Below are 54,293 nucleotides of genomic sequence, written 5' to 3'. Positions count from 1 at the left end.
AACACCAAGGGTGCCATCGGCTACGTGGAGTACATCTACGCCTCCGCCAACAACCTCGTGACGGCGCAGCTCCAGAACAAGGCCGGCAAGTACGTGTCGCCGACCGTCCCCGCCTTCCAGGCGGCCGCCGCGAATGCCGACTGGGCCGGGGCGAAGGACTTCGCCGCCTCCATGATCAACACCCCCGGTGACACCACCTGGCCGATCACCAGCGCCACCTTCATCCTTCTGCCGAAGGAGCCGAAGTCGGCCGAGCAGGCTGCCGAAGTGATCAAGTTCTTCAACTGGGCCTTCGACAACGGCGCCGAGATCGCCGAGAAGCTGCACTACATCCCGCTGCCGAAGGATGTGGCCACCCGCGTGCGCGAGGCCTGGAAGGCCGAGGTGAAGGTCGACGGCAAGCCGGTGTGGTCGAACTGACCGACTGCATGCCGTAGGCATGACGACCTGTTGAAAATGGGGAGCGGCCGCCACCTTCCGGCCGCCGCTCCCCTTCGCCCGCTCGCGATGGGTGTGCGTGCGGACTTCATCTTGCGAATTTCATCTTCAAGGCGTCTTTGGCGGGGGAACGGAATCTATGGACGCGACCATGAGTGGAGCTGGTGGTCCCGCGATGGGCGTCGCTCCCGGGCATATTGGCTCCGCCAAGGCCGTCGGCCGGCTGGCCGACAGGGTCTTCGTGGCGTTGCTGTGGGGATGCGGCATCTTCGTGCTGATCCTGCTCGGCCTCATCATCGCCATGCTGTTCGAGGGCGGCCTGCCCGCCTTCCGCACATTCGGCCTCGACTTCCTGTGGACCACGACCTGGAACCCGGTCACCGAGAATTTCGGCGCGCTGGTGATGATCTACGGTACGCTGTTCAGCGCCGTCATCGCCGTGATCATCGCGCTGCCGCTCTCCTTCGGCATCGCCTTTTTCCTCAGCGAGATCGCGCCCCAGTCGCTGCGGCGCCCCGTCGGCGTGGCGATCCAGTTGCTCGCCGCCGTGCCCTCCATCATCTACGGCATGTGGGGTTTCTTCATCATCTCGCCGCTCATGGCGGCCTACGTCCAGCCGCCGCTGATCGACCTCCTGGGCCCGCTGCCGGTGCTCGGGGCGTTGTTCCAGGGCCCCGCCCTCGGCGGCGGCATGCTCACCGCCGGCCTGATCATGGCGGTGATGATCCTGCCCTTCATCACCGCCATGTTCGTGGAGACGCTGGCGTCCGTGCCGCCGATGCTGAAGGAATCGGCCTACGGCGTCGGCGCGACGACCTACGAGGTCTACAAGAACGTCTCCATCCCCTACGGCCGCACGGCCATGGTGGGCGCGATCATGCTCGGGCTCGGCCGCGCCCTCGGCGAGACCATGGCGGTCACCTTCGTGATCGGCAACGCCACCCGCCTCTCGGCCTCGCTGTTCGCGCCCGGCGCGACCATCGCCTCGACCATCGCCAACGAATTCCCGGAGGCCGCCCAGGGCTCTCTGAAGCTTGATTCGCTGCTCGCCCTGGGTTTCATCCTGTTCGTGATCTCCTTCATCGTGCTGGCGCTCTCGCGCTTCCTCATCCGATCCAACCTGAAGTCCTGAGGAGCGCGTCAGCATGACCTCCCTCGCCATCCGCCGCAGCAAGGACCTCACCGTCAAGGTCATCAGCACCGGCTTTGCGGTCCTCGCCTTGTTCCTCCTGGCGTGGATCCTGTTCACGCTGGTCCAGAAGGGGCTTCCGGCCCTCGGGCTCAACGTCTTCACCAAGGTGACCCTGCCGCCGGGCCACAACGGCGGCCTCCTGAACGCGATCGTCGGGTCGCTGATCCAGATCGGGCTCGCCATGGTGATCGGAACACCCATCGGCCTCCTGGCCGGGACGTTCCTCGCCGAGAACGGGAAGAACACGAAGGTCGGCGAGGTCGCCCGCTTCGTGAACGACATCCTGCTCTCCGCGCCGTCCATCTTGGTGGGCCTGTTCGTCTACACCTTCCTCGTCGCGCCGATGGGTGGCTTCTCCGGCTGGGCCGGCGCGGTCGCCCTCGCCATCCTGGTGATCCCGGTGGTGGTGCGCACCACCGAGGACATGCTGAACCTCGTTCCGGTGGGGCTGCGCGAGGCGGCCTATGCGCTCGGGGCGCCGCAGTGGAAGGTGGTGATGATGATCACCTGGCGCGCGGCGCGGGCGGGCATCGTCACCGGCGTCCTGCTCGCCGTCGCCCGCGCGGCCGGGGAGACGGCACCGCTGCTCTTCACCTCACTCGGCAACAACTCCTTTTCCACGGACCTGTCGAAGCCCATGGCGAGCCTGCCCATCGCCATCTACCAGTTTGCCGGCAGCCCGTTCGACGACTGGGTCTCCCTCGCCTGGGCCGGCGCGCTGCTCATCACCGTGGGCGTGCTCGTGCTCAATGTGGCGTCCCGACTGTTCCTGGCACGGGGCAACTAGCCTGCGCCGCCCGCGAAACCATCCTTCGAATTCAACCTCCGAAGCGAGGCTCATATGACTTCAGCCGTCGATCCCACCTTCAACATCGCATCGTCGGTCGCCGCCAGGCCCGACGCGCCGACGTCGCCCGCGAAGATCAAGGTGGAGAACCTGCAATTCTACTACGGCAGCAACCACGCCCTGCGGAACATCAACTTCGAGGTGCCGGAGAAGCGCGTGACCGCCATGATCGGCCCGTCGGGCTGCGGCAAGTCCACGCTGCTGCGGGTGTTCAACCGCATGTATGACCTCTATCCCGGCCAGCGGGCCGAGGGGTCGGTGCTGTTCGACGGGGTCAACGTGGTGGGCAAGGAGCTCGACCCCACGGTGGTGCGCTCGCGCATCGGCATGGTGTTCCAGAAGCCGACCCCGTTCCCCATGACCATCTATGACAACATCGCCTTCGGCGTGAAGCTGCATGAGAAGCTCAACAAGGCGCAGATGGACGAGCGGGTGGAATGGTGCCTGCGCAAGGCCGCCATCTGGGACGAGACCAAGGACCGCCTGCACACATCGGCCCTCGGCATGTCCGGCGGCCAGCAGCAGCGCCTGTGCATCGCCCGCACCATCGCGGTGAAGCCCGAGGTGATCCTGCTCGACGAGCCCACCTCGGCCCTCGACCCCATCTCCACCTCGAAGATCGAGGACCTGATCGACGAGCTGAAGCAGGACTTCACCATCGTCATCGTGACCCACAACATGCAGCAGGCCGCGCGCTGCGCCGACATGACCGCCTTCTTCTATCTCGGTGAGCTGATCGAGGTGGCGCCTTCGGACGTGATCTTCACCAATCCGAAGGAGATCAAGACGCGCGACTACATTACCGGCCGCTTCGGCTGAGACGAGAAGGATCATCCCGATGCCGGAGCATACCGTTGCCTCCTTCGACCAGGAGTTGAAGGAAATCGGCCGCAAGGTGGTGGAGATGGGCGGACAGGCGGAACGCCTCGTCGCCGATTCCGTGACCTCGCTCATCAAGCGCGACATCGCCCTGGCCCAGAAGGTGGTGCTCGTCGACGCCACCGTGGACCAGATGCAGCGTGAGATCGAGGACCGCGCCATCCTCGTCATCGCCAAGCGTCAGCCGGTGGCCAACGACCTGCGCGAGATCGTCTCGGCCATCCGCATCGCCAACGATCTCGAGCGCATCGGCGACCTGGCCAAGAACGTGGGCAAGCGCGTCATCGCCATCGAGGGCGAATACCACCCGCAGAAGCTGGTGCGCGGGGTGGAGCACATCTCCGACCTGGTGCTGGAGCAGCTCAAGGAGGTGCTCGACGCCTATGCGGCGCGTAACGAGGCCAAGGCGGTGGAAGTGTGGGGCCGGGACGGCGCCATCGACACCATGTACACCTCCCTGTTCCGCGAGCTCCTCACCTACATGATGGAAGATCCGCGCAACATCTCGGTGTGCACCCACCTTCTGTTCTGTGCCAAGAACATCGAGCGCATCGGCGACCACGCGACCAACATCGCGGAGATCGTCTACTACATGGTCAGCGGCCAGAACCTGCCGGACCGCCCCAAGGCGGATGCCTCCAGCGAGACCACCCTGGCCTTTCCCGGCCGGTCCGTCCAGGGCTGACCCAAGCCAGCCCGACTTGAAAACGACAGGTGAAACACTGTGCCGGCGCGTATTCTGATCGTCGAGGACGAGGAGCCCCTGACCCTTCTGCTCCGCTACAATCTGGAGTCGGAGGGTTATGGCGTCGAAAGCGTGGGGCGCGGTGACGAGGCCGAGACCCGCCTGCGCGAAAGCGTGCCCGATCTCGTCATCCTCGACTGGATGCTGCCGGGCCTTTCCGGCATCGAACTGTGCCGTCGCCTGAGGACCCGCCCGGAAACCGAGCGCCTGCCGGTGATCATGCTCACCGCCCGGGGCGAGGAAACCGAGCGGGTGCGCGGCCTCGCCACCGGGGCGGACGACTATGTGGTGAAGCCGTTCTCGGTGCCCGAGCTGCTCGCCCGGGTGCGGGCGCTGCTGCGCCGGGCCAAGCCCGAGCATGTGGCGACCCTGCTGCGGGCGGGCGACATCGAGCTCGACCGGGAAACCCACCGCGTGCACCGCGCCGGGCGCGAGGTGCATCTCGGCCCCACCGAGTTCCGCCTGCTGGAGTTCCTGATGCAGAGCCCCGGCCGCGTGTTCTCGCGCGAGCAGCTGCTCGACGGGGTGTGGGGCCAGGACGTCTATATCGACGAGCGCACGGTGGACGTGCATGTGGGCCGCCTGCGCAAGGCGATCAATCGCGGCCGGCAGTCGGATCCCATCCGCACCGTGCGCGGCGCGGGCTACTCCTTCAACGAGATGTTCGCCCGCGCCCATTGAGAACGGGCCGTTCGAGCCGCGCACCTCAGCCCGATCGCACGCCGAGAAGGGCGAGGGCCTGCTTGGCCGCCCGCTCGCCGGACAGCCAGGCCCCGCCCATGGTGCCCCAGAGGGTCTCGTGGGCATGTTCCCCGGCGAAGATGAGCCGGCCGAGGGCCACTTCCGTGAAGGCGCGCCGCATGTTGCCGAAGCCGGGCAGGGCGCAGGAGAAGGCACCGAGCGCCCACGGCTCCTTGGTCCAGCGCGTGGCGTGCACCTTGCCCACCTTCTTCGCGAGATCGGCGCCAAACTCCCGCGTCAGCGCCTCCTTGAGGAAGGTGGTGGCGGCCTCGGGCGGGCCGTCGGCGAGACCGTTCGCCACGTCGCCGGCGACCTCGAGGGTATAGAGATCGCTGCCGGCGATGCGGGCGCGCAGGGCATAGGCGCGCGGGCCCTCCGCCCGGAAGTAGAGAAGCTCGTCCATGTTGAGCCCGAGCGGGTTGCGCGGCAGGCGGAACGCGATGTGGTCGAAGGCGCCGAGGGTGATCTTCTCGATCGCGGTGCGGTAGCGCGGAGGCAGGGCCGGCAGAATCCGCAGCTTGCCCGCCGCAATCACGCTCGGCGGCACGGCGACGATCACCGCGCGGGCCAGGAGCGTGCCGCGCCCGGTCTGCACCACGGCCTGCCGGCCGCCCAGCTCCACCGAGCGCACCGGTGTTTCCAGGCGGACGGTGAGGGGCCGGGCCAGCTGGCTCACCAGGGTGCCGATGCCCTGGGCGCAGACTTCCACGCTATCGGGCTCCTCGGCGCGGGAGGCGTCCACGGTCGAAACCTGGTCGAGCTCCTTGGCGCAGGCAAGGGGGCCCACCACGAAACGGGCGCTGTCCGACCACGGGCCGAGGTCGGCGAGCACGCGGGCGGCCGGCAAGTCGCGCCCCGCATCGCCGGCGGCAACGATGGCGCGTTGGGCCCGGCGCACCGTGCCGACGAAATCCTCATATTCGGAATCGTTGGCCTCGCGTCCCTTCAGATAGAGGCGGCCGCCGTCCGGAGCACGGTGGATGTCGAGGCCCTCCGCCCGGCCGAAGGCGGCCATGGGGCGCGCGGCCGGCATGTTCAAGCGCGCCGCGCCGAGATCGAGCGGCACGCCAAAGGCGGCGGTATCGGTGAGGGCACGTCCGCCCACCCGGTTGGAGGCCTCCAGCAGGACATAGGAGCGCCCGGCCTCGGCGATCCGCCGGGCGGCGGAAATGCCGGCGGCACCGGCGCCGATGATCACCACGTCGGGCTCGTTCTGCTGCCCGAGCGCCCGCGTGGCCGCAAGGGGCAGCGTGGCAAGGGCGGCGCCGCGGGCGAGGAGCGTGCGGCGGGTGAGGGAAGATCGGTCGCGGTCGGTCACGGGCGGGACGCTAGCATGCCCGAGGCGGGTTGGGCGAGGGCTGGACGGGGCCGCCGCCTCAGCTGCGACGCGCGGCGACGAAGCGGGCCGCCTCGGCGAGGATGGCGCCACGGGCGCCAAACGGGCCGAGGGCCGTCGTCGCCTCCGCCACCAGCCCGTCGAGGAGGGCGCGGGCCGCGTCGAGGCCGAGGAGGGAGACCAGGGTCGCCTTGCCGGCGGCCGCGTCCTTGCCCACCTTCTTGCCCACCTCCTCCGCCGTTCCTTCCACGTCGAGGATGTCGTCGGCGATCTGGAAGGCGGCGCCGAGCGCCCGGCCATAGGCCTGCAGGGCCGCCCGCTCGGCGGCGCCCGCCCGCCCGAGGAGCGCGCCGGCTTCTGCCGACAGGGCGAGGAGGGCGCCGGTCTTCATGGCCTGGAGGTCGCGGATGGCGGGAGCGTCGAGGGCGAGCGCCGCGCCGCCCGAGAACCGGCCTTCGGCGGCGAGGTCCAGCATCTGCCCACCCACCATGCCGCCGATGCCGGCGGCGCGGGCAAGCGCCCGCACCAGGGCGACGCGCACCACAGGGTCGGGATGGGCGTCGTCCCCGGCGAGCAGGTCGAAGGCCAGGGTCAGCAGGCCGTCGCCGGCGAGAATGGCGGTTGCTTCGTCATAGGCCCGGTGCACGGTCGGCCGGCCGCGGCGCAGGTCGTCATTGTCCATGGCCGGCAGGTCGTCGTGGACAAGGGAATAGCAGTGGATGCACTCGACCGCCGCCGCGACGGTCACGGCACCGTCGGCAGGAATGCCGAAGAGGGCGGCGCTTTCCATCACCAGGAAGGGGCGCAGGCGCTTGCCGCCACCGAGCGCGCCATGGCGCATGGCCGCCATGAGACGCTCGGGCCGCACGCGCTCGCCAGGCAGAGCCGCGCCGGCAAGGGCGGCGTCGAGGCGGGCTTCGGCGGCCGCGGCGGAAGCGTCGAGACGGTCCTTGAGGGAGAGCGGCACCTTGGGCCTTCCTGCGTTGGGAGGGCGGAAAAGGAACGCCCGGGCGGGGCGCACCGTTGACGGGGGTCACCGGGTGCCCCAACCAGGGGGGAACGTCAAGCGGCCAGCCCGCAGCGATCGCATCGCGGAGCGGCGAGGGGAGGGCAGAGGATGGTCCGTCTGGTGCTGCGCGTCGTGATCGTCCTCGTTGCCATCCCCCTGGTGCTCTCCATCGCCTACAACGTGGTCAATCCGGTCTCCACCCTCATGCTCGGGCGCTGGATCACGGGGAGCGGGTGGAGCGCGTGTGGACGCCCATCGAGATGATCTCGCCGGCCCTCGTGCGCGCGGTGATCGCCTCCGAGGACGCCGGCTTCTGCAGCCATTGGGGCGTCGATTTCGCCGAGATGCGCGCGGCCATCGATTCGGCGGACGAGCTGGAGGAGACGCGCGGCGCCTCCACCATCCCCATGCAGATCGCCAAGAACCTGTTCCTGTGGCCGGGTCGGGAGATCATCCGCAAGGCCATCGAGATCCCGCTGGCCTTGTGGCTCGATCTGGTGGTGAGCAAGAGGCGGCTGATCGAGATCTACCTCAACATCGCCGAATGGGGCCCCAATGGCGAGTTCGGCGTGGAGGCGGGCGCGCGCCGCGCCTTCGGCGTCCCGGCGTCCCGGATCGATGCGCGACAGGGAGCGCTGCTGGCGGTGATGCTGCCGAACCCCCGCCGACGCGACGCGGGCAATCCCTCCGCCGGGGTGCAGCGCCTCGCCGGCCGCCTCCAGGCCCGGGTGCCGCGCGAGGGGCCGGAGCTCACCTCCTGCCTCGGCCCGCTGCGCTGAAGAGCGGCCCGGCACCCCAGGAGGTGAGCACGCGAGCACGGCGAAGCCTTGATTGTGCCGCCCATAAGCGCCACATGGGCGCAGAGCGTCGGCGTGCCGGCCCTCCTCCCTCATTTCCCGGCCCGATGATGACCGAACCTGCCGTTACCGCCGTCCCGAAGATGAGCCCCTGGCTGAAGATCGGCCTGGAGATCGGCCCCCTTGTGCTGTTCTTCGCCGCCAACGGTTATGGCGGGATCTATCTGGCCACCGGCGCCTTCATGGTGGCGACCATCGTGGCGCTCGCCGCCATGTGGGTGCTGGCGCGGCGCATCGCGGTGATGCCGCTGGTCTCGGCCCTGGTGGTGATGGTGTTCGGCGGCCTCACGCTCTGGTTGCAGGACGACCACTTCATCAAGCTGAAGCCGACCATGGTCAACGCTCTGTTCGGCATCCTGCTGCTGGGCGGGCTCTATTTCAGGAAACCGCTGCTGCCCTACGTGTTCGACGGCATGGTGAAGCTCACGGATGAGGGCTGGCGCATTCTCACCATCCGCTGGGGCGTGTTCTTCCTGGTCATGGCCGTGCTGAACGAGGTGGTCTGGCGCTCCGTGTCCACCGACACCTGGGTCGCCTTCAAGACCTTCGGCTACCTGCCGCTGACCTTCGCCTTCGCCATGGCGCAGGCGCCGCTCATGGCGCGGTTTGAGCTGAAGGATGGAACCGAACCCGGCTGACGGGCCAGTCCATTCCACACCAATCTTCCGGTTGACGGCGGCCCCGCCGATCCGCATAAGCCCGAAAGAGGGCGCATCATGCTGACGAAAAAAGGAAAGTACGGTCTCAAGGCGGCGGTCCACCTGGCCCGCCTTCCGCCGGGCGGCTCCACGCAGGTTGCGGACATCGCCGAGACCAACAACATTCCGAAGAAATTCCTGGACGTGATCCTGGGAGAGTTGCGCAATGCGGGCTTCCTGTCCTCCAAGAAGGGCAAGCTCGGCGGCTACCGGCTCGCCAAGGCGCCGGAGGACATCGTGGTGGGCGAGATGATCCGGGCCCTCGACGGCCCGCTCGCCCCCTTCCCCTGCGCCAGCCGCAATGCATACGAGCCGTGCGAGGACTGCGACATGTCCACCTGCGAGGTGCGCCTGCTGATGGTGCGCGTGCGCGACGCCATCGGCACGGTGCTCGACACCTATACGCTGGCGCAGATGCGCGATCTCTCGCAGGAGCAGCTGGCCTCCTTCGTGGACTACATTTGACGCCGTCCTACTGCTGGGCGGCGAGGAAGGTGCGGAAGCGCGCCAACGCCACGGCGAAGAACAGGACGCCCATGCCGAAGGTGGCGGCAAAGCGCGGCCACACGGTTTCGAGCCCGGCCCCGCGATAGAGGATCGCCTGGGCGAAGGCGACGAACTGGGTCGAGGGCGAGACCTGCATCACCGCCTGCATCCATTGCGGCATGCTCTCCAGCGGCGTGAAGCCGCCGGACAGCATGTTCATGGGCAGCACGACAAGAAAGAACAGCAGGCCGAACTGCGGCATGGAGCCGGAGAGGGTGCCGAGGAAGATGCCGAGCGACGCGGTGAAGAAGAGGTAGAGGGCCGCGCCGGCGAGGAAGAGCGGGACCGACCCGGCGATCCCCATGCCGAGGCCCCATTTCAGCACCACGACGATGCTGAAGGCCGCGCCCACGAGGATCACCGCGCCGTTGGCGAGGATCTTCGCCAGCATGATCTCGGCGGGCCGCACCGGCAGCACCAGCAGGTGCTCCAGCGTTCCGTGCTCGCGCTCGCGGATCAGGGCGGCTCCGGCCAGCAGCACCGAGAGCATGGTGATGTTGGTGATGAGGCCCATGGTGCCGGTGAACCAGGAGGATTCCAGCCCCTGGTTGAAGGCCACCCGCACCTGCAGCGCCACCGGCGTCGTCACCCCTTCGGAGTGGCGCAGCACGAACCGGTTCACCTCCTCCTGGAAGATGGCGGAGATGTCGTTCGCCCCGATGCCCGCCTGCATGAGCGAGGTGGCGTCGATCAGAAGCTGCACCGATGGGCTGCGGCCCGCCAGCACGTCGGACTGGAAGTCGGGGGAAAGTTCAGCACGAAGGTGAACCGCGCGGCGTCCATGGCGCCGTCCACGTCCTGCGGGGCAAGGGCGACCGGCGGCTGGAAGCGCGGCGGCAGGAAGGCGTCGAGAATGGCATTGGAGAGGGCGGAATTGTCCTCGTCCACCACCCCCATCGTCGCGCGGTTGAGGTCGTGCTTCATGCCGTTCGCCTGCAGCACGATGGCGACGGTAAAAGCGTAGGCCACCAGCACCAGCAGGGCCCGGTCGCGCCACAGGCTGATGAGCTCCTTGACCACCAACTCGCGCACGTTGCCGGCGAAGGCGCGCAAACGCGGCGGATTCTTGGGGCGGGGAGGGAGGGCGACGCCATGTCAGGCCTCCTGCTTGTGCAGGATGAGCCAGGCGATGGCGAGCAGCGCCGGCCAGAAGGCGGCGGTGGCGGCGATGAAAGGCAGCAGCTCGGCGAAGCCGAGGCCCTTGGTGAAGGCGCCGACGCTGATGCGCATGAAGTAGGTGGTGGGGAAGAAGGTGCCCACCACCCATGCGCCGCCCTCCAGCGTCGCCACGGGCTGCATCAGCCCCGAGAACTGGCTTGCTGGCATCATGGTGCCGATGGCCGTGCCGAACAGCGCCGCGACCTGGGTGTTGGTCAGGGTCGAGGAGACAAGGCCGATGGCGGTGGTGGCGAGCACGTAGGCGAAGGCCCCCAGGGCGAGGCCGAGGAAGGAGCCCTTCAGCGGCACCCCGAACAGGAGCAGCGCCATCAGCACCATGACCAGGAAGTTGAAGAAGGCCACCGCCACGTAGGGGGCCTGCTTGCCGAGCAGGAATTCGAGCTTGGTGACCGGGGTCACATACAGGTTGGTGATGGAGCCCATCTCCTTCTCCGTCACCACCCCCAGGGCGGTGAGGATGGCGGGAATGAAGATGAGCATGAGGGCGATGTTGGCCGGCACCATGGCGTCGAGGCTGCGGAAGGACTGGTTGTAGCGGTAGCGCATTTCCAGGCTGGCGAAGGCCGAAAGGGTCTGACCCGCCGCCTGCGCCGCGTCGGACAGGAACATGGCGTGTACCGCCTGCACGTAGCCCTGGATGGTTTCGGCGCGGAAGGGCATGGCGCCGTCAATGGTCACCAGCACCTCGGTCGACCGGCCCGAGCGCAGGTCGGCGCCGAAGTCCGGCGGGATCTCGATGGCGAAGGCGATGGCGTTGGATTTCAGCCGCTGGTCGAGGTCGGCGGGGTCGGCGAGCGGTGGCTGGACGACGAAATAGGTGGAGTGGGCGAAGCCGTCCACATAGGCGCGGCTTTCCGGGGTCTGGTCGCGGTCGAGCACGGCAAAGCGCAGCTTGTCCACGTCGAGGGTGATGCCGTAGCCGAAGATGATCATCAGCAGCGCCGTGCCCAGCAGCGCGAAGGCGAGGCGCACCGGATCGCGTCTCAGTTCCAGTGTTTCGCGCCAGGCGTAGGCGCCCAGGCGCCGCACCGAGAAAGCGGCGGGCGGTCCTTCTGCGCGGGTCGCGGCCTGGGGCAGGCGTGCCTCGCTCTGCGCCGCGCGGCCGCCCATCTCCATGTAGGCGATGAAGGCTTCCTCCAGGGTCGCGGCCTTCTGCTCCTGCTTGAGCGCCTGCGGCGTGCCGGTGGCGATCACCTTGCCCGCATGCATGAAGGAGATGCGGTCGCAGCGTTCCGCCTCACCCATGAAATGGGTGGAGACGAAGATGGTGACGCCTTCCTCCCGCGACAGGCGCTGGAGATGGTCCCAGAAATTGTCGCGCGCCACCGGGTCGACGCCCGAGGTGGGCTCGTCGAGGATGAGCACCTCCGGCTGGTGCAGCACCGCCACCGCCAGCGACAGGCGCTGGCGCACGCCGAGCGGCAGGCCGTCGGCGAGGTCGTCGAGATGCGACGCAAGGTCGAAGGCCGCGACCAGGGCGGCGACGCGCGCCGTCCCCGCCGCCTCGGGCAGGGAGAAGAGGCGGGCGTGCAGTTCCAGGTTCTGGCGCACCGTGAGCTCGCCGTAGAGCGAGAAGGCCTGGCTCATGTAGCCGACGCGCCGCCGGGTCTCGATGTCGGTGGGGTCCACCTGGACGCCGAAGAGCAGCGCCTCCCCGGAGCTCGCCGGCAGGAGGCCGGTGAGCATCTTCATGGTGGTGGACTTGCCGCAGCCGTTGGAGCCGAGGAAGCCGAAGATCTCGCCGCGGCGGATCTTGAAGCTCACATGGTCCACGGCGACGAAGTCGCCGAAGCGCCGGGTGAGCCCGCGCGATTCGATGGCGACGGGCGCGTCGGCGGCGATGGCCGCGGCAGGCGCCACGCCGTCCTCCCCGCCGCGCCGATCCTCGGGCAGGAGCGTGACGAAGGCCCGTTCCAGGCTCTGCTGGCCGGTCTGCGCGAGAAGGGCGGCAGGGCTGCCGTCGGCGAGGATGCGCCCGGAATCCATCATCACCACCCGCTCGAAGCGCGCCGCCTCCTCCATGTCGGCGGTGGCGACGAGAAGCGTGAGCCGCGGGCGCTCGGCGCGGATGGTCTCGACGAAATCCCAGAACTGCCGGCGCGAGAGGGGATCGACGCCCGTGGTGGGCTCGTCGAGCAGCAGCAGATCGGGGTCGTGCACCAGGGCGCAGCACAGGCCCAGCTTCTGCTTCATGCCGCCGGAGAGCTTGCGCATGAGCCGGTCGGCGAAGGGATCGAGCCCGGTGGCGGCGAGCAGGGGCGCCACGCGCCCGCCCTTGGCGGCGGCCTCCTCGCCGAAGAGGCGGGCGAAGAAGGCGATGTTCTCGGCCACGGTGAGGTTGGGATAGAGGTTGCGGCCCAGCCCCTGCGGCATGAAGGCGATACGTGGCTGCATGCGCTCGCGCGCGCGGCGGTCGGAAAAGTCCGCGCCCAGCACCTCCACCTTGCCCTGCTGGATCCGCTTGGCGCCGGCGATGAGGCCGATGAGGGTGGACTTGCCCACCCCGTCCGGCCCCACCAGCGCCACCGAGGCCCCCTCCGCCACGGCGAGGTCCAGCCCCTCCACGGCGTGGGTGCGGCCGTAGCGGTGGCTGATGCCCGAGAGGCGGATGGCGTCGGGGACCGCGTCCACCGCGTCGGTCACTGCGCCGCCTCGTGCACGAGATCGGAATCGAGCCAGCTGGGCCATTGCGCCTTGGGATCGAGCCGCACATAGCCGACGCCGGTGACGCCGGTTTTCACGTGGTCGATGTATTTCTCCACCAGCGGACGGGCGATGCGCAGCTTCACCCGGAACATCATGCGGTCGCGCTCGCGCTGGGTCTCCACCTGCTTGGGCGTGAACTGCGCCCGCGCCGAGACGAAGGAGACGGTCGCCGGCACCGCCCGATCCGGCAGGGGCTCCAGCAGCAGGCGCGCCTCGGCGCCGAGGGCGAGGGCGCCGGCGTCGGTCGCGGGCAGGAAGATGGTCATGTAGACGTCGGAGAGGTCGATGAGGGTGAGCACCTTGCCGCCGGCGCCCAGCACCTCGCCGGGCTCGGCGAGGCGGTAGATGACCCGGCCGGACTTCGGCGCGACGAGGGTGCCGTCCTCCACCATGCGGGTCAGGCGGTCCACCTCCGCCTCGGCGGCGCTGATGGCCGATCCGCTGGCGGCGAGGCTGCTTTCCGCCGCGGCGAGCGCCGCCTGGGCGGTGAGTTTGGTGGTGCGGTACTGGTCGACCTTCTGCTCGGTGGCGAAGCCCTTGGAGACGAGGATTTCCTGCCGCTCCAGCTCCTTGCCGGCGAGGTCCAGCTCGCCCTTCCTCTGCTCGACCACATGGGATGCGGTGTCGCGGGACTGGCGGGCCTGGTTGGCCTGCGCCTGGGCAGTGCGCAGGGCGGCCTCGGTCTCCTGGACATCCATGTGGCCGACCACCTGCCCCTGGTGGACGAAATCACCTTCCTCCGCCAGCACGTCGAGCACGCGGCCGGCGGCTTTCGTCGCCACGTCGACCTGGGTCGCCTCGATGCGGCCATTGCCGGAGGCGAAGCCCGGCGGCAGCGTACGGCTGCGGCTGGCGAGATACCAGGCGCCGGCTCCACCCGCCGCCACGAGGACGACGATGAAGCCGACGAGAACCAGCATGCGCTTCATGAAAAGCACCTTTTTGCGCGGGCAGACGCGCCCACGCGGTGCCGAAAGAAAGGCCGGCACTCCCGCGGGGCTTCGGGAACGAACCTATTCGTCCCACAGCTTACGGCGGTGCAGCAATAGGGCGTTGATCGAGGTCAACGCCAAGGCGTCCACGGGTTGGGGTCACCGCGCCCCTGCGTCGATCTTCTTCTGCAGCGCCACCGCGCCGGCGGGATTGCGCACCTTCGCGCCGCCGATGAGATAGAGGAACACGTCGCGCCTGCTGCGCGTGGCCTTCGCGGCGGGGCCGAGCGCCGCAAGTCCCTCCGGCACCACGCCCTTCTCCCAGGCCTGCGCGGCCCCGGCCCAGAGCGCGAGCGCGGCATCGTCATAGCCGGTCTCCATCTCCTCCCGAGTCTGCTGGAGGCGGGCATAGGCGAAATCCGCCGTCAGGTCGGCGATGGCGGGATAGCTCGCGTGGTCGGCATAGACGATCGCGACCTTGTGCTTGCGGGCGAGCTGTACGAACGCCTCGCAGGCGAAAGTGGGATGGCGCACTTCCACCGCATGGCGCAGCTTCACCCCGTCGTGCTGCTCCGGCAGCAGCGCGAGGAAGGCGGCGAAGTCGTCCGGGTCGAATGCCTTGGTGGGCGCGAACTGCCAGTTGACGGGGCCGAGCCGGTTTCCGAGCTCCGTGATGCCGCTGCCGATGAACTTGGCCATGCTCTCGGCGGCCTCCGCCAGCACCCGGCGATGGGTAACGTAGCGCGTCGCCTTCAGCGCGAACACGAAGCCGTCCGGCACCTGCCGTGCCCAGTCGGCGCAGGATTTGGCGCTTGGCGTGCGGTAGAAGGTGCCGTTGATCTCGATGGTCCGCAGCTGGCCGGCGGCGAAGGCGAGTTCCTTCGCCTGGGTCAGGCCGTCCGGATAGAAGACGCCTCGCCACGGCTCGTAGGTCCAGCCGCCGATGCCCACTCGAATGGTCATGCATCCTCCTCCCGGTCAGGGCAGCGGCAGAACGTGGGAATACTTCACCTGTTCCAGCGCGAACGAGCTCTCGATGGAGGCGATGCCGTCGAGCCGGGTCAGCTTCTGCTTCAGGAACCGTTCATAGGCGTCGAGATCGGCCGCCACCACCCGCAAAAGGTAGTCCCGCGGGCCGGTCATGAGATAGCATTCGAGCACTTCCGGCCAGGTGCGGATGGCGGCGGAGAAGGCATCGAGGGCCTCTTCCTGCTGGCGCTCCAGCTTGATGGAGACGAACACGCTGACCGGCAGGCCCGCCTTGCGCTGGTCGAGCACCGCCACGTAGCGCGAGATGAGGCCCGCTTCCTCCAGCGCCCGCACCCGCCGGAGGCAGGGGGAGGCGGAGAGCCCCACGGCGTCCGAGAGGTCGGCGATGCTCATGCGCCCGTCGCCCTGGAGGGCGGCGAGGATCTTCCGGTCGATGGCGTCGAGGCGCAGGTTTCTGCTCCATCTGGGGTGGTTTCTGGCAGATTATGCCAGTCCATCTTCGTTGTTAAGGCGGATTCGACCGAACCCGCCGCGGCGGGCGGGCTAAACTCATCGCCGTGAAGAAGGCCGCTGGCAAGGAAGCGGTCGCCTGCGAGGAAACAGCCATGTCCGGTGCCTATGCTCCCCTGCGCCCGCGCCCCGCTCCGCCGAGCGCCGACGACCTCGCCATCCTCGCCGAGCTGGAGCGCAAGGTGCTGTGGCTGGCGAGCTGGACCATCCACAACGCCAACCACCTGCGCCCTCATGACGACGGCCTGAAGGTGGGCGGGCACCAGGCCTCCTCGGCGTCGCTGGCCGCCATCATGACCGCCCTTTACTTCCACGTGCTGCGCCCGCAGGACCGGGTGGCGGTGAAGCCCCATGCCAGCCCCATCTTCCACGCCATCCAGTACCTGTTCGGCCGGCAGAGCCGCGAGCGGCTGGAGAACTTCCGCGGCTTCAAGGGCGCGCAATCCTATCCCTCCCGCACCAAGGACGCGGACGACGTGGACTTCTCTACCGGGTCCGTCGGCCTCGGCGTGGCGCAGACCCTGTTTGCCAGCCTCGCGCAGGATTATGTCCACGCCCACGGCCTCGCGAACGGCCGCCCCAAGGGGCGGATGATCGCCCTCGTGGGTGACGCCGAGCTCGACGAGGGCAATGTCTTCGAGGCGCTGCTGGAGGGCTGGAAGCACGAGATCACCAACACCTGGTGGATCATCGACTACAACCGCCAGAGCCTCGATGGCGTGGTGCGCGAGGGTCTCTACGAACGCTTCACCGGCATCTTCGAGGCGATGGGCTGGCAGGTGGTCGTGCTGAAGTACGGCACCCTGCAGCAGGCCGCCTTCGCCGAGCCGGGCGGGGAAGCGCTGAGGCGCTGGATCGACACCTGCCCCAACGCCGAATATTCCGCCCTCACCTTCCAGGGCGGCGCCGCCTGGCGCAAGCGGCTGATGGATGACCTGGGCGACCAGGGGGATGCCTCCGCCCTCATCGCCCGCCGCTCGGACGCCGAGCTGTCCGCCCTCATGACCAATCTCGGCGGCCACGACATCGCGTCCCTCATCGCCGCATTCGACGCCATCGACCACGACCGGCCGGTGGCCTTCCTCTGCTACACGGTGAAGGGCTTCGGCCTGCCGCTCGCCGGCCACAAGGACAACCATTCCGGCCTCATGACGGAAACCCAGATGGAGGCGCTGCGCGCCGCCATGGGCGTGGGCGAGGGGCGGGAATGGGAGCCGTTCGAGGGGCTGAAGCGTCCGGCCGCCGAGATCGAGGCCTTCCTGGCGCGGGTGCCCTTCTTCCAGGCCGGACCGCGCCGCTTCACGGCGCCCGCCCTCGACGTGCCGGCGCTGGCGCCGCCGCCCAACCCGGTCATTTCCACGCAGGCCGGCTTCGGCCTCATCCTGCAGGATCTGGCCAGAGGCGACAGCGCGCTCTCCGACCGCATCGTCACCACCTCGCCGGACGTGACCGTCTCCACCAATCTCGGCCCCTGGGTGAACCGGCGCGGGCTGTTCGCCCATGAGGCGCTCGCCGACGTGTTCAAGCGCGAGCGCATTCCCTCCACCTTCGCCTGGGAGTTCTCGCCCAAGGGCCAGCATGTGGAGCTCGGCATCGCCGAGATGAACCTGTTCCTCACCCTGTCCGCCTTCGGCCTCAGCCACTCCCTGTTCGGCGCCCGCCTGGTGCCGGTGGGCACGCTCTACGACCCCTTCATCTGTCGCGGGCTCGATGCGCTGAACTATGCCTGCTACCAGGATGCGCGCTTCATTCTGGTGGCGACCCCCTCCGGCATCACCCTGGCGCCCGAGGGCGGGGCGCACCAGTCCATCTCCACGCCCCTCATCGGCATGGCGCAGGACGGCCTCGCCTCCTTCGAGCCCTGCTTCGTCGACGAGCTGGCGGTGCTGATGGAGTTCGCCTTCGACTACGTGCAGCGCGACGGGGAGGGGGCGCCCGACGAGCGCACCTGGCTGCGCGACGAGACCGGCGGCTCGCTCTATTTCCGCCTGTCCACCCGTCCGCTGGAGCAGCCGAAGCGGGTGCTGTCCGAGGCGCAGCGGCGCGGCATCGTGGACGGCGCCTACTGGCTGCGCGAGCCAGGCCCCAATTGCGACGCGGTGGTGGCGGTGCAGGGCGCGGTGGCGCCGGAGGCCATCGCCGCCGTGGCGCTGATCGCCGAGGACCGGCGCGACGTGGGCCTCCTCGCCGTCACCTCCGCTGACCGGCTGAACGCCGGCTGGACGGCGGCAGCCCGCGCCCGCGAGCGCGGCCACGTCCGGGCCAGGAGCCATGTGGAGCGGCTGCTTGAGCCTCTGCCGCGCCATTGCGGCATCGTCAGCGTGATCGACGGCCATCCGGCCACGCTGGGCTGGCTGGGCGCGGTGGCCGGCCACCGGGTGCGGGCACTCGGAGTGGAGCATTTCGGCCAGACCGGGACGCTGGCGGACCTCTACGCATATTACGGCATCGACACCGCCTCCATCGTCGCCGCCGCGCAGGCCATTTCGCCGGGCCGCCCGCTGCGGCATCTGAGGGCGGTGTAGCCACACCGGCCGCGCGTTTGCCGCCGAGGCCGTGAGGACGGGCTTCGCGCGGCTTTCGCACACGTCCATGGGCGGGCTGTCATCCCTGTACGGGCCCCCTGCGCCGCCATCCGTGGCTGTGCCGAAGGGGCTTTGCCGAAGGGGCAAAGCGCGTTGCTGATCATCCGTGGCCCGCACCGCGGCGGCGCTTCGCTGCGGTGGCGGCGGCACGCGAGGCCGGGACGATGCGGGCGCGCTCAAAGGACGGCTTGTCGTCGGCGGCGCGGTCCGCTAGAAGCGCGGAACCACACGCCCGGCGCTCACCCGCCGGCCCTCGCGGAGAGGTGGCAGAGTGGTCGAATGCACCGCACTCGAAATGCGGCATACGGGCAACCGTATCGGGGGTTCGAATCCCCCCCTCTCCGCCAGTTTACATAGCTAAGCATATGAAAACAAAGCGTGATTTGTTGCAGGGCGAATTCGTGCCCCAGCATCTGCCCTAGCATGTGCGTTAGCTCGTGGTGGTCCTTGGTGGACACAAGCGGGATTTACCGGGATAACGCGGGAAGGGGCGGGACGGCAGATTGTGTCGAGCGAGCTAGGGACGGTTGGAGTGGATAGCCAGGTTTGGTGACCTCGTCGCAGCGGTTCGAATTTCCTGCATGGCACTGAAAAGTGTTTCAAACTCAGCTAGGTCCATTGGGTCATAGCTAAGATAGTTCCCGGCATTTCGCACGAGAACGACGTATAAATCTCCGTCACGTTCTTGTTTGAGTCGGAGCGAAATTGTTACGGCTCCACCACCGATTGCGGTGTCGATTTTTTTAACTACACGTCCTGTGAAAACTCGCCTTAAGCCGCGGAAGAAGTTCCACAACATTGTTTCTCCTGCTAAGGCTGGCTGCTAAAACAGCATCACACTACCCTGAGTGTCGCTTCTCGTGCCAGATGGCTTTGGCTGCGAGGCATCGAACAAGCTGTGAGGGAGGCACTCACGACTGCATTCCCGGGGCACCCTCACCGCCACGACGCGTCCCACACTCTGATGAGGATATGCGCTATTGCGCCATGCTACTTGGTCGCATGTTCTGCGACGGTCGTCGCGCTATAGTTGCATGGACATGGTTGGGGGGGTGAGAATGGGCAGGGTCGGGCGATTGGTAATCATGGCCGTAATGCTGGCGGCTGTCGGCGGGTGTCAGCTCTCGAACCCCCGAGTTTTTGTGACCGCGAACGACCGGCCGACGACCCCATTCCCGCAGCGTTGAACTGGCTTTGCCGCGCGTCCGTAAGAGCTATCTGTTGTAGCTCCCCACCGCCCCACCGCCCCCGGATGGCAACGGAAGGCGCTCGGTAGCGCCTCCTCTTTGTGGTTCTGGCCTGATCGCAAAAGCACCCGGGCAAGTCCTTGCTTACGAGGTCGCTGCTCGCGCTTCTTCCGCCTTCGGTACCCACACCCCACGACGCGCCCCACTAACTTCTCGGCCGCATGCTCGGTGGTGAACGGGCCTTCGCTGGTGCCGATGCGTCCGGAGCGCAGAGCGGCCTCGCGGTCCTGGGGATCGACAAGCGGGATCCAGTGCCGGGCCATCCAGCAGGTGGCGGGCTCGGCACCGGCCTCGGGCTGCTGCACCCAGCCGCCGCCCGGCCGGCGATAGCGGGTCCGCCCGACCATCTGGCACAGGGCGAAGGTGCGGCCGCACTCGATCCGCGGATCACGGTAGGCGATCAGGAACAGCTCGCCCTGCGCCGGCTGGTGGTCGACGAGGTCCACCACCGCGAACTCGCCACGCCGCAGGTGAGGGTGGAAGCGGTTGTCGGGCACGAGGAACGTCATGTGGCCCGGCGGCAGCGTCGGGAACATCATCAGGGCACGCAGCTCGGGCTGGTGCTCAAATTGGACAGAGGGAAGCTGGGGCGTGGTGGCGAGGGCGCGGCCGGGTCGGCCGGTGGAGGTGCGGCGGGTCATGCGGTGGCTCCCGCCACCAGCAGGCCGCAAACATCGTGAAAGACGCTGTAGACAAGCCTTTCGTCAGTCGTGAACCCCCGCCCATAAGGCGGGGTATTGTTGATGACTTCGGTAATCCATTCGCCCTTGTCGCCCGGCTCGCCCCGGTGACAGTACGCGAGGGCTTGGAGCTTCACCCGCATTCCGTCCAACGTGGCCGCAGGCGTCGCCGCAATGCGGCTGCACAGGGCAGTTCCGGCGCGGGCAAGCCGATCCATTTCCGCCATGACCGCAGCGCAGCCGTTGGCATCGCAGGCCGCGCGGCGCCCATCTTCCCACCGCTTGAGATCCGCGATCAGCGGCGCCTCGGGATAGTGGCCCCCGGAAACCCCCATGTCCTGCCAGCCTCGCGCCCGCTGGAGAAGGGCGCCATATGGCTCGGAATTGAGCCGGTAGCCTTCGCCGGAGGCGCGGAACAGCGGTTCACCCCGCCAGGAATAGGCCAGCAGAGCGGCCGAGGGCGCCGGACACGTTCGCGCCGCCTCCTCGTAGAGCCGATCCGAAAGTTCGTCGGCGGCCCGCTCCTGCGCTTCCAGAGCTTCCAGCTCGCGCCCCATGGCGAGCAGTTCCGCGTCGGCCTGATCGGCAGCGGCAAGATTTGCCAGAGCCGCCGCAGCCACGGCTGCGGCGGCCCCCTTGAGGAGGCCGCGCCGAGAGGGAGAAGAGCCGCGCTCACGCATGGTCGCCCCCCATCACGAAGCCGCGGATCGCACCGCAGATGGCGCCCATAGCCTCGTCATCGGCCAGCGGGCCGCCGCTGTAGCCGTCCTTCTCGGTCAGCATGTCGAGATAGGCGAGAAGCCCGGCGCGCGTCGTGGGCGTAGTGTTCAGAAAATCCCACCACGCATCCGCGTCGGCATCGCAGGCCGCGTTGTATCGCTCCTCGATTTCGTCACCCTCCGGCGAGGGCGCACAGAAGGAGACGCCGCGCGCGGTGCAGCGCTCTTCATATTCGCCCTGCTCCTTGATGACGGCATTGAAGGCCGCGCGCTTCGCCCGGAAAGTGGCGATGGCCGCGAACACAGGATCGGAGACGGGAGCGGCCGAAGCCCCCGCGACGGCTGCGCCGAGGGACAGGGCGGCAGCGCCCAGGAGAGCGCCGCGGCGTGACAGGGTCCGTGGCTCAGACATGGGCCGCCTCCCGCATGTGATAGGCGCGAACGGTCGCGAGGATGGGGCGCATTTCCTCGGACGGAATGGCGCCCTCCCAGGTACCTGGGGCCCACACAAGGGCAAGCCATCCCTGCATGCCGGCGGCAGTGGTCGGCACTGTGCGCACAGCGCGGCGCAGGGCAGCGGTATAGGCCGAACAGGCGGCCATCACCTCGGCATCCGTCAGGGCGGAGATGCCGCCGGTCGCGTGCTCGCCATCCACCTTGCGATAGAGGCGGGCGCGCTCTCGCCGGGCGCTGCGGACGGCCTCAAGAGCGGCGAAAACCGGGTCGGCTTCCGCGGCCTCCGCCTTCGGCAGCACGGCCACCGGGACGGCCAGCGCCGCGACAGTGCCGAGGGCAGCCCCGGCCTTGAGAAGGGCGCGACGGGTCGGCGCAGGCATGGGGGCGGCGTTTGCCGCCGCGGTGGGCTTCGGCATGGGTAGGCTCCAGGGATGTGACGGTGAGGATGGGGAAGTCTGGGCGGCGCGAGCGGGGCGCTGGAAGGGTCTAGCTCGCGCGCCCGATGGCGAGTGCCGCGGCGAGTGCTGCTATGGCGCCCATGGAAGTGCCGCAGCGCAGCTCGTGACGGATCAGGACTGCGCTGCGGTTGTCTCGCTCGGTGAGCGTGCCCGGAACAGCCGCTTGCATCGCGCTCGCAATCCGGTCTGTGAGGCCGCCAATGTGGGTTTCGAAATCGAGCATCGCGTCTTCAACGATGCTGCCGTCTCCGATCCGGCGATCCAGCATATGGGCGCCGAACGCATCGGCAGCAGCCACCGCCGCGTCATAGAACGCGGCGAGCTCGTTCACCGTGAGGCCGTCAATGCGCGGGTCGGAATACCCCCGGGCGCGTTGTCTGTGATGTGGGCTTGACCAGCCTGTTCCATGGGATGCGGCTCCTTCGGTTGGGCGGGATCAGGCGATGCGGGCGAGGCGAAGGGCTTCGTCAGCGGCCCGGACCTTGGCGAGGGCCGCTGGGACGCCGCCCCACGGAACGACGGCGGTGCGCACCTTCTCGGCGAGCATCGCGTCGGTGCTGGTGAAAGCGAGCCGATCGGTGGGGCCGATCAGCCGGCCGAACTCGACGCCGTTGCGCTTCAGGACGAAGCCGGCGTCATCGCGCTTCGCGGTGTAGGTGGCGGCGAGGCCGGCGGCGGCCTTCTCTGCGCGCAGGATGGCTTCGATGTTCGCGACCCGCATCAGGTCGCTGGAGCGGTGCTTCGCCGCCGTCCATGAGGTGGGTGCGCCGACCCGCCGATATTGAGCGGTCCGCCCACGAGCCACGGCGAGGGCATTCTCCAGCTTGCTGATGACCTCGGCCCGGTGTGCGCCGCGCGACACGACGATGAAGCGCTGGAGCACCGCCCAGTCCGTCACCGGGGCGTTGCGGGCCTCGTGCCACGCCTGCCGCAGGTGAGCGGCGAAAGCCGGCCGGCTGTAGGGCGCCATGGACTGCCGCAGGAGCGACCAGGCGCGGCGCATGATGTGGGAGAGGTTGGGCATAGTCGGCGCATCCGATTAGGTGCCAGCACCATTAATGTGGTGTTAGTACCTAAGCGCCTACATCGTGTTGCTGTCAACCATAAAATTAGGTATCAACACCAAGATGACCCTGAGCACCGGAAATCAGCTTCGTGCCGCTCGCGCCCTTGCGGACGTTGAGCAGAAATGGCTCGCCGACAAATCCGGCGTGAGCATCAACACCATTCGGAATATGGAGGCTCGCGGCGCCGAGCCGATCACAAGCGGCGCCATGACGGTGCGCAAGGTGCAACTCGCCCTTGAAGAAGCCGGCATCGAATTCCTGAACCACGGGCAGCCGGGGGTGAGGCTCAAGGGCAGTGCGCAGTCGTGAGTGAAGCCGTCGCTCCCTATCTTTTCGCGGCTGTGGTCGCAGTCTATGTCTGTGGCCTAGCTAATCACTTCGCAACTCGGAAGCTCGCTCTGCGGCTTCGGTCAATTGCGGGGGATAAATGGCGTCGTCTCGGATCGCCCGAAGGCCACATCATTTTCTGGCGGATTTCCTCCGCCATATGGCGGGATCAGATCGCGACCCAGCGGCTGATTTTCTGGGCCGTGCTGACCGAGGGACATGCTAGATATCAAGACGCGGAATTGAGCCACTGGGCTTGGATCGTCCGCGTCACGTGGATCCTATCGATTGGCGGTCTGGTTGCAGGGGCGGTCTACTTCTGGCCATGACGAGCGCAGGCGTCATCTTCGTGGCCGAGAATGGCGAGGGGCCGGGCGTGAGGCTGCGGAAGGGCGCGCCCTAATGCCGCTAGCTCCAGCGCACCGCCACCAGACCATCGAGGGCGGTAGCGGCCCGCCCGATGGCGCGATAGTTGACGACACCGCGTATCCAGCCCGCCTTCTGAAAGTACGTCTTGGTCTTCGCCATAGCATCCAAATCGACCATCGACACATTCAGCTCGACGGCGCGAGCCCGAATTTGATCGATAGCGGGTATGCCCGTTTGTTTTAGTGGGCGGCGCAAACGGTGAAGTCCGACGTGCTTCGCTTTGGCTTCTATTTTGCTGAATGGAACTCCAGGAAATGACGCCGCGAGCGTTTGGCGATCCGCCGTGGGATAAAGCTTGCGCAGGCGCGCCACTTCGGCTCCCGTCCAGATGTGGCGGCAATCGGTAAGCCCCATTGAGCGCGCTCTGTGCTTCACGGCCGAGTAAGAGCGGCGCTCCAACACGGCTACGGCTCGCTCATAATCGGGGAAGATCACCGCCAACAACGCCAATTCCCGATCTGTCCAGATCGGTGCTCCACCCGGCGCCATTCCGGTCTTCGCAATGCGCTCTCTGGCCATCGCTGCCGCCTTCGCGCCCCTGGCTGCCCACCGCAGTTGCATGTCGCACTCCTCGGCCGGAAGGCGAGCCTGATCTCGATGGAGCGGCAGGGAAAGGCGACGCGGGCGATCATCCTCGCTATCCTCAGGCTCGCCTGCGCGGCGCCGAACAAAGGCTGCCCCCCATCGCCCGCGACAAGAACACCTCCGGCCCTGCCTTTTCCCATTCCGGTCCTATACGACGTGCAGCATCAGGCACATGAGGGCGACAGGCCCACGGACGGGAGCACTGGACAGGCTTGAAATTGCCGGGATGAGAGCGCCATCTCGCGGCGGGACAGGGTGGGATGCGTCATGTGGATCGAGGGCGGCGCGCCGCGCGCCGGCGACGACTGGCCGATCATTGCAGCATTCGCGGCGCGGGAGGCGCGCCTCGGCGCATGGTTCGCGGGGCGCGGGCCGGCCATGGCGGGGTTCTACGAATTCCTACGCTTCGGCATCAAGCAGGGCTGGGCCTGTCTGTTCGGCGGCATCCTCCTCGCCCTCATCATCGCGACCCGGCTCTGGTATCCGCAGCACGCCGCCATTCCCCGCTACGACGCGCTGGTGGTCGCTGCGGTGGCCGTGCAGCTCGCCCTCCTCGCGTTCCGGCTGGAGACGCTGGAGGAGGCGAAGGTGATCCTCGTCTTCCACATCGTCGGCACGGCGATGGAGCTGTTCAAGACGTCGGTTGGCTCCTGGCACTATCCGGAGGCAAGCTATCTGCGCCTCGCCGGCGTGCCGCTGTTCACCGGCTTCATGTATGCGGCGGTGGGCAGCTACATCGCCCGCGCATGGCGTCTGTTCGACTTCCGCTTCACCGGCCATCCCCCGCTCTGGACGCTCGGCGTCCTCTCCGCCGCCATCTATCTCAACTTTTTCACCGACCATTGGGGCCTTGATGCGCGCTGGCTCCTGGTGGTGGTGGCGGCCGTGCTGTTCCGCCGGACTGTGATCCACTTCAAGGTCTGGAAGGTCCATCGGCGGATGCCTCTGCTGCTCGGCTTCTTCCTGGTGGCGCTGTTCATCTGGTTCGGCGAGAACATCGGCACCGGGGCCGGCGCGTGGCTCTATCCCCACCAGACGAAGGGCTGGGCCATGGTGTCGCCGGCCAAGCTCACCTCGTGGTTTCTCTTGATGCTGATCTCCTACACGCTGGTCGCCGCCGCCCTGTGGCGCAACACCGAGACCGCCGCTCAGACGGCACGCGAAGGGAGCCCGGCGTGACGGGGGCGCAGAAGGAGAGGCTTCGCCGCGCCGCCCTCTATCTCGCCGCGGCGCTGGTGGTGATGGTGGGCGGCCTCGTCTGGCGCCTCGTGCCCATGGGGCTGCCGGGCTTCTTCCTCAACTACGGCGGCGGGGTGCTGTGGGGCGCCATGGTGCTCCTCATCGTCGGGGCGGCGACAGACGACATGCGCTGGTGGCTCGCGCCCGTGGTGGCCGCATCCATCGCACTCGCGGCGGAGCTGTTCCGCCTCTACCACGCGCCCACCCTCGACGCCTTCCGCGCCACCCTCGCCGGCGCGCTGCTGCTGGGCCGCATCTTCAACCCGTGGAACATCGTGGCCTACTGGCTCGGTGTCGCCCTCGCCCTGCCGCTTCATCTGGCTATCAGGCGCATGCGGTAGAGGTGATATCCTCAGTGCTGGAGGATACCTGATGTGGTTCATGGTGCTATTCTCGCTGATCCTGCTTGCGGTCTGGTGGAGAGACGCACTGCGTATCGGCCGCGGCGGTCATGTGTGGTGCGCCGTCCTGCTCGCCCTCGGCAGCCTCGGCTTCTTTGGCCCCTTTCTGCTGGCCGCCACCGGCGACCTTCTGAATCACGTCGAACTACCCGCCTTCTTCGATACGACAGCAATTACGGGACCAGACGCGACCACGGTCACGGCGTCCATGCCCTTCGCGCGAATCCAGAGATACGACCGCGACGGCCGCTTCCTAAATGGCTGGTTCGCCAACAACGGCGGCGGGCAGTTTGCCCTGGGCCTGACGCGGGAGGGAGCAATCGCCCTCGCATCGAGGCGCACCAAGGAAGTCGAATTTTTCAATCCGGATGGCTCCGTTGCAGCACCGCCGCGGCCCTTTACTTGGGGTGGAGAGCCAATGCAGAGCCTGCTATGGCCCGGGAAACTCTCGTTGAAAGGTGTGGTGTTCGCCCAACCCGTACAGGTGGCAGGTCCACCCCCACACGTTCTGACAGTGCTGTTGTTTCCCTTTTGGCACCCGCTTCTGGCGTGGCTCCTCGGCGGGATGGGCATGTTCTGCATGTGGCGAAGCCGCAGGCGCACCGCAGCGCCATATTCCCAGCCTCCGGCCGCTGTACGGTAGCAGACCGCTGGACTCTCAACCCTGCCCTTGGCATTCTTCCCTTGGGTCAGGGGACTTTCATGAACACGAAGATAAGGCTGGCGCTCGCGATGGGCGCCGGGGTATCGCTTGCTGCCTGCGCCACGATCACGCGCGGCACGACGAGCCAAGTGCAGATCCAGTCGGAGCCGAGCGGAGCGGATGTCCGCACCTCCACTGGCTTCACCTGCACGACCCCCTGCACGATGACGGTGAACAGGAAGGACGAGTTCTCCGTCACCTTCACCAAGGCCGGCTACGAGCCCGAAGAGGTCGAGGTAAAGACGCGGATTGCAGGTGAAGGCGCGGCCGCCGGGATCGTGGGCAACGCCATCGTGGGCGGGGTGATCGGCCTCGCCGCCGACGCGGCGTCCGGCGCCACCCTGGAGCACACTCCGAACCCGCTGCGGGTCATCCTCTATCCAAAGGGGAAGAAGCCAGCGGACGCCGCGCCGAACATCGTCTGGCCGCAAGGCCACGCGCCGATGGGCCCACCATCGGCCCAATCCGCCAGCTGAGGGGCGAAGGCGATCACTGCCCCACGGCATCCTTGACGCACTTGGTGGTGAAGCTGGTCTGCGCCGCGCCATGGAGTTTCTTCTCGGTCGCCTGGGTGCTGCAGGCTGCGGCCGCATCCTTCTGGCACTTCGTGAGAAAGCTGGTGCGCGCCGCGCCGGCGAGCTTCTTTGCGTCCGCATTGGCGACGCAGGTATCAGCCGAGGCGGCGGCTGGAGAAAGCGATAGCAGGGCGAACGCAAGTGCGAGCGTCTTCATGATTCCCTCCCACGGACGAAGCCGGTGAAGGGAGGCTATCACCGGTCGGGACGCCGTTCGACGGTGCCGAAGTGTCAGACGCCGAACCACCAGCGCCAGAGCCGAACGATCGGATCAAGGAGAAAGAGCACCCAGGCCCCGAGAGCGCAGGTGGCCAAGATGATGTTGCCTGCCCACCGCTTCCATCGCGGCGCATCTGGTGAGGTCCAAGGCTCGTCCTTCATCGCGCGCCCTGCCGCCAGTCCCACGGGGCGACGAACATAGCCCACAGGGGTGCGCCGCGCCTAAGCTACTTCAGCGCCGCGTTGATCAGATTCGCAAGTCGCGCCGCCGCTAGTGCCGCCTGGGCACGGGCGATGTTGCGGGCGTTCGTCTCATAGTCCCGAGTAAGCAGGACCGCGTTCGGTCCGTTGCCGACTGGCGGCGCATAGGCAAACTGCTTCGCGACTTCGAAGCTCTCCTGCACCCACGCCTCCGGGTCCACCACCTGCGCCGCCGCGGGGCTCACCTTGATGTCCGCGATCCCATCGTTGTCCGCGTCGAACACTGCGCCGGCCGGCGAGACATAGCCGCCGAGAATGCGATCCCAATAGGCGTGCAGAGCGATGGATTCGCCCGTCGCGGGGATGACGCTCTCGGCATTGCCGCCGGCGTCGCCGTCGGGGATCTCGCGGGTATACCGGCCCACGGCGTGCAGCGGCTGATGCAGATCTCCGACCAGGTGCAGCATCCACACCAGATCGTAGGAGCGCACATCATCCGTGGCGCCAGAGGTGGGCGGCAGAGCCCTAATCATGAGCTTCAGCTGCGTGACCGCGTCGACCGGATCAGGCTGCGGCAGGGGCGACCCATCGGGGGTATAGAGCACGTCCTTGTAATGCCAGAAGGAATGCTGGTTGCGGTCGGCGTACCCGATGTTCTGCCCCGCGGCCGGCTCCGTCACTTTGTCACGGGTGTAGTTGTATGCCTTCGTCTTGATGTCATCGGCCCAGGTGGCCGCATGGATGAAGGCGTAGAGCTTAGCCGTGTTCGGGTCGGGGGCCGCGGCGGTCCACTTCGCATAGTCCGGATTGAGGCGGAGCAGCGCGTCGACCTTGTCCTTCACGGGCGCATCGAGGTGCTTATAGGCGACATAGGCGATTTGCATGTGCCCGCCGTCCCACCAAGCTGCAGCAGGCCCAGAGAGGACGGTCGCGAGAATGCCAGCGAGGAGCCACTTGCGCATTGCCATCTCCCATCGGGAAGCCGCCCGACATCATCGCCCAGGCGGATGAAGCTGGTGTGATATGCGCCCCCGGGCCGAGGATGGCATCGCCCGTTCGGGGGAAACCCTCTGGCCCTTCATCGTTGCTGCCGATAGCTTTTGCGAATGTCGGCCTCGACAGCCAGACCAGCAACGCCCAGGTGATCATCTATCTGGTTCGCGCGACGCGGAACCCCGTGCCGCTGCAAACCACGCCGGCCGGAGCCAACGTCCCCCTCCGCCCGCAAGGCGTTCTGGCGCTCAGCGTGGCTATTAAACTCGTCCGACGCACGCCTCTGCGGCCTGTCCCAGGCCTGCCCGGGTCTGAGCCGGGCAGTCCGCCCCCGATTTCCCGGCGCGCCCCATGTTGGCATCCGGCGCACGTTGCCGCCTTATGATCACCAGCGCCGCCGAATCGTCTAGACCGCTCTCAATGACGGGCTTTTTTGGGCACCCATCGACTCTTATTCTTTATCTTGGCAGGATGTGGGTGCATTTCGCGGTTCTACACGGGGAGGACGAGCATGGAAGAGGAAAAAGATCCCAAACCAAAAGAGCCTACCATTCCATCCAACCCGCCTGACAGCGGCCCACCGCCCCCTCCAGTTGAGACGTACCATACGAAACTTGAAGTCCCACCGTTTATCCGGTCACCAAAGATAGAAGATTAACAGAAAAATATGCAGCGCCGGACGCAGATATGGCTGCGATCGGTGCTGCAAATACACACGCCCGCGCGCGCTTCAACCATTTTACGCCATAGATATTTGCCTCGTCGTTTTTTATTTGTCCTCGCGCTAAGCTGTTCATATATTCTTCGAATACTAAATCATTACCGATTTCGCCGTGAGCAGCCCATATCCAGAATTTGGGCTCTCTTCCGGGCAACGAAATGGTGGCTGATGCCTGCACTTTTAACGCGCACCATGCCCCCGCGATGAAGCAAATGGCACCTGCGCCGAAGGCGATCCCGACGAATGCCGGCACAAGGGGGTCCTTGCCCAGGCAAGCCGCCGCGCCGGATACAAGTGCCACGCCAAGCGCAGCATGAAAATTTAGCAAGGATATCGCTTGCTGGTCCGTAAATCGGATCAATTCGATAACCGCCTTGTGGCGCTCACGCGCATCCTCCACAGCGGCGTCCAACAGCTGGTCTACTCTCATTTCCGCCCCCACCATTCGCCACAATGATACTTCGCTCCGGACGCTTTGAGACCAGCGATCAAGCCAAACGTGGATCGGCGCGTGCGTGGGGCACCGCACTCGTGAACCAGTTCTTTCCGACGGAGTTACCGATGGGATCGTGCTGGCGGCAGGGCGGCCCACCCCAACCATAGCGGATGCGACTTGCACGGGATCGATTTCAGCTCCTGGCGGAGCCTGCTCCTCGGCCTTGCGGGCCTCGCCCTCTTCACCATCATTGGAGTGGGCATCCGTCTGCTGGCGATGTTTACGATCCGGCAGCGCAGGGAGCGCGTGAACCGCCAGATCAACGAGCGGCTCCGCACCTTGATCACGGCCTACAAGACCCTGGGCGGGTCGTTTACCGGGACGCTCACGGTTGATCCGACCCATCTCCGCGATTTCCGGCGGCGGGAACCCGACGAAACCACCGGCGCCGGACTGAATCCTACTGCAGGCTCCGACCGGGCCCGCAGAATTCGTGATGCGGTCGAAGCGGCACTGTCCGATGTGATTTTGCTGGGCACGGAGGAGCATGTGCGCCTCGCTGCGAAAGCCGTTGCGGAGCTGGTCGCCGGCCGGCCGGTGCACACCCATGACCTTGTCGTTTCGCTGCGCGATTTCATCCGCGAGGCGCTCGACCTTGATCCGGTCCCACCGGACCTTGAACTCCCGAGGCAAGGTCCATCCCGATCGCCCTCCTCGAGGGGCAAGGAAAAAGGAGAGCGCAGCAAGGATGGCGCGGGACCGGGCGGCATGGGCGCCGGCGTCGCCCTGGGCGGCGGCACCGGTCTCGGCATCAATGTCGGTCGAGACGACAATGACTCGTCGGCGCCCGGAAGGGGCATCGAGGCATCCGTGGGATGCGTGGAGCGCGAGGGGAATGCGGCAAAAGCTGCCGGGGCTCGCTAGCGCCACCAAGACGCTCGCCGACGGGTCCAAGCGGGTCTACTACTACGCTTGGCGCGGCGGCCCGATGCTAAGGGGTGCCGATGGCGCGCCGCTGCGGCCCGACCAGCCCGAGTTCATCATCGCCTATGCGAGGCGCACAAGGAGCGCCGGAAGGCGCCTACGGGCGAAATCTGGTGACAAGATATAGGCAGGGGTTGTGAGCTAGCCCAAACCCCGTCAGACGACCCGATCCGACAGGACGGCGCACCGAATCCGTGCCAAACTAGAACCCGAACTGTTGACCTAAGGCCGAGTTTGAAGGCCAACCGGTGGGGAGTGACGCGGCAGGATGCACGCCTGCTGCGATGGAGTGGGAAGAGTGAGGCCACTAGGATGAACTACGCGATTCACGGGAGCATGGTGGCGGCTTTGTCAGAGAGCGATGACAGGTTTAGGAGCGCGCCCACGACGACAGATGCTTATTTTTCAGCGGACATTGAGACGGACGGGCCCATTCCCGGGACGTACTCTCTTTTGTCGTTCGCACTGGTGTATGCGGGCTCCTTTGATGGCAAAAGATTCTTGCGCCCAAGTGGGTATCATAAAACCTTTTACAGAGAGATGCAGCCCATCTCTAATAACTTCCAACCGGAGGCTTTGCAGGTAAATGGCCTCGACAGAAATGCTCTTTGCGTACGAGGCATGGACCCTCAGCGAGCTATGTCAGAGGCGAACGAGTGGATTTCAAACGTTGCGGGTAATGCGCGCCCTGTTCTTGTAGCTTATCCGGTCAGTTTTGATTGGGCGTGGCTATATTGGTACTTCGTTCAATTTACGAAGGAAGGCTCTCCATTCGGGTATTCGCGTTGCTTTGACCTTAAGACCGCAATGGCCGTCAAGGCTCGAATTCCCATTTCAGAGGCAAGTCGCTCGAAACTTCCGTCTCGGCTTTCCTCAAGTCGCGCGCACACTCACAACGCTCTAGACGATGCTATTGAGCAAGCCGAAATATTTGCCAACGTGTTTGAGTGGGAGGGGCGTTGATGTCCGAGTTGGCTGCGCGCAGGAAAGATACCGACCATCGGACGGAAAGCCTTCGCAGTCACCTTGGGAGTGCAGAGGCATTAATTCGAGGCTCTGCCTGCGTCTATTCCACCGGGTCGTTCGGCAGGCGCGAGGCTGGCTCGGACAGTGATTTGGACCTGTTTATCGTAAGCAAACTAAAAGACGAGAGCGCAAAAAAGCCAGAAAGCCGCCTGCGTCAGCTGGACGAGATATGCCTTAAAGCTGACCTAATCAAGGCGACCAGAGAGCTCGGCATTAAAGACTTCGACGGTGATGGGCAATATTTATCGCACTACACCATAAAAGACATAAAGGATAAACTCGGAAAGCCAGAAGATGATGCCTTAAACACATTTACTGCACGGCTGCTTTTGCTTTTGGAGAGCAAGCCATTAATTGGCGTTGATGTTTATCGAGAGATAATCGATGATGTAATTGCAGCTTACTGGCGTGACTATGAAGACCATAAAGATGAATTTATTCCGGCATTTTTGGTAAACGACATATTGCGACTTTGGCGCACGCTGTGCGTAAACTATGAAGCAAGAACTGAAAAAGAGCCGGAAGAAAAGAATATAAAGAGACGCAAGAAAAATTATACCCTCAAGCATAGCAGGCTTCTCACTTGTTATTCGGGAATAATGTTTCTTCTCGCAAAGTACAGACTATTTGGCTCCGTTGCTCCATCAGACGTGCGTGAAATGGTATCCTTGTCTCCAACGGAGCGGCTGGAGTGGATGCTTTCCATCCCCGACCTATCCGACGCTCACGTCTCTATAGAGTCGATAATCCGTGGATATATTGAATTTCTTGTCGAAAAGAGCGATGCGGACAGATTTCATGATATGTTTTCAACTGGAGAGTTTCGCGTAAGCATGGCGAAGTCGTATCTATTTGCCGAGTCTGTTTTCGACGCCGTAGAAAAAGTGGGTGCAAAAAGTCGACTGTATAAACTAGTCGTAGTCTAAAGGTTTGTCGTTCCGGGGTGCCGGGAGCGTCGCGTTGGCCTTTGCGGCCTTTCATGCCACCCCTCAATGCACCACCCCGCCCTCGCCGAACGTGAGGTCGAGCGCCGCCGCAAGCTGGCGGATGCGGCGGTCCAGTTCCTCGTCTGAGAGGTCGGCCTCGGTCGACACCTTCACCTCCTTGGGCAGGAGCGAGGCGATCACGCGCAGGTACTGGTCCGGCTTTTCCTCGCGGACGCGGGCGATGGCATCCGGCCCATGTTCCGCGAAGTCGGCATAGAGCCGCTCGAGGAACTCCTCGCCCAGTCGGTTCCGGGAGCCCTTGGGGCGTCCGCCGAGCGAGGCATGGCCCGTCACAAACTGGCCCCGCTCGTTGCGGTGCCGGCGCTCCTGATCCTTTTCGTCATCCATCGTGCTTCGTCCTACCGGATCAAATCGCCAAACGAGCGCTGCACCGCGGGGGCGGCTTGGGGCGGGTTCGGGGCGTTGGACTGGCGTCGGGTGCCGCTGTCTTCCGGGGCATCCGCATCTGCCGCCACGGCGGCGCGCATGTAGACCCGGGCAAGGCTGATGGCCTGCCCCGTGGTGGGTTCGCCCTTCACCTGCGCCAGCAGGGCACGGGCACGTTCGGGATTGAGCATCGCGTCGGTGACGATCTGGTCCACGCTCTGAAGGCCGGCCTGCCGCATCGCCTCGATGACGCGCCCGAAGTGAGCGCCCCCCGCTCCGCCGGCCGCAGCACCCAGCGCGCCGCCTACCACGCTCCCCGCCGCCGCGCCAGCACTGGCGAGCGCGCCCGGCGACAGGATGCGGGATAGCCAGCTTTGCGCGCTGTTCGCCTTCCCGACGCTTAGCGCGTCCTGCACCGAGTTCGACCCGCCAGGCAGTTTCACCGCCGTGACGGAGCGGTTTGCCCGCTTCAGGTCCGCCGCGATGGCGTGGAGCACCATGATTTCCGGGCCGGACAGCACATGCTTCAGCGCCGGAACGGACTGCTTCACAAACTCCTGGAATTTGTCCGCCCGGATCAGGCCCTCTTCGCTCGTGGCCGCCTCTGTGTTCGAGATGAAGCGCTTCTCGATAAAATCCGCCACCGCCCTGCGCAGGCCCTGCCGCGCTTCATCATTCCCTGCTGTCTCGCGGGCGAGGCGGGCCATCTGCTGCACGGCGTCCTGCCGCGAGAAGATGCCGCCGATGATCTTGGACACGTCGGCCGGGTCTTCCACGTTGAGCAGCCGAGCGACGGCGCCCTGCTGGAAGGCGTCCATCTGCTCCTTGCGGGCCGTGGCGAGCCGCGCGAGCGTCTCCGACGCCTGCACCGGGTCGGCAAGCATGCGGTCCACCTCGGGGATGGCACGAAGGGCGTCGGCGTGCTTCTGGCGCCACGCCTGCACCTTGGCGGGGTCAAGCGTGCCGTCGAGGGGGCTCTGCGCGGCCTTGCGGAGCGTGCTGATGGCATATTCCCGGACCTGCGCCATCGCGCCGGGAGAGGCGTTGCGCAGCGACTGCATGGCCTCGAACCCGCGCGGGCCGGCCACGAAGAACCGGCCGGGAACGACAGAGGCTTCCATCTGGAAAGGGCCGGTGGAGCCGGAGCGCTTGATGGCGCCGCCCACCCGGCCGCTGTCGAAGGTCTGAGCCCGCTGCTTCGTCGCCTCGGACGCAGCCTTCAATCGTCCTGCGGCGCCTTCATCGAAATTGGGCTGGAGATCGGCGGGGAAGATGCCAGGGCTTTGTACGCCTTGATCTCGCGGAGCATCGCGAAATCCCCCTCCGCCCGGTACTTGGCCTCCAGGTGTTGGATGAACTCGGCCCGGTCCGAAGGCGGCATTTCCGCCACCACCTTCTGCAACGCCTTGCCCCATGGACGTCTCGGAGGCGCGTCGCTCATACCAAGCCTGTTGGTCCCGCTGGAGCTGCGCGATTGCCGCCGCCATCGTGTCCTCTTCGGACATCGCGCCGGCCTGCACCGCCTGCTGTTCCATCTCCGCTTTCGCGGCCACGGCGTTCTCAATATCACGCTCGATGGCACCGCGAAGCTGCGACAGGCGAGCATACACGCGGGACTGCCCGTTCGTCATCATCTCCTGACGCATGGCGTCCGAGACCCGGCTGCGGAGCGCCGTCATCTCGCGGAACGGCACCACATCGGGATACTTCAGGGCGGTGACGATGGTGGCGCGCTCCTCGCCGGCCAACGGCGCGGCGGACTTCTCCAGCCCCTTCACGATGGTCCGGGCCGTGTCACGCACGCCCGTCGCCGGAAGGTTCAAGTCTCCATTGGGGTCCACAGCCTGCCACAGGGCGCGCTCGCGCTCCTTGGCCACGCTGCGGGCGTCCATGATGCTCTGGCGGATCGCGCCGCCATAGGCTTCCGGCGCACCCTCGCCGCCCAACCTGCCCGTGGCCTGCCGGGCCGTGGCGGTCGCGGCTTCCAGCGCCTGCCCGGTCTGCTGGTCCAACGCGGCGAGGTTCTGCCGCAGCACGCCCACCACCTGCTCCGGCGCGCCCTTGGGCTGGATCGCCTCCAGCGCGCCGACGCGGGCCGTGTTCTGGTCCGCCCTGCGCTGCATGAACTCGGCCGGGTTCTGCGCCGCGCTCGTGCGCTCAAGCGCGCCAAGGCCCATGTCGCCCGTCAACTGGAAGGTCGTGGGCTCGGAGCCGGCCACCAGATTGCGGGCCACGGCGCCGGGCTCGGTCGGCATGCCGACCTGCTTAGATGCCGCCGCCGCGTCCAGCGTATCGCGCACCGCGGCGGGGTCGGTCGCCCACTGCTGAAGGCGCTCACCGGCCACGCGCTCCTGTGTCGCCGGATCGGACAGACGGAAGTCGCGCCACGCCTGCGGCAGGCCAGCCGCGCCGCGCCCGGCCGCCACGGCACCGACACCCACGCCGGCCCCGGCCATGCCGCCGACCGTCTCCGCAAGCGGCTTCCACGGTTCGGGAACAACCTGTCCCGCCATCTGCCCGCCGACACCAGCCGCGGCGCCGACGCCAGCGTTTACCGCGGCATCGCCGACCGAGGCCGAGCGGCCGAAGACCTGCCCGAGTGTGTTCATGGCGCCTTCACCGACCACACCGGCGCGGTTCAAGCCGCCCAGCATAGCCTCAGGCGCAAGCATGCCACCAGCACCGGCGCCAGCGGCGCGTGCCAGCTTCTCGCCCATGCTGCCGGCCTGCACCTTGGCAGGGTCGTTCACGCCAACAGCCTCGCCGACGCCCGCGAGCCACTGGCTGGAGCCCGGCAGGTTGGGGCGAGCCTGCGGCAGTTCCGCACCCGTCGCGGCGTTGATACCCTGCACGGCCTTGTTGGTGAGCCAAGTGGCGGCATCCACCGGCGCGCCCAAGGTCGAATAGATGGCTTCGTTCGCACCGGCCGTCAGGTTATTCCAGACGCCGGAAGGGGCGGGCTGCTGGGATTGGCTCGGAATGAGGTCGTCGAACAGGCCGGCGCTGGCCTGGCGAGCCGGGGGGATCAGATCATCGAACAGACCCGACGGCCCCGCGCCGGGTTGCATGGCCCCCTCGATGGCCTGTGCGCCCGCGGGAAGCATGGGCTGATCCGAATAGGCCATGGCGCCACCCTGCCGCGGCACGAACTGAACGCCGCTCAAGCCCTGATTGGTGTCGGCCGGGGCGAGGTCGCGCCCCACAGGCACGTCGAACCGGCCTTCCGGGGCATTGCGGAACGCGCCGCCGGTGTCGTGCACCACGACGGGCACGTCGCGCAGCACGTGGCGCTGCCCGCCGGCCTGATAGCTCACCTCCGGAATGGTGTAGGAGCGCCCATAGAGCGCGGGGTTGCCGGCAATGGTCACATAGGGCGCCTGCCCCGTGCGGAAGTCTTCCAGCGTGCGCACGACGGCCTGCCCGTCCGGTCCCGGCCGCGCCGCCTCATATCCGCCCTCCATCCGATCCCCGCCGCGCTGCGGCGAATAGGTGGTGATGCGCGGCGCGGGGCTGGAGGGGATGAGGTCGTCGAAGGCACCTTGCATGGTTCAAAGCCCCGCCGGGTTTACGCCCATCTGCTGAAGACGCTGGATTACAGCGTCACGATTGGCGCCGCGGGCGATGGCCGCACGAGCCTGCGCAAGCGGGTCGCCTCCACCTCCCTGAGGTCGGGCGGACGGGCCCGGCTGCATCCCGCCGGGGGCGTACTGGCCGCCGCTCTGTCCGGGGGCGGGAGCACTGCCCTGTGCCTGGCCGCCTGGCACCATCGCGCCCTGCGCCCGCAGTTTGGTTAGGCCGGTAGTGAGAGCATCGCGGAACTCGCCGAGAGCCGCCTTGTAATCCTGGAGGTTCTGCGCGGCGCTCAGGCGAGCCATGGCGTTCTCGGCCTTGAGGCCTTCCACTTCCGTGATGGCGCCGCCGCCCTTGAGCATGTTGTACCCTTGGAGGAATACGCCTCCCTTGAGCTGGTCCATGCGCGCCTGCACGCGCGCGGCGTCGGCCGACACGTTCGGCAGGCGAGATGCGAGCGGCCCCACCATGCTCGGCAGGTAGGGGTCATTCGCCAGGTCGTTCACGTGCTGGCCGATCTGGCTCGCCATACCCTCCGCACCGGGGAACTGCGCCTGCGCCTGACCTGCGGCGGTGCCCACGGCCTTCTGCTGCGCGGCGCCCGCCACGTCCTTCGGCACAGTGCCAACCGTCTGGCGGGTGATGGGGTCGATCAGGACGAAATGGGTGCCGGCGTCCATCTGGATCGGCTTGTTGGACAGACTCACCCCGGCCGGAAGTTTCGGCTGCGTCACCGTGCCGTTGCTGCCCAGTTGCAGGATCACGGGATTGCCGTTCGCATCCACGCCGTATTGCGGCGCGACACCGTATTTCGGCGCCTCGCCGTTGCCGGCCCGCTGCCGCATGATGTCGAGCTTCTGGCGCTCGAAATCGTTTTGAATGCTGTCCTGCTTCTGCTGGTAGCCCTGCCGCCCCTGCGCCATGGCCAGCGTGGCGAACGACTGCGCGCCCTGGAGGTCGCCGCCTTGCGCGAGGCGTAGGGAAGCGCCGGCATAGTCGGGCTCCCCTGAAGGTGTGGTGCCCAGCCCCGCTAGGGTGGAGCGACGGGTGTCGGCAAGCTGGCGAGCCTGCTGGTTCTCCCACGCTGCCTGCTGGTTCGCCGGGATGCGGGAAATTGCATCCGAGATGGCCATGCCGCCAAGGGAAACGAGCGGCCGAGCCTGAATGTTCGGGGTGCTGAAGTCGACCATGGTGTCACCCGAAAAGCTTGGTGCCGGTGGCATAGTTCAGCCCGGCCCCGATCAGTCCGCCGAGCCCGGCGTCGCGCGAGGACTCGGCATTGGCCCCGGCCTGAGCAATGCCCTGGCCCATCTTCCACGCCAGGTCGGCCTTGTTGTTCCCGGTCTGGTAATTGAGGTTCCCGAGGCCTTGCAGGGTATTGGTCCGGCTCTGAGCCGTGTTGGAGGCGAGACCGTCGTAGCTGCCGAGCTGGCCGAGCCAGTCGTTCCATGCGCCGTTGGACAAGCCATAGGCCGCCTTCATGAAATCAAGGCTGGTATTGCCAGAATTCAGCCGTCCCGCCGCTGCCGCCGAACGCCCCAGGGCCTGGAGCGTATTGTCCATGTTCCACTGGTACTGCGGGCCCGCCTGGAAGGCCTGAAGCGCGGCCTGTGAGCCTTCCGTCCCGTTCAGGCCAAGGGCATTGGCGCGCATGTCCACGCCCTTGCCGTACGTCTGCTTCAAGGGATCGGTCTCGGTCAGCGACCGGTCGTAATAGCCGGTGGCGTCCGCCAAGCCCTTGTCGAGTGCGCGGTTGCCCTTGTTGTAGCCCACCATGAGGCCGTTGATCGTGGCCTGCTGCGCGCGCTCGGAGTTCTGGTTGCCGAACAGGCTGTCGAACGTGCCCATGTCAGAGCCCCCCATTCTCGGGGGAATGGCGGGGCGCGAACGGCTTCACGGCCGGGGGCGTGACGCCGGCACGCTCGATGCGCTCCAGAATGGCGCGGCGGACGAAATCGCTCGGCCTGAGGCTTTCCCGCGCTGCGGCTTCGTTGATCGCCGCGTTGAAGCCCTGCGGGCCTCGGAGGCTCATCACCTCGATATGGGTTGCGGACATCTTCAAATCTCCAGTCGGTGAAGAGTACCGCACTTCGCGTAATCTAACTACGCAGTCATCAATTGAATTGTTTGATGTATTACATTTCGCCAAAGTCCACTGGAGTCCACTAGAGACTAACCCATCAATTTAATTGAAGCTTCTCTGCAAGGTCGGCCTCTCGCTCCCGCTCGCCTTCGACGAAGCGCTTCCAGTGCTCGGCCTCGTGCTGGGAGGCGGCGCAGAGGTCCAGAAGGCAGGCATTGCGCCGGCCGAGGTCTTCCATCAGCTCATGGTGAAGGGCGATCTGCTGGCGCAGACGGTCACGCTCGGCATTCAGGTTGACGACCAGATCCTGCAAGGCGACCACCTGCCCAGCGAAGTCTCCCGAGCGGCTCCGGAACAGGTCGGACAGAGCGGCCCGATCCTTGAGACGCTGGCGATACCGGCGGCGGCGTTCGGCACGCCCGCGCTTGGGCGCGCAATGGCGGGCGCCGGCCCAGTCCGCGGCGGCGCGCAGAAGGGTGGCAAGGAGCGACGGGCGAGGGTTCGACATGGTTCGGTCTCCGATGCAGGCCGGGGCAAAGCCCCTCGGCGCGTTCCAATTCCTAGTGGCCCAAACTGGACACTGCGGCCCCGGCACAGATGTTGCTGGGGTGTGACGACAAATGACGACCACGGCCGCGTTCCCCGGAATTGTCACATGTCCCCCAAAGTGGGGACGCGTTTCATCGGTAAGAAAGCGATCAAGGGCGCCGCTGAAACCGGAGAACCAAACCATGCAGAACCCGCATATCCGCCCGCTGCAGGTCCACACCGCCGGCTCGGCCATCGTCCTGCACTCCATTCCCGACGCCGTGGACTTCCTTCGTGCGCAGACCTTCGCCGAGCACGCGGAGCCGCTGATCGACGTGATGGAGGCGGCGGACGAGCCCGAGATGGAGCGGCGGGCGTGGCAGGCATTCGAGACGTTTACGGCGTCGATGCGCATGCCGGTGCGGCTGGCGGTGTGAGCAGAGGTCGTCCTCAGTATGAGGAGGACGCGAGCGAACCGGGGATTTCCGGTGCGAGGCGAGGTCGGAATATCGACCTCGGGAAGCCCCGCGAAGGGCAGGACCTGCCACAGTTTCGCCACGAAGCGTGACGCGTGACGCGTTGTGTCGCGAAATCCGGCATAACGCCCCGTCACGCGCGCACGTGATACGCGCGCGTAAGGAGGCTTATAATGGAAAAACGCGACATGGCGCGTCATGCGTCATGCCCCCTCATGGGGTGAGCTTTCGGCAGAAGCTGGATGCCACGGAAGCCGCGGCCCAAATTCCGGCGAACAGGTTCAAAGCCCTTGCGGATCATCGCCTCGTAGAACGACTTCGCGGACCCCGCGTCCTCGCCGGCACCACGGGCGTAGTCGGTCCAACTCTCGAACAGGTCGGCCCGCCTGTCCCAGATATCGGGCCGTTCGCGCTCCACGCGGCAGCATTCCTCGATCCACTGCCCGAGCAGGTCCTGGTCCGAGAAATACGTCTGCGTGGCCTCGGTCACGCTGGCGGGGCGGACAAGGCCGTTGGCCTGCCAGTCCACGCATCCCTCGATCATCCATCGCAGGATGCCGGGCCATTCCTCCTTCAGCTTCGCTTCGAGTTCGGGATCGGGAGATGCCGGCTTACGGGTGAAGGGGACGATGTTGAACCGGCGCCGGGCGGCTTCGTCCACGTTGCGCAGCGCCGGCTTGTGGTTGCCGACGATGGTCAGCTTGAAGTTCGGCCGGAAGCTGAAGAAGTCCTGCCGCATGAACCGGGCCGTGATGGTGTCGCCGCCGGTCATCTGCTTGATCCGGCTTTCCGCCCAGGCCCGGCCTTCCTCCGTCTCGCTCGCGGTCACGAGGCGCGCCCCGCGCAGCATGGCGAGGTCGGTGGGGTGCTTGTCGTTGTGGGACGCCGTGAAGGTGTCCATGGCGGCCGTGGTGGCATAATCGGCAAGGATGGCGGTGAGCACGTTCAGGAAGACAGATTTTCCATTGCCGCCCGGCCCGTAGACGAAGATCAGGGCGTGCTCGCGCGTGTCGCCGGTGAGGCTGTAGCCGCACCATTGCTGCAGGAACCGGATGGCCTCGGCATCCCCACCGGTGGCTTCCTCGAGGAAGCGACGCCACCGCGGGCAATCGGCCTCGGTGGCTGGTGTGCAGCCCGCGAGCTTCGTGATGCCGTCGCGGGGATTGGCCGGCCGCAGCAGCCCCGTCCTCAGGTCCACGGTGCCGCCCGGCGTGCCCAGCAGGAACGGGTCCCGGTCCCACACCTCGATGGTCACCGCAAACACCGGGTCGACGCGCGCGAACTTCTCGACGCCGCCGGCGAAGCTGGTCTTGCCGGTGATGTACCTCACCTTGTCGGGCTCGCTCTCGGCGAGGTCGCGAGCAAGGGTACGCGCCCAGTTGAAGGCGAGGCCGGTGCGGTTCCTCCGCCATGCCGGCCCGGTCCACTCGAACCATGCCCCGGTGTCGTGGCAGAACCTGAGCTTGTCGGCGAACAGCTCGGCAAAGCGCGCAGCGGCATTATCCTCGGTCAGAAGGTCGTTTGTCCGATGATCCGCCACATCGTCCGGCGTGAGGTGACGGGTCTCGAAGGCGGCAGAGGATCGGGCCTGAGCGAAGGTCAATGCGCCGCCTCCCTGAGCACGTCGTTGAGGTCGCCGGCAATGCGAGGCTGCACCAGCACGACCTCGCGGCCGGCGGCGAGCCACCGGCGGGCGCAGGCCTTCACCGCCCTCTCATTGGCACCGCTGTCGTCGGTCTCGCCCAGGATCGTCAGGCGCTCGACGCCGGGCAGTACCGGGAAGAAGGCGATGGCATCCGCCGATCCAAGCGCCCATGCCGGTGCAAAGCCGAAGAGCCGGCCGGACATCGCCGTCTCGATTCCCTCGCCGATGGTGAGGGCCGGACCGTCCAGCGGATCGAGCTTGATGGCCGCGCCCTTCGCCCGCCCCAGCATGCGGCGGTCGATCTTCCGGCCGTCCGGCGCCAGGAACGTCCGGTGGATGCCGCAGGGCTCATCGGTGAGGATGTCCCGCATCAACGCCACCATGCCGGCATGGCTCGCCTCGCCATAGCGCAGGCTGCCGTGGAAGCGCAGGACGGTGCGGGCAAGCTCCTCGCCGAGCGGCAAAGCGCGGGATTTCAGGTACGCTTCCACGATGCGGCCACGCGGGTCGACGCTCTTGCCCCAGATGCCGAGCGCCCACCTGGTGCGCTTGGCGGTGTCCACCGCCGCATCTTCGGCCGCGCGGGCATTCGCCTCGCGGCGCTGCGCACGTTCCTCGCGGGTGGGCGGCCGGCGCCGCTCGGGCGGTGCGATGCCCAGCAGGTCGCACACATGGTCCCGACATTCCTTCCAATCGTCACCGCAATGCGAGTGGACGAGGAAGCCGCCAGGCGCGCGGGGCGATGGCACGATGGCGAGGGATCGGTCTTTCCGGCTATGGCCGGGGCCAGGGGCCAGAACCTGCCGCCCGACGATTTCGCCGCCGAGGGCGCTGGCGATGGAGCGCAGATCCATCATACCGCGCCTCCCATCGCGTGCGCCTCGGCGCCGGTCTGGAGCGAGGGGCGGCGGGCGGAAGCTCCGGATGGGATTGCGCGCACCGCCTCCTGAAGGCGTCGGAAATGTCCGAGATACTCCCCATCGGCATTGCAGGCTTCGAAGCCGTCGGCAGTTTCGATGATGGCGCCAACGCGGGTGAGGCCGTCGTAAACATCGAAATGCCGGGGCAGATCGATGGTGGAAGCGCGCCGGATCATGCCGCGCCTCCATCGTCGTCATAGGACGCGGCATGAAGCACGCTGTCCGGTACGGCGACCTCCGGCAAGCGCAGCGTGTCCGCCAATGCCTCGGCGGCCGCCTGGCCCTCACAGAAGGTGCGCTTGACGAACTTGCCGCGGCGGCGGTGGACGACACACCATTGGGAGAAGTCGCGCTCCACGGCGTAGGTCATGCCGGCATTCGGAGGGCCGGGAAAGCGGAGGATCTTGCTCATTCCCCGCCTCCAGTCCCGAAGGCTGCTGCGGTCTGCTGGTGGACGGCCCGCATCTTCGGGCTGTTTCGCAGCACCCAGCGAAAGGTATGGGCGGCCTCTTCCTCGGTGAGGCTATCGGCCTTCTCGGCTGCACCAGCAGGGAGCAGGACGAAGGCGCGCATGCGGGCACCATCGAAAGCCCGGATGGCAGCGAACAAGCGCCAACTCGCCGGCACGGGCGGCATCTCGCCCATGAGCCGGGCGATTTCCACTTCGTGTTCGGATGCCAGCCGAATGCGATGCCGGCGTTCTCGAAACCGGGCGAAGAAGCGTTCGTCCGCGTCGGTGACGGCTTCGTTCTTGAGGGTCAGGCGCTCCACGCGCCGCTGGATGGCGCGCGGGTTCATCGCCGCACCTCCTCGATCACCAGCACCGGCGTCCGCAGCACGTACCGGCCGTGGCATCCGCTGTAGGCGCCGCCGTGGCTCTCATCCACCGTCTCGATGGCGAGGCCCGCTTTGCGAAGCTTGAAGATGTAGTGGCTCCAACGCGGCGCCGGCCGCTCGATGGGCGTGCAGCCCAGTTCGCCGGCCCGCACCAGCTCGTGGAGCGCCCATGCCATGCGACCCTTCACCGTGAGGGCCGGGCCCTCGGTGCCGAGGCGGATGTGCATCTGGGTCACCTCAGCCATGGGCCACCTCCTTCCCGAGGCCCGCAGCCTCGGCATGAAGGCGCGCAATCTCGAACGGGATGCCGGTGCGATACGCGATGCGGTGCGCGATCAGATGGAGGGGAGACAGGATGCGCCCAGCAGGTTTCGTGCTCGAGGTGGGCGGGGGAATCTTGCCCGCGCGGCGGGCCTGTGGCATAGAATGGGGCATGGAAATCGCTCTCGGAAGGGGTGGTTTCGACGCGACAATCCGCACCCGGCGCTGACCAGAGCGTCGGGTGTTCGCGTTTCAGGCGGCGTTGCGGGGCGGGATGGCGGCCAGCCAGGCGTCGAGGTCGCTGCGAAGGATCAGCGTGCGACGGCCGATTTTCCGCGTGGGGATGCGGCCCGCCTTGATCTCATCGAACAGCATCGTCTTGCCGATGCCGATGTAGCGGGCGGCCTGCAGCGTATCGAAGGCGGCGGGCTCGGGATCACGGACGGCGCGGGTGACCGAGAAATCAGGCGTGGGGGCGACAGTGGCGGCGTGAGCCATTGGAACCTCGCTCATCAGGAGCCGAGCGAACGTGCTCGGCTGATGAGCGAAAGTTGGCATTCGCGAGATGGGCTAACAAAGGGACCGAATATAATCGGGCACCGAATAGGGCACCGATTAGCGGTCCAAACTCAGCGGCTTAGCTATGCGGTGGACTTTGATCTTTTTGGTCCAGGGGTAGCTCTCCTGGAAAGGTTGGCAGCCACTCGGGCGTTGGGCCAAACATCGTTCTTGAATGGCTTGCTGCTGGCATCCATTCCCACGATTGCCGCTGCCTCTTCCCTAGTAACCTGTTCTGGATCCCTTCCGAGGTCTTTCAAACTTCTGAAGTGTTGCGTGAGCATCTTGGTAGCTTTCGAAATGGTGGCCGCGGTCAAGTTTACTTGACCACCAAGTGGCCGGGCCAAATCCCGGACCAGGCGCTCTACCCCAATCTTGTCAGCATACACCCACGCGAAGTCATCGTTTAGGCCAACATCTTTCCGTGGATCACGAGCATTAACGCGACCGTCATATAGCAGGGCACTTGGGCCAATAACCGATATCCATGCCAATGGAAGAACATGCCAAATTGGCATTTTTTTAGCTCTAAGATGGATATGGATGTTTCCAGAAGATATTTCGTCTGAAAATTTTCGAACGGCATCTTCGGCCATCGCCTTTTTCGCGCGAGGCTCCTTATTAAAATATTCCGCGAGTTCTAATGCCCTACTCCATTCTTCGTTGGTGAACTCGGGTAGGCTCATTGCGGAGGGGCGTTCCCTGCCAAGCAGCATTGCTGCATACATCCCCGCACTGGCGCCCGCCTTCTGCCGAGATGCTGGTAGAAATGGCAGAGGACCGATGCCGAAAAACGCATCGCTCCAGGCGTCTCCGAACATCGCTCGCGCCACCATGCATGTTGCGCGAGGCAAAAATACATAGTTGCCGAAGTCGCTCGGCCATCTGTGGGGCGATTGCCAAAAATGGTGGTTCATCCGAACGGTCGGCCTCGATCGGTTCCGTCTTTGTTCACTGCAGTCTGCCGGCGTTCGTGGACGTTCGCAAGGGAGACAAGCCGCGCCCGCTTCAGCGTCATCACTTCGTCGCTCTCTGCATCGGCACCACCATGGCGCCGGAGCCGCCGGTCACGTACTTCGCCCAAGCCTCCATCAGCTTGCGGCGCTTCTCCAGTGCGTCGGACCGGCGATAGGCGCGCTCGGTGGCGTCGCCCACAGTGTGGGCCAGGGCGGCCTCGGCAACCTCGCGGGCAAAGCTCGTCTCCTCGCCGGCCCAATCCCGGAAGGACGAGCGGAAGCCGTGCGTCGTCACATCGAGCTTGAGCCGCCGAAGCTGCATGTCGAACGCCATCACGGAAAGGGGCTTGTCCGCCTTCGCTCCGGGGAAGAGTAGGGCAGGGCCCTCCGGCTTCTGCTGCAATTCCTTCGCGCGCTCCAGAATCTCCATGGCAGCGGGCGACAGGGGCACGCGGTGGGCCTTCCCGGCTTTCATCCGGGCCGGCGGCACAGTCCACACCTTGGCTTCGAGGTCGATTTCCGCCCAGGTGGCGCCTCTCACCTCGCCCGTGCGCGCGGCGGTGAGTATGAGGAATTGGAAGGCGAGCGCGGTGCTGCCCCTCAGGCCTCGTTGGCGCGCCATGAAGGCCGGCACGTCCGAATAGGCCATGGCGGCATGGTGGCCGCGCTGGAGCTTCTGGCGCTTCGGCAGCAGGCTATCGAGGTGGCCGCGCCAGCGGGCCGGGTTCTCGCCGGAGCGATGCCCCTTCGCCTTGGCCGCGTCCAGCACGCGCTCGATCCGGCCGCGAAGGCGCGAAGCCGTCTCCTGCTTCGTGGCCCAAAGGGGCTTCAGGACCGCCAGCACGTCCTCGGTAGTGATGTCGGCCACGGACTTGGTTCGCAGCGGGCCGGCGTACTCCTTCAAGGTCATGCGCCATTGCTCGATGTGCTTCGCGTTCCGGAAGCCGGAAGCGATATCATCCACCAGCGCGTCGGCGGCCTCGCCGAAGGTGGGGATGATCTCCTCTGCCTTCCGAGCCGAGAGAGGGTTTAGGCCCTCGGCAAGTTGCGCACGGGCGTTGTCGGCAAGTTCGCGGGCGCGAGCGAGTGAAACGTCGCGGGCGGAGCCCAAGCCCATCTCAAGCTGCTTCCCGCCCCAGCGATAGAGGAAGATCCAGCGGCGGCCGCCGTTCGAGGAGATGGACAGATAAAGGTTGCCGCCGTCCGCGTGGCGGCCTGGCCTCGTCAGCGTCGCGACCGTCCGAGCGGTCAATCTCTTCGTCTCGCGTCCCATCTCTGCCCCAGCATCTGCCCTAGCAGGAGACACGGATTGTAGCGAACTCCAGCGGGCGCCAGCAATCGGAACTGGCAAGGCGACGTTGGAAAATATGGGATAAATCTGGCATCAACGAACTCGCCCGATCATCGGCGAACAATAGTATGTCGGACCCCCTCTCCGCCAGCTTGCAAGCCTAACATATTAATTGGCGGCGATATTTGGCCGGACTGGGCGGGCAACCCCACCCCAAGCCCCACTCCGTGCAGTTCCTTGCGCTCGGCGGGAGTTCTCCAACCGCCATGGCGAGCCATGAGCCCGCTTGGCTTGCCCCTTACCGATCATCCCACTTTTCTCTCTCTCCGTGGTCAGAAAATCCAGATATTCAGAAATTGAAATTTAAACGTAAATTCAAATAGATAGATCTGGAGTGGCTCAGATCCAGCTATTCGGCTGCGCTCCAGATAATGCCGCAAGCACACCGAGGTGCGTCAGCCGGATTTCCCATCTTGGGAAAATTCCTTGATTTTCCCAAACTGGGAAGGCATCATCCCCTGCCATGAGAATTATCGCCCGCAGCACCTTGGTCGCGTTCTGGGAGCGTCATCCCGAGATGCGGGTGCCGCTGGAGCACTGGGAGCAAGTGGCGAAGGCGGCCCGCTGGGCATCCGTCTCCGACGTGCTCGCCACCTTCTCCGAGGCGAAGGCGCTGAATGGGGAGCGGGTGTGGTTCGAAATCCATGGCGGCGACTATCGCCTGATTGTCGCCTTCAACTTCCGCCTGAGCATCGCGTTCGTGAAGTTCATCGGCACCCATGCCGAGTCCGACCGGATCGATGCCCTGACCGTGTAGCAGTTTTGAGGAGACCGAGCATGGAAATCCATCCGATCCACACCGATGCAGACCACAAGGCGGCCCTCGCTGAGATCGAGCGCATCTTCGATGCGGCTCCCGGCACGCCCGAGGCTGACAAGCTGGACATCCTCGCAACCCTCGTGGAGCGCTATGAGGAGCAGCGTTGGCCCGTTCCGGAAGGCGATCCGGTGGAGATCATCCGCTTCGTGATGGAACAACGTGGGGAGGGGCAGGCGGGCCTCACTCGCCTTTTCGGCTCCGCTTCGCGCGCGTCGGAAATCATCAACCGCAAGCGGGCGCTCACCATGGAGATGGTGCGGCAACTCCATCGTGAGTGGGGCATCCCGGCGGAGCTGCTCATTGGGTCATACGAGCTGGCGGCCTGAGGGGCTTCCCCATCTCTCCGACCCACGCAGGCAACTCATTCCCGCCCAGGAACGAGCGCAGCGCGCCCAGCTTCAGAGAAACCTCCTCCTGCCGCGTAGCGTGGACCATGGCGATCCTGCTCGCCACCGCGTCGGCCTTGCAGAGCAAAGCAGACTTGATTTCGTGTAATCGCCGCAACTCGCCGGAGATCTCGTACGCGGCCTGCCCATCTTCCCATTCACGCAACGCCGGGAGGAGGTCTTTCCTCCCGATGCGGAACAAGATCATGCCCAAGCGATACGCGAGCTGCCAATAACCGTCATCCGAGAATTTAAACGGCCGCGATCCGTTGATATTGAGGGCGATCAAATCAGGGTGCGGATTCGGTGCACTCAAGCGAAGCGTAAGCAATTCGGCGCCGATGGCCGCATGGCGCCGTTGCTCCGAACGATGGTGTCCTCATTATCGCTCCCCTTGACGATTAGGCTCAACTGTGACGGCACGGGCAGCGGAAGGACGGTCCAGTCGTCGGGCTGACGATCACGAGGCTGCCGGGCCTACTGGCTCGGCGCCCGCCTCGCCGGCCCCGCCCCCGCCTGGGTTGAGATCCAGAGGCCAGCCAGGATGGCTGCGCCGCCCACCATCTGCATCGGCGTGATCGTCTCGCCCAGAAGCGTCGCGGAGAGCGCGACCGTCGCCAGCGGCGAGAAATAGAGGAAGGGGCCGGCGCGCGCCGCGCCCACCCGCTCGGCGCCGTAGATCCAGAACAGATTGCCGAGCAGGGTCGGGCCGGCGGCGATGTAGAGCACCGTCAACTTGACGGGCTCCACCCGCAGCCCGCTGGTGAAGGAATCCTGCCCGCCGAGGCAGAGGAACATCGCGTAGACGGGACAGAAGACCAGCACGAAGCCGGCGAGCGCCGTCAGCGCCGTGAGGCTCAGGGCCGAGATGCCGATGGGGTTCTGCCCGAGGCTGTAGGTGTAGAAGGCGAACAGCACCGCGGCGGCGATGGAGAAGAGATTTCCGGCGCCGAAATGAAAGCCCACGAGGCCCGTGGGCAGCCCCTTCATCAGCACGAGCGTGACCCCCACCATGGCGATGAGGATGCCGGCGATCTGCGCGAAGCGGGGCCGCGCTCGGCCGACAAAGGCGGCGATCAGCAGCACCCAGATGGGCGTCGTCGCATTCAGGAGGCCGACTTCCAGCGCCGGGCTCAGATAGGCGCCGGCATAGAGGCAAACGGAGAAGAGCCCGACGCCCACTAGGCCCAGGAGCGCGATGCGACCTGCATTTCGGCGGATCGCACTGCGCTCCCGCAGCAGTCCGGGCAAGGCGATCGGCAGCAGCAGCGCGAGCGCGATCGCCCAGCGCCAGAACACCAGCGAGGGCAGCGGCAGGGCATCATGGATCGCCCGCGCCGCCGCGTGGTTGCTGCCCCACAGAAGGGCCGTGGCCAGCAAAGCGAGGATGGCGGAAAGGGGCGCTTTCCCTTGCGCCGCCACCTCAGTGACCGGAGCCGCCACCGCCGCGCTGCGACACGTGCCAGGGCAGCAGCAGGCGCTCGCACGCCTCGACGACGAAGAACAGCGCCGTCCCCAGCAGGCCGAGCAGCATGAGGCAGACGAACACCCGCGGCGTGTCGAACTGTCCCTGCGCGGTGAGGATGGCGAAGCCCAATCCTTCCGACCCCGCCACGAACTCGCCCACGATCGCGCCAACCAGCGCGAAGGAGATCGCCACCTTCAGGCCCGCGAAGATGCTCGGCAAGGCATTGGGAAAGCGGATCTTGCGGAGAATGTCGAAGGACGAGGCCCGGCTCGCACGGGCGAGGTTCACCATGTCCGGGTCGACGGACCTCAGGCCAAGCACCGCGTCGATGACGACGGAGAACAGCGCGAGCATCAGCGCGATGGCGATCTTCGGCTCGACACCCGTGCCCATCCAGATCACGAACAGCGGCGCCAGCGCCACCTTCGGCACGCTGTTGAGCGCGACGAGGAGCGTATAGACCGTCCGCTCGATGAACTTCGAATGGACGATCCCGACCGCAAGCCCGAGCCCCAGCACCACGGCGAGGCCGAAGCCGGCAAGCGTGGTGTAGAGCGTGAAGGCGGACATCTGGAGGAAGTAGCCCGGCGAGAGCAGGAATTCCTGCCAGATGACGCTGGGTGCCGGCAGGATGATGGGCGCCGGCTTGAAGACGTAGACCGCCGCCTCCCACAGGATGAGCACCGCGACGAGCAGGCCCACCATCATGCCCGCCTCCACCAGCGAGGTAGGCAGGCGCTGGGGCATGGGCGGATCGAGAGTCTCGATGGCGCTGTTCCCGGTGTCGCTATTCCCGGAGGTACTCATGGGGCATCGTCCTTCAGCACGCCCAGGCTGGCGAAGAGGTGGCGGACATGGGCGACATAGCGGCCGAACTCGGCGCTCTCCCGCATGGCGAGGTGGCGAGGCCGGGGAAGGTCGATGTCGATGATCTCGACGATCCGGCCCGGGTTGCGGTCCATCATGACCACCCGGTCGGAGAGGAAAATGGCTTCGGTGATGCCGTGGGTCACGAACACCACGGTCTTGCGCGTGTCCTGCCAGATCCGCGCAAGTTCGAGATTGAGGTCGTCGCGCGTCATGGCGTCGAGGGCGCCGAACGGCTCATCCATCAGCAGCAGCTTGGGATCGCAGAGCAGAGCCCGGCAGATGGCGGCACGCTGGCGCATGCCGCCTGAGAGTTCCCAGGGATGGCGGTTCTCGAATCCGCCGAGCCCGAAGCGCCCCAGAAGCGCCAATGCGCGCTCCCGCACCGCCGGGCCCTTGAGCCCGGCGAACTCTGCGGTGATGAGCACGTTGTCGAGAATGGTGCGCCAGTCCAGCAGCACGTCGCGCTGGAACACGATGCCCATGTTCTGCGGCGGCCCCTTGAGGGCGCGGCCGTCCACGGCGATCTTTCCGGCGCTGGCGTCCTCCAGCCCCGCGATGCACTTGAGCAGCGTGGACTTCCCGCAGCCGCTGGGCCCGAGGATGGAGACGAACTCCCCCTCGTTCACCTCAAGATCGATGCCTTTCAGCGCGGTGACGGGTCCGCGGGGCGAGCCGTACGTCTTGCGGACGCCAGATATCGAGAGATAGGCCATCGTCGAGGCATCCGTCATGGAGGCGACGTGCGCGTTCACTGAATGAACTCGTTGGTGAAGTAGGTGGCGGGGTCCGTCCCCGGCTTGATGGCGCCGGCGTCCACCGCCGACTTCGCCGCCTTGGCCCAGTCTTCCGGCGACTGGTAGCCGATGGGCTTGCCCTTGGAGTTGGGCGTGTCGAAGAAGTCGATGGTGAGCTTGATCTGGTCGGCCAGCACCTTCTTGTCGAGCTTGGCGTTCGGCCGCTGCTTGATGATGGCGTCGGCCGCCTCGTCGATGTGGCCGTCGCGGATGTAGGCCCACGCCTTCTGCTGCACCTCGACCAGCTTCTTCAGCGCGTCCTTGCGGGTGTCGATGGTCTTCTCGGTGGCGATGAGGCCGTAGCTCGGGAAGGTGATGCCCACATCCTCGGCAAGGATCGCTTTGGAGGGGCGGTTCGCGGCAGCGACGGGAATGGCAGAGGGCTCGGTGGACATCAGTCCGTCGGCCCGCTTGGCGGTGTAGGTGCCCCACACGGCCGCAGGGTCCACGAACATCACGTTGACGGTGGTGCGATCGAGGCCGCCCTGCTTGAGCCAATAGTCGATGAAGGGGGCCCAGGGGCTCGCGGCGAAGACGACGAGGCTCTTGCCCTTGAAGTCGGAGACCTTGGTGACTGGCGAATCCTGATCGACGAGGACCGCGAGGTCGGTCCGCTTGTCGAAGCCGGCGAACGCCTTGGCGGTGGAGCCGTTCTCGCGGGCCTGCGGCAGGAGGCCGACCTGGATCTGGCCCACATCCACCTGCCCGGCATTCACCAGCTGAAGCGTGTTGCCGGAGCCGCGGCCGTCCTGAATGTCCACATCGAGCCCGGAGTCCTTGAACCATCCCTTTTCCTTGGCGAGGTGCATGCCCGCATGCACGCCCCAGGGCGAGAAATCGAGACGGATCGTCATCTTCTCCTCCGCCGCGGCAGGGCCGGCGGCGAGCGGGCCGGCCAGCAGGGCGGTGGCGGCGGCGGCCCGGACGAGGCGGGCGGCGATGGACGTCATCTTCATTATTGCGATCCCCTCTTTGGCATCGAGTTGAGACTATATGGTCCAATATGTCACGCAAGTGGATTTATGCATCACCCGCCGCAAATGGTTTGTGCAGTTCGTCTCTTGACGCGAATAGGGATCAGAACTAACCATTCAGTCCAATAACGCAGGAGACATGTCGTGGGGACAATCACCGGCCTGGAGCACGCTCCGACGGGCGCCCGCATTGGCGTCGATATCGGCGGCACCTTTACGGACCTCGTGCTCGCCGACGGGCGCGGCGCAGTGTTCCACCGGAAGGTCGCATCCACGCCCGCGGCGCCCGAGCAGGCGGTTCTCGAAGGGGTCGCCGCCATCATCGCCGATGCCCGGCTGACGCCCGACGCGGTGAAGGAGGTGGTCCACGGCACCACCGTGGGCTCCAACACCCTTCTGCAGAAGGTGGGCGCGCCCACCGGCCTCATCACCACCAAGGGCTTCCGCGACGTTCTGGAGATCGGCCGGCTGCGCACGCCGTCCATGTTCGATCTCCAGTGGGAAAAGCCGGTTCCGCTCGTCGCGCGCCGCTACCGCAAGGAAGTGGCCGAGCGCATTCGTGCCGATGGAACCATCCTTCTCCCGCTGGACGAGGCGGCCGTCCTGAAGGCCGCGCATGAACTGGTCGAGGCGGGCATCACGTCCTTTGCCGTGTGCTTTCTCAACAGCTACCGCAACCCCGCACACGAGCAGCGCGCCGCCGACCTGATCGCCGAGCATTTTCCGCAGGTGCGCGTCACAAGCTCCATCTCCGTGCTGCCCGAAGCCAAGGAATATGAGCGCACCAGCACAACCGTCGTGAACGCCTATGTCCGGCCCGTTCTGGAGGCATACCTCACGCGCCTGGAGCGCGGCCTCACCGATGCCGGCATCGATGCCCCGCTGCTGGTGTGCAACTCCAACGGCGCCCTCGCCTCGTCTGGCACGGCGCGGGAAAAGCCCGTCTTCTTCATCTCGTCCGGGCGGGCGGCGGGCGTCGTCGGGGGCTCGCGCCTCGGCGAAGCGCTGGACATCAAGGATCTCGTGGTGTTCGACATGGGCGGCACCACCGCCTCTGCATCACTGGTTCAGAATGGTGAGTTGACGCGGGTGAGCGAATACGAGTTTCGCGCCGGCATCTCCACGCCCAGCCGCTTCATCAAGGCCGGCGGATACATGATGAGCGTGCCGACCGTGGACGTGGCCGAGGTGGGCTCCGGCGCCGGCTCCATCGCCTATGTGGACCAGGGCGGGCTGATGCGCGTCGGTCCCGTCTCGGCCGGTGCCGACCCGGGCCCCGCCTGCTACGGCATCGGCGGTTCGCGGCCGACGGTGACGGACGCCAATCTCCTGCTCGGATACCTGCCCGCGCAGCTCGCCGGCGGCTCCCGCGCGCTCTCGGTGAATGCGGCCCGCGCCGCCATCGCGCGCGATCTCGCCGACCCGTTCAATCTCACCCCCGAGGATGCCGCCTGCGGCGTGCGCGACGTGGTGAACGCCAACATGGCCCGCGCCATCCGGGCGGTGACGGTGGAGCGCGGTGTCGATCCGCGCGACTTCACGCTGGTGGCCATCGGCGGCTCGGGCCCCGTCCATGCGGCGGACATCGCGCGCCTTTTGTCCATGCCACGGGTGCTGGTGCCGGCCTCGCCCGGCGTGTTCACCGCCATGGGCATGCTGGCGGGCGACGTCGAGCGCTATTTCATCCGTCCGTTCGCGGTGAAGCTCGCCGACTTCCAGCCGTCCGAGGCCGAGACGGCCTTCGCCGCGCTGGAAGCCGATGCCCGCGCCGCCCTCGCCGGCGAGGACGTGGCCGAACAGCTGATGAGCGTGACGCGCGAGGTGGACATGCGCTTCCGTGGCCAGGAAATGTCCCTCTCCGTGCCCTATCTCTCGGACCGGGATAGCCTGCACGCGGCCTTCAAGGCGGCCTATGAGGCCATCTACAGCTACTCCTCCTCCGACACCATCGAGGTGGTGAGCCTGCGGGTGATCGGCCGTGGCCTGAGGCCCGGCAAGATCGACTTCCGCGCCGCTCATGCGCGGGTGGAAGGTTCGAACGAACCCGCGAGCATCCGCAATGTCTATTACGGCGCGGAACAGGGCCATATGGAGACGCCGGTCTATGAGCGCACGCGCTGCCCGGCACGCATCGTCGGCCCCGCCGTCATCGAGGGGGCGGACAGCACCGTGGTGGTGCCCCCGGCGCCACCGCCGAGGCGGACGCCCACGCCAATCTCCTGATCACCCTCGCCTGACGGGATCGCGCCATGCTCGACCAGACCGACAAGACCATCGATCCCGTCACCTTCGCGGTGCTCAAGAGCGCGTTCGAATCCATCGTGGACGACATGGCCTACACGGTCATGCGCACCGCCCGCTCCCCCATCGTGCGCGACGTGCTCGATTATTCCGCCACCATGTGCGACGCGAAGGGGCGCATCCTCGCCCAGGCGAAGACCGTGGCGCTGCACCTCGGCGCCGTTCCCGACGCCATGGAGGCCATCCAGCGCCACTATGGCGACGACCTCAATCCTGGCGACGTCATCATCCTGAACGACCCCTATGACGGCGGGATGCACCTGCCCGACATCTTCATGTTCAAGCCCATCTTCGACGGTGCGCAGCACATCGGCTATGCCGTCGTGATCTGCCACCATTGCGACGTGGGCGGCCGCGTGCCGGGCTCCAACGCCTCGGATTCCACCGAGATCTTTCAGGAAGGGCTGCGCATCCCGCCCCTGAAGCTGTTCGACAGGGGCGTGCGCAACAAGACGCTCTTCGACAT

The 54,293-nt window shown here is 66.4% G+C and carries 58 protein-coding genes, 1 tRNA gene and 2 pseudogenes (2 of these 61 running past the window's edge); 24 read left to right on the top strand and 37 right to left on the bottom strand.

Annotation, left to right across the window (positions count from 1 at the left end):
- The 6 genes from pstS to phoB all read left to right on the top strand — a co-directional run.
- Positions 1 to 420, top strand: the 3' end of a protein-coding gene (gene pstS, locus EZH22_RS06200; RefSeq protein ID WP_203194857.1) for a phosphate ABC transporter substrate-binding protein PstS. 621 nt of this gene lie to the left of the window's left edge; the window shows 420 of its 1,041 coding nt (coding positions 622-1,041); its start codon lies off the left edge, out of view; it ends in the stop codon at positions 418 to 420.
- A 157-nt stretch (positions 421 to 577) separates the two neighbouring features.
- Positions 578 to 1,570 carry a phosphate ABC transporter permease subunit PstC gene (pstC, locus tag EZH22_RS06195; RefSeq protein ID WP_203194856.1) on the top strand — a complete coding sequence of 331 codons (993 nt, stop codon included), beginning with the start codon at positions 578 to 580 and terminating at the stop codon, positions 1,568 to 1,570.
- Positions 1,571 to 1,583: 13 nt separating this feature from the next.
- Positions 1,584 to 2,417 (top strand): phosphate ABC transporter permease PstA, encoded by an 834-nt coding sequence (gene pstA, locus EZH22_RS06190; protein ID WP_203194855.1) that lies wholly within the window; start codon positions 1,584 to 1,586, stop codon positions 2,415 to 2,417.
- 54 nt (positions 2,418 to 2,471) lie between these two features.
- Entirely contained in the window at positions 2,472 to 3,296 is an 825-nt protein-coding gene (pstB, locus tag EZH22_RS06185) for a phosphate ABC transporter ATP-binding protein PstB (RefSeq protein WP_231711331.1), read from the top strand.
- Positions 3,297 to 3,315: 19 nt separating this feature from the next.
- Positions 3,316 to 4,041: a phosphate signaling complex protein PhoU gene (gene phoU, locus EZH22_RS06180; RefSeq protein ID WP_203194854.1), complete on the top strand. Its 726-nt coding sequence runs from the start codon at positions 3,316 to 3,318 to the stop codon at positions 4,039 to 4,041.
- Positions 4,042 to 4,080: 39 nt separating this feature from the next.
- Complete coding sequence (gene phoB, locus EZH22_RS06175; protein ID WP_203194853.1) at positions 4,081 to 4,782, top strand: phosphate regulon transcriptional regulator PhoB; 702 nt, start codon at positions 4,081 to 4,083, stop codon at positions 4,780 to 4,782.
- A 25-nt stretch (positions 4,783 to 4,807) separates the two neighbouring features.
- Here phoB and EZH22_RS06170 read toward each other — a convergent pair whose 3' ends face one another.
- Positions 4,808 to 6,160, bottom strand: coding sequence for a flavin monoamine oxidase family protein (locus EZH22_RS06170; RefSeq protein WP_203194852.1), 1,353 nt, complete (start codon positions 6,158 to 6,160; stop codon positions 4,808 to 4,810).
- 58 nt (positions 6,161 to 6,218) lie between these two features.
- Positions 6,219 to 7,145, bottom strand: a complete 927-nt coding sequence (locus tag EZH22_RS06165; RefSeq protein WP_203194851.1) for a polyprenyl synthetase family protein — start codon at positions 7,143 to 7,145, stop codon at positions 6,219 to 6,221.
- A 150-nt stretch (positions 7,146 to 7,295) separates the two neighbouring features.
- Between EZH22_RS06165 and EZH22_RS06160 the strand changes: the two are divergent.
- The 3 genes and pseudogenes from EZH22_RS06160 (at position 7,296) to EZH22_RS06150 (ending at position 9,207) form a co-directional block, all read left to right on the top strand.
- A pseudogene (locus tag EZH22_RS06160) lies at positions 7,296 to 7,966 on the top strand (biosynthetic peptidoglycan transglycosylase).
- Between the two features lie 125 nt (positions 7,967 to 8,091).
- A complete protein-coding gene (locus EZH22_RS06155) occupies positions 8,092 to 8,682 on the top strand; it encodes a septation protein A (RefSeq protein ID WP_203194850.1) in 591 nt (196 codons plus the stop codon).
- Positions 8,683 to 8,760: 78 nt separating this feature from the next.
- Positions 8,761 to 9,207, top strand: coding sequence for an RrF2 family transcriptional regulator (locus tag EZH22_RS06150; RefSeq protein WP_203194849.1), 447 nt, complete (start codon positions 8,761 to 8,763; stop codon positions 9,205 to 9,207).
- A gap of 7 nt (positions 9,208 to 9,214) precedes the next feature.
- On the opposite strand, the pseudogene EZH22_RS06145 reads toward EZH22_RS06150, so the two are convergent.
- From EZH22_RS06145 to EZH22_RS06125, 5 genes and pseudogenes are all read right to left on the bottom strand, one after another.
- Positions 9,215 to 10,266, bottom strand: a pseudogene (locus EZH22_RS06145) (ABC transporter permease).
- A 117-nt stretch (positions 10,267 to 10,383) separates the two neighbouring features.
- A complete protein-coding gene (gene rbbA, locus EZH22_RS06140; RefSeq protein ID WP_203194848.1) occupies positions 10,384 to 13,155 on the bottom strand; it encodes a ribosome-associated ATPase/putative transporter RbbA in 2,772 nt (923 codons plus the stop codon).
- Complete coding sequence (locus EZH22_RS06135) at positions 13,107 to 14,102, bottom strand: HlyD family secretion protein (protein ID WP_203194847.1); 996 nt, start codon at positions 14,100 to 14,102, stop codon at positions 13,107 to 13,109. The genes rbbA and EZH22_RS06135 overlap by 49 nt, the downstream gene beginning before the upstream one ends.
- Positions 14,103 to 14,264: 162 nt before the next feature.
- On the bottom strand, positions 14,265 to 15,068 hold the full coding sequence (locus EZH22_RS06130) for a DUF72 domain-containing protein (RefSeq protein WP_203194846.1): 804 nt from the start codon (positions 15,066 to 15,068) through the stop codon (positions 14,265 to 14,267).
- Between the two features lie 15 nt (positions 15,069 to 15,083).
- Positions 15,084 to 15,488, bottom strand: a complete 405-nt coding sequence (locus tag EZH22_RS06125) for an Lrp/AsnC family transcriptional regulator (RefSeq protein ID WP_231711327.1) — start codon at positions 15,486 to 15,488, stop codon at positions 15,084 to 15,086.
- 212 nt (positions 15,489 to 15,700) lie between these two features.
- On the opposite strand from EZH22_RS06125, the gene EZH22_RS06120 reads away from it, so the two are divergent.
- The gene (locus EZH22_RS06120) at positions 15,701 to 18,130 is read left to right on the top strand and encodes a transketolase (protein ID WP_203194845.1); all 2,430 of its coding nucleotides are present in this window, start codon (positions 15,701 to 15,703) and stop codon (positions 18,128 to 18,130) included.
- A gap of 317 nt (positions 18,131 to 18,447) precedes the next feature.
- Positions 18,448 to 18,537: transfer RNA gene (locus EZH22_RS06115), tRNA-Ser, on the top strand.
- 770 nt (positions 18,538 to 19,307) lie between these two features.
- Here EZH22_RS06115 and EZH22_RS31620 read toward each other — a convergent pair.
- The 6 genes from EZH22_RS31620 to EZH22_RS06085 form a co-directional block, all read right to left on the bottom strand.
- On the bottom strand, positions 19,308 to 20,078 hold the full coding sequence (locus tag EZH22_RS31620) for a hypothetical protein (protein WP_231711326.1): 771 nt from the start codon (positions 20,076 to 20,078) through the stop codon (positions 19,308 to 19,310).
- Entirely contained in the window at positions 20,075 to 20,797 is a 723-nt protein-coding gene (locus EZH22_RS06105) for a twin-arginine translocation signal domain-containing protein (protein ID WP_203194844.1), read from the bottom strand. The genes EZH22_RS31620 and EZH22_RS06105 overlap by 4 nt, the downstream gene beginning before the upstream one ends.
- The gene (locus tag EZH22_RS06100; RefSeq protein WP_203194843.1) at positions 20,790 to 21,248 is read right to left on the bottom strand and encodes a hypothetical protein; all 459 of its coding nucleotides are present in this window, start codon (positions 21,246 to 21,248) and stop codon (positions 20,790 to 20,792) included. The genes EZH22_RS06105 and EZH22_RS06100 overlap by 8 nt, the downstream gene beginning before the upstream one ends.
- A complete protein-coding gene (locus EZH22_RS06095; RefSeq protein WP_203194842.1) occupies positions 21,241 to 21,708 on the bottom strand; it encodes a hypothetical protein in 468 nt (155 codons plus the stop codon). The genes EZH22_RS06100 and EZH22_RS06095 overlap by 8 nt, the downstream gene beginning before the upstream one ends.
- Positions 21,709 to 21,778: 70 nt before the next feature.
- Positions 21,779 to 22,081 carry a hypothetical protein gene (locus tag EZH22_RS06090; protein ID WP_203194841.1) on the bottom strand — a complete coding sequence of 101 codons (303 nt, stop codon included), beginning with the start codon at positions 22,079 to 22,081 and terminating at the stop codon, positions 21,779 to 21,781.
- Between the two features lie 105 nt (positions 22,082 to 22,186).
- Positions 22,187 to 22,774 (bottom strand): hypothetical protein, encoded by a 588-nt coding sequence (locus EZH22_RS06085; RefSeq protein ID WP_203194840.1) that lies wholly within the window; start codon positions 22,772 to 22,774, stop codon positions 22,187 to 22,189.
- A 103-nt stretch (positions 22,775 to 22,877) separates the two neighbouring features.
- On the opposite strand from EZH22_RS06085, the gene EZH22_RS06080 reads away from it, so the two are divergent.
- Positions 22,878 to 23,126 (top strand): helix-turn-helix domain-containing protein, encoded by a 249-nt coding sequence (locus EZH22_RS06080; protein WP_203194839.1) that lies wholly within the window; start codon positions 22,878 to 22,880, stop codon positions 23,124 to 23,126.
- Positions 23,127 to 23,552: 426 nt separating this feature from the next.
- Here the strand turns inward: EZH22_RS06080 and EZH22_RS06075 are convergent, their stop codons facing one another.
- Positions 23,553 to 24,134, bottom strand: a complete 582-nt coding sequence (locus tag EZH22_RS06075; RefSeq protein ID WP_203196848.1) for a hypothetical protein — start codon at positions 24,132 to 24,134, stop codon at positions 23,553 to 23,555.
- A 291-nt stretch (positions 24,135 to 24,425) separates the two neighbouring features.
- Here EZH22_RS06075 and EZH22_RS06070 point away from each other — a divergent pair, with 291 nt between their 5' ends.
- The 4 genes from EZH22_RS06070 to EZH22_RS06055 are packed head-to-tail and all read left to right on the top strand — an operon-like array spanning position 24,426 to position 26,977.
- A complete protein-coding gene (locus EZH22_RS06070; RefSeq protein ID WP_203194838.1) occupies positions 24,426 to 25,337 on the top strand; it encodes a DUF817 domain-containing protein in 912 nt (303 codons plus the stop codon).
- Positions 25,334 to 25,738 carry a ribosomal maturation YjgA family protein gene (locus EZH22_RS06065; RefSeq protein WP_231711325.1) on the top strand — a complete coding sequence of 135 codons (405 nt, stop codon included), beginning with the start codon at positions 25,334 to 25,336 and terminating at the stop codon, positions 25,736 to 25,738. The genes EZH22_RS06070 and EZH22_RS06065 overlap by 4 nt, the downstream gene beginning before the upstream one ends.
- 31 nt (positions 25,739 to 25,769) lie before the next feature.
- A complete protein-coding gene (locus tag EZH22_RS06060) occupies positions 25,770 to 26,441 on the top strand; it encodes an NHL repeat-containing protein (protein WP_203194837.1) in 672 nt (223 codons plus the stop codon).
- Positions 26,442 to 26,500: 59 nt separating this feature from the next.
- Complete coding sequence (locus tag EZH22_RS06055) at positions 26,501 to 26,977, top strand: PEGA domain-containing protein (RefSeq protein ID WP_231711324.1); 477 nt, start codon at positions 26,501 to 26,503, stop codon at positions 26,975 to 26,977.
- A 13-nt stretch (positions 26,978 to 26,990) separates the two neighbouring features.
- Here EZH22_RS06055 and EZH22_RS06050 read toward each other — a convergent pair whose 3' ends face one another.
- From EZH22_RS06050 to EZH22_RS06040, 3 genes are all read right to left on the bottom strand, one after another.
- Complete coding sequence (locus EZH22_RS06050) at positions 26,991 to 27,233, bottom strand: hypothetical protein (protein ID WP_203194836.1); 243 nt, start codon at positions 27,231 to 27,233, stop codon at positions 26,991 to 26,993.
- 289 nt (positions 27,234 to 27,522) lie between these two features.
- Positions 27,523 to 28,458 carry a S1/P1 nuclease gene (locus tag EZH22_RS06045; protein ID WP_203194835.1) on the bottom strand — a complete coding sequence of 312 codons (936 nt, stop codon included), beginning with the start codon at positions 28,456 to 28,458 and terminating at the stop codon, positions 27,523 to 27,525.
- A gap of 660 nt (positions 28,459 to 29,118) precedes the next feature.
- Positions 29,119 to 29,640 (bottom strand): hypothetical protein, encoded by a 522-nt coding sequence (locus EZH22_RS06040; RefSeq protein ID WP_203194834.1) that lies wholly within the window; start codon positions 29,638 to 29,640, stop codon positions 29,119 to 29,121.
- A 183-nt stretch (positions 29,641 to 29,823) separates the two neighbouring features.
- Here EZH22_RS06040 and EZH22_RS06035 point away from each other — a divergent pair, with 183 nt between their 5' ends.
- The 3 genes from EZH22_RS06035 to EZH22_RS06025 all read left to right on the top strand — a co-directional run bounded on the left by EZH22_RS06035 (position 29,824) and on the right by EZH22_RS06025 (position 32,582).
- On the top strand, positions 29,824 to 30,570 hold the full coding sequence (locus EZH22_RS06035; protein WP_231711323.1) for a hypothetical protein: 747 nt from the start codon (positions 29,824 to 29,826) through the stop codon (positions 30,568 to 30,570).
- Positions 30,571 to 30,942: 372 nt separating this feature from the next.
- Positions 30,943 to 31,593 (top strand): 3'-5' exonuclease, encoded by a 651-nt coding sequence (locus EZH22_RS06030; RefSeq protein ID WP_203194833.1) that lies wholly within the window; start codon positions 30,943 to 30,945, stop codon positions 31,591 to 31,593.
- Positions 31,593 to 32,582: a nucleotidyltransferase domain-containing protein gene (locus tag EZH22_RS06025; RefSeq protein ID WP_203194832.1), complete on the top strand. Its 990-nt coding sequence runs from the start codon at positions 31,593 to 31,595 to the stop codon at positions 32,580 to 32,582. Before EZH22_RS06030 ends, EZH22_RS06025 begins: the two co-directional genes overlap by 1 nt.
- A gap of 63 nt (positions 32,583 to 32,645) precedes the next feature.
- Here EZH22_RS06025 and EZH22_RS06020 read toward each other — a convergent pair whose 3' ends face one another.
- From EZH22_RS06020 to EZH22_RS05995, 6 genes are all read right to left on the bottom strand, one after another.
- On the bottom strand, positions 32,646 to 32,990 hold the full coding sequence (locus EZH22_RS06020) for a hypothetical protein (RefSeq protein WP_203194831.1): 345 nt from the start codon (positions 32,988 to 32,990) through the stop codon (positions 32,646 to 32,648).
- An 11-nt stretch (positions 32,991 to 33,001) separates the two neighbouring features.
- Positions 33,002 to 36,574, bottom strand: coding sequence for a hypothetical protein (locus EZH22_RS06015; protein ID WP_203194830.1), 3,573 nt, complete (start codon positions 36,572 to 36,574; stop codon positions 33,002 to 33,004).
- A 3-nt stretch (positions 36,575 to 36,577) separates the two neighbouring features.
- Positions 36,578 to 37,789, bottom strand: a complete 1,212-nt coding sequence (locus EZH22_RS06010) for a hypothetical protein (protein WP_203194829.1) — start codon at positions 37,787 to 37,789, stop codon at positions 36,578 to 36,580.
- A 4-nt stretch (positions 37,790 to 37,793) separates the two neighbouring features.
- The gene (locus EZH22_RS06005) at positions 37,794 to 38,447 is read right to left on the bottom strand and encodes a hypothetical protein (RefSeq protein WP_203194828.1); all 654 of its coding nucleotides are present in this window, start codon (positions 38,445 to 38,447) and stop codon (positions 37,794 to 37,796) included.
- A gap of 1 nt (position 38,448) precedes the next feature.
- A complete protein-coding gene (locus EZH22_RS06000) occupies positions 38,449 to 38,655 on the bottom strand; it encodes a hypothetical protein (protein WP_203194827.1) in 207 nt (68 codons plus the stop codon).
- 124 nt (positions 38,656 to 38,779) lie between these two features.
- On the bottom strand, positions 38,780 to 39,190 hold the full coding sequence (locus EZH22_RS05995) for a hypothetical protein (protein ID WP_203194826.1): 411 nt from the start codon (positions 39,188 to 39,190) through the stop codon (positions 38,780 to 38,782).
- 223 nt (positions 39,191 to 39,413) lie between these two features.
- Here EZH22_RS05995 and EZH22_RS05990 point away from each other — a divergent pair, with 223 nt between their 5' ends.
- A complete protein-coding gene (locus tag EZH22_RS05990) occupies positions 39,414 to 39,647 on the top strand; it encodes a hypothetical protein (protein ID WP_203194825.1) in 234 nt (77 codons plus the stop codon).
- Positions 39,648 to 39,882: 235 nt separating this feature from the next.
- Here EZH22_RS05990 and EZH22_RS05985 read toward each other — a convergent pair whose 3' ends face one another.
- From EZH22_RS05985 to EZH22_RS05945, 9 genes are all read right to left on the bottom strand, one after another.
- On the bottom strand, positions 39,883 to 41,289 hold the full coding sequence (locus EZH22_RS05985) for a phage/plasmid primase, P4 family (protein WP_203194824.1): 1,407 nt from the start codon (positions 41,287 to 41,289) through the stop codon (positions 39,883 to 39,885).
- The gene (locus EZH22_RS05980) at positions 41,286 to 42,188 is read right to left on the bottom strand and encodes a DUF7146 domain-containing protein (protein ID WP_231711322.1); all 903 of its coding nucleotides are present in this window, start codon (positions 42,186 to 42,188) and stop codon (positions 41,286 to 41,288) included. The genes EZH22_RS05985 and EZH22_RS05980 overlap by 4 nt, the downstream gene beginning before the upstream one ends.
- On the bottom strand, positions 42,185 to 42,427 hold the full coding sequence (locus tag EZH22_RS05975) for a hypothetical protein (RefSeq protein WP_203194823.1): 243 nt from the start codon (positions 42,425 to 42,427) through the stop codon (positions 42,185 to 42,187). Before EZH22_RS05975 ends, EZH22_RS05980 begins: the two co-directional genes overlap by 4 nt.
- On the bottom strand, positions 42,424 to 42,663 hold the full coding sequence (locus tag EZH22_RS05970) for a hypothetical protein (RefSeq protein ID WP_203194822.1): 240 nt from the start codon (positions 42,661 to 42,663) through the stop codon (positions 42,424 to 42,426). The genes EZH22_RS05975 and EZH22_RS05970 overlap by 4 nt, the downstream gene beginning before the upstream one ends.
- Positions 42,660 to 43,049: a hypothetical protein gene (locus EZH22_RS05965; protein WP_203194821.1), complete on the bottom strand. Its 390-nt coding sequence runs from the start codon at positions 43,047 to 43,049 to the stop codon at positions 42,660 to 42,662. The genes EZH22_RS05970 and EZH22_RS05965 overlap by 4 nt, the downstream gene beginning before the upstream one ends.
- Positions 43,046 to 43,333, bottom strand: a complete 288-nt coding sequence (locus EZH22_RS05960) for a winged helix domain-containing protein (RefSeq protein ID WP_203194820.1) — start codon at positions 43,331 to 43,333, stop codon at positions 43,046 to 43,048. The genes EZH22_RS05965 and EZH22_RS05960 overlap by 4 nt, the downstream gene beginning before the upstream one ends.
- 268 nt (positions 43,334 to 43,601) lie before the next feature.
- Positions 43,602 to 43,847 (bottom strand): helix-turn-helix domain-containing protein, encoded by a 246-nt coding sequence (locus EZH22_RS05955; RefSeq protein WP_203194819.1) that lies wholly within the window; start codon positions 43,845 to 43,847, stop codon positions 43,602 to 43,604.
- A 143-nt stretch (positions 43,848 to 43,990) separates the two neighbouring features.
- On the bottom strand, positions 43,991 to 44,728 hold the full coding sequence (locus tag EZH22_RS05950) for a hypothetical protein (protein ID WP_203194818.1): 738 nt from the start codon (positions 44,726 to 44,728) through the stop codon (positions 43,991 to 43,993).
- A gap of 196 nt (positions 44,729 to 44,924) precedes the next feature.
- Positions 44,925 to 46,136 (bottom strand): tyrosine-type recombinase/integrase, encoded by a 1,212-nt coding sequence (locus EZH22_RS05945; protein ID WP_203194817.1) that lies wholly within the window; start codon positions 46,134 to 46,136, stop codon positions 44,925 to 44,927.
- Between the two features lie 541 nt (positions 46,137 to 46,677).
- On the opposite strand from EZH22_RS05945, the gene EZH22_RS05940 reads away from it, so the two are divergent.
- Positions 46,678 to 46,971 (top strand): type II toxin-antitoxin system HigB family toxin, encoded by a 294-nt coding sequence (locus tag EZH22_RS05940; protein ID WP_203194816.1) that lies wholly within the window; start codon positions 46,678 to 46,680, stop codon positions 46,969 to 46,971.
- A 20-nt stretch (positions 46,972 to 46,991) separates the two neighbouring features.
- Positions 46,992 to 47,360 (top strand): helix-turn-helix domain-containing protein, encoded by a 369-nt coding sequence (locus tag EZH22_RS05935; protein WP_203194815.1) that lies wholly within the window; start codon positions 46,992 to 46,994, stop codon positions 47,358 to 47,360.
- Here EZH22_RS05935 and EZH22_RS05930 read toward each other — a convergent pair.
- The 5 genes from EZH22_RS05930 to EZH22_RS05910 all read right to left on the bottom strand — a co-directional run bounded on the left by EZH22_RS05930 (position 47,332) and on the right by EZH22_RS05910 (position 51,508).
- On the bottom strand, positions 47,332 to 47,709 hold the full coding sequence (locus EZH22_RS05930; RefSeq protein WP_203194814.1) for a hypothetical protein: 378 nt from the start codon (positions 47,707 to 47,709) through the stop codon (positions 47,332 to 47,334). The genes EZH22_RS05935 and EZH22_RS05930 overlap by 29 nt on opposite strands.
- Positions 47,710 to 47,897: 188 nt before the next feature.
- A complete protein-coding gene (locus tag EZH22_RS05925; RefSeq protein WP_203194813.1) occupies positions 47,898 to 48,863 on the bottom strand; it encodes a DMT family transporter in 966 nt (321 codons plus the stop codon).
- Positions 48,844 to 49,695, bottom strand: a complete 852-nt coding sequence (locus tag EZH22_RS05920) for an ABC transporter permease (RefSeq protein ID WP_231711321.1) — start codon at positions 49,693 to 49,695, stop codon at positions 48,844 to 48,846. Before EZH22_RS05920 ends, EZH22_RS05925 begins: the two co-directional genes overlap by 20 nt.
- Positions 49,692 to 50,489: an ABC transporter ATP-binding protein gene (locus EZH22_RS05915; RefSeq protein WP_203196402.1), complete on the bottom strand. Its 798-nt coding sequence runs from the start codon at positions 50,487 to 50,489 to the stop codon at positions 49,692 to 49,694. Before EZH22_RS05915 ends, EZH22_RS05920 begins: the two co-directional genes overlap by 4 nt.
- A 17-nt stretch (positions 50,490 to 50,506) precedes the next feature.
- Positions 50,507 to 51,508, bottom strand: coding sequence for an ABC transporter substrate-binding protein (locus EZH22_RS05910; RefSeq protein ID WP_203194812.1), 1,002 nt, complete (start codon positions 51,506 to 51,508; stop codon positions 50,507 to 50,509).
- Positions 51,509 to 51,670: 162 nt separating this feature from the next.
- On the opposite strand from EZH22_RS05910, the gene EZH22_RS05905 reads away from it, so the two are divergent.
- Complete coding sequence (locus EZH22_RS05905; protein ID WP_231711320.1) at positions 51,671 to 53,749, top strand: hydantoinase/oxoprolinase family protein; 2,079 nt, start codon at positions 51,671 to 51,673, stop codon at positions 53,747 to 53,749.
- Between the two features lie 26 nt (positions 53,750 to 53,775).
- A protein-coding gene (locus EZH22_RS05900) for a hydantoinase B/oxoprolinase family protein (RefSeq protein WP_203194811.1) crosses the window boundary here: on the top strand, positions 53,776 to 54,293 show its 5' portion. 1,225 nt of this gene lie beyond the right edge of the window; 518 of the gene's 1,743 nt are visible here — the first part of the coding sequence; its start codon is at positions 53,776 to 53,778; its stop codon lies beyond the right edge, outside the window.

Origin of the sequence: Xanthobacter dioxanivorans (assembly GCF_016807805.1) — a bacterium.
GTDB lineage: Bacteria > Pseudomonadota > Alphaproteobacteria > Rhizobiales > Xanthobacteraceae > Xanthobacter > Xanthobacter dioxanivorans.
Note: the sequence above shows the minus strand (reverse complement) of the source record. Positions and strands in the feature narration are given on the sequence as shown.

Excerpts from the sequence above, each read along its gene's own strand:
- EZH22_RS06045 (WP_203194835.1), bottom strand. The coding sequence starts at position 28,458 with ATGCGCAAGTGGCTCCTCGCTGGCATTCTCGCGACCGTCCTCTCTGGG.
- EZH22_RS05935 (WP_203194815.1), top strand. The coding sequence starts at position 46,992 with ATGGAAATCCATCCGATCCACACCGATGCAGACCACAAGGCGGCCCTC.
- EZH22_RS06125 (WP_231711327.1), bottom strand. The coding sequence starts at position 15,488 with ATGAGCATCGCCGACCTCTCGGACGCCGTGGGGCTCTCCGCCTCCCCC.
- EZH22_RS06085 (WP_203194840.1), bottom strand. The coding sequence starts at position 22,774 with ATGCCCAACCTCTCCCACATCATGCGCCGCGCCTGGTCGCTCCTGCGG.
- EZH22_RS05940 (WP_203194816.1), top strand. The coding sequence starts at position 46,678 with ATGAGAATTATCGCCCGCAGCACCTTGGTCGCGTTCTGGGAGCGTCAT.
- EZH22_RS05955 (WP_203194819.1), bottom strand. The coding sequence starts at position 43,847 with ATGGCTCACGCCGCCACTGTCGCCCCCACGCCTGATTTCTCGGTCACC.
- EZH22_RS05915 (WP_203196402.1), bottom strand. The coding sequence starts at position 50,489 with ATGACGGATGCCTCGACGATGGCCTATCTCTCGATATCTGGCGTCCGC.
- pstB (WP_231711331.1), top strand. The coding sequence starts at position 2,472 with ATGACTTCAGCCGTCGATCCCACCTTCAACATCGCATCGTCGGTCGCC.
- EZH22_RS05975 (WP_203194823.1), bottom strand. The coding sequence starts at position 42,427 with ATGATCCGGCGCGCTTCCACCATCGATCTGCCCCGGCATTTCGATGTT.
- EZH22_RS06055 (WP_231711324.1), top strand. The coding sequence starts at position 26,501 with ATGAACACGAAGATAAGGCTGGCGCTCGCGATGGGCGCCGGGGTATCG.
- EZH22_RS31620 (WP_231711326.1), bottom strand. The coding sequence starts at position 20,078 with ATGACCCGCCGCACCTCCACCGGCCGACCCGGCCGCGCCCTCGCCACC.
- phoU (WP_203194854.1), top strand. The coding sequence starts at position 3,316 with ATGCCGGAGCATACCGTTGCCTCCTTCGACCAGGAGTTGAAGGAAATC.
- EZH22_RS06025 (WP_203194832.1), top strand. The coding sequence starts at position 31,593 with ATGTCCGAGTTGGCTGCGCGCAGGAAAGATACCGACCATCGGACGGAA.
- EZH22_RS06050 (WP_203194836.1), bottom strand. The coding sequence starts at position 27,233 with ATGAAGACGCTCGCACTTGCGTTCGCCCTGCTATCGCTTTCTCCAGCC.
- EZH22_RS06135 (WP_203194847.1), bottom strand. The coding sequence starts at position 14,102 with ATGAAGCGCATGCTGGTTCTCGTCGGCTTCATCGTCGTCCTCGTGGCG.
- EZH22_RS06030 (WP_203194833.1), top strand. The coding sequence starts at position 30,943 with ATGAACTACGCGATTCACGGGAGCATGGTGGCGGCTTTGTCAGAGAGC.
- EZH22_RS06080 (WP_203194839.1), top strand. The coding sequence starts at position 22,878 with ATGACCCTGAGCACCGGAAATCAGCTTCGTGCCGCTCGCGCCCTTGCG.
- EZH22_RS06130 (WP_203194846.1), bottom strand. The coding sequence starts at position 15,068 with ATGACCATTCGAGTGGGCATCGGCGGCTGGACCTACGAGCCGTGGCGA.
- EZH22_RS05965 (WP_203194821.1), bottom strand. The coding sequence starts at position 43,049 with ATGAACCCGCGCGCCATCCAGCGGCGCGTGGAGCGCCTGACCCTCAAG.
- EZH22_RS06120 (WP_203194845.1), top strand. The coding sequence starts at position 15,701 with ATGTCCGGTGCCTATGCTCCCCTGCGCCCGCGCCCCGCTCCGCCGAGC.
- rbbA (WP_203194848.1), bottom strand. The coding sequence starts at position 13,155 with ATGGCCCAGCTGGCTCGATTCCGATCTCGTGCACGAGGCGGCGCAGTG.
- EZH22_RS06095 (WP_203194842.1), bottom strand. The coding sequence starts at position 21,708 with ATGCCGAAGCCCACCGCGGCGGCAAACGCCGCCCCCATGCCTGCGCCG.
- EZH22_RS06105 (WP_203194844.1), bottom strand. The coding sequence starts at position 20,797 with ATGCGTGAGCGCGGCTCTTCTCCCTCTCGGCGCGGCCTCCTCAAGGGG.
- EZH22_RS05970 (WP_203194822.1), bottom strand. The coding sequence starts at position 42,663 with ATGAGCAAGATCCTCCGCTTTCCCGGCCCTCCGAATGCCGGCATGACC.
- EZH22_RS06015 (WP_203194830.1), bottom strand. The coding sequence starts at position 36,574 with ATGCAAGGTGCCTTCGACGACCTCATCCCCTCCAGCCCCGCGCCGCGC.
- EZH22_RS05920 (WP_231711321.1), bottom strand. The coding sequence starts at position 49,695 with ATGAGTACCTCCGGGAATAGCGACACCGGGAACAGCGCCATCGAGACT.
- EZH22_RS05910 (WP_203194812.1), bottom strand. The coding sequence starts at position 51,508 with ATGAAGATGACGTCCATCGCCGCCCGCCTCGTCCGGGCCGCCGCCGCC.
- EZH22_RS05960 (WP_203194820.1), bottom strand. The coding sequence starts at position 43,333 with ATGGCTGAGGTGACCCAGATGCACATCCGCCTCGGCACCGAGGGCCCG.
- EZH22_RS06020 (WP_203194831.1), bottom strand. The coding sequence starts at position 32,990 with ATGGATGACGAAAAGGATCAGGAGCGCCGGCACCGCAACGAGCGGGGC.
- EZH22_RS05995 (WP_203194826.1), bottom strand. The coding sequence starts at position 39,190 with ATGTCGAACCCTCGCCCGTCGCTCCTTGCCACCCTTCTGCGCGCCGCC.
- pstC (WP_203194856.1), top strand. The coding sequence starts at position 578 with ATGGACGCGACCATGAGTGGAGCTGGTGGTCCCGCGATGGGCGTCGCT.
- EZH22_RS06100 (WP_203194843.1), bottom strand. The coding sequence starts at position 21,248 with ATGTCTGAGCCACGGACCCTGTCACGCCGCGGCGCTCTCCTGGGCGCT.
- EZH22_RS06155 (WP_203194850.1), top strand. The coding sequence starts at position 8,092 with ATGATGACCGAACCTGCCGTTACCGCCGTCCCGAAGATGAGCCCCTGG.
- EZH22_RS06150 (WP_203194849.1), top strand. The coding sequence starts at position 8,761 with ATGCTGACGAAAAAAGGAAAGTACGGTCTCAAGGCGGCGGTCCACCTG.
- EZH22_RS06070 (WP_203194838.1), top strand. The coding sequence starts at position 24,426 with ATGTGGATCGAGGGCGGCGCGCCGCGCGCCGGCGACGACTGGCCGATC.
- EZH22_RS06005 (WP_203194828.1), bottom strand. The coding sequence starts at position 38,447 with ATGGGCACGTTCGACAGCCTGTTCGGCAACCAGAACTCCGAGCGCGCG.
- EZH22_RS06075 (WP_203196848.1), bottom strand. The coding sequence starts at position 24,134 with ATGCAACTGCGGTGGGCAGCCAGGGGCGCGAAGGCGGCAGCGATGGCC.
- EZH22_RS06060 (WP_203194837.1), top strand. The coding sequence starts at position 25,770 with ATGTGGTTCATGGTGCTATTCTCGCTGATCCTGCTTGCGGTCTGGTGG.
- EZH22_RS06000 (WP_203194827.1), bottom strand. The coding sequence starts at position 38,655 with ATGTCCGCAACCCATATCGAGGTGATGAGCCTCCGAGGCCCGCAGGGC.
- EZH22_RS06010 (WP_203194829.1), bottom strand. The coding sequence starts at position 37,789 with ATGGTCGACTTCAGCACCCCGAACATTCAGGCTCGGCCGCTCGTTTCC.
- EZH22_RS05980 (WP_231711322.1), bottom strand. The coding sequence starts at position 42,188 with ATGATGGATCTGCGCTCCATCGCCAGCGCCCTCGGCGGCGAAATCGTC.
- EZH22_RS06040 (WP_203194834.1), bottom strand. The coding sequence starts at position 29,640 with ATGAGAGTAGACCAGCTGTTGGACGCCGCTGTGGAGGATGCGCGTGAG.
- EZH22_RS05990 (WP_203194825.1), top strand. The coding sequence starts at position 39,414 with ATGCAGAACCCGCATATCCGCCCGCTGCAGGTCCACACCGCCGGCTCG.
- pstA (WP_203194855.1), top strand. The coding sequence starts at position 1,584 with ATGACCTCCCTCGCCATCCGCCGCAGCAAGGACCTCACCGTCAAGGTC.
- EZH22_RS05945 (WP_203194817.1), bottom strand. The coding sequence starts at position 46,136 with ATGGGACGCGAGACGAAGAGATTGACCGCTCGGACGGTCGCGACGCTG.
- EZH22_RS05950 (WP_203194818.1), bottom strand. The coding sequence starts at position 44,728 with ATGTTCGGAGACGCCTGGAGCGATGCGTTTTTCGGCATCGGTCCTCTG.